The 57,288-nt window shown below is 62.1% G+C and carries 54 protein-coding genes (2 of these 54 running past the window's edge); 33 read left to right on the forward strand and 21 right to left on the reverse strand.

What is annotated here, in order from left to right; translation table 11 throughout:
• Window positions 1-1,113, forward strand: partial view of an alanine/glycine:cation symporter family protein gene (locus ACUN9V_RS15180; protein WP_445512053.1) — the 3' portion only. It extends 225 nt beyond the left edge of the window; 1,113 of the gene's 1,338 nt are visible here — the last part of the coding sequence; its start codon lies beyond the left edge, outside the window; it ends in the stop codon at window positions 1,111-1,113.
• 33 nt (window positions 1,114-1,146) lie between these two features.
• Entirely contained in the window at window positions 1,147-2,259 is a 1,113-nt protein-coding gene (gene gcvT, locus ACUN9V_RS15185) for a glycine cleavage system aminomethyltransferase GcvT (protein ID WP_445512010.1), read from the forward strand.
• Window positions 2,260-2,458: 199 nt separating this feature from the next.
• Here gcvT and ACUN9V_RS15190 read toward each other — a convergent pair whose 3' ends face one another.
• The 5 genes from ACUN9V_RS15190 to ACUN9V_RS15210 form a co-directional block, all read right to left on the reverse strand.
• Window positions 2,459-3,076: an alpha-ketoglutarate-dependent dioxygenase AlkB family protein gene (locus ACUN9V_RS15190; RefSeq protein WP_445512011.1), complete on the reverse strand. Its 618-nt coding sequence runs from the start codon at window positions 3,074-3,076 to the stop codon at window positions 2,459-2,461.
• A 9-nt stretch (window positions 3,077-3,085) separates the two neighbouring features.
• The gene (locus tag ACUN9V_RS15195; RefSeq protein ID WP_110691767.1) at window positions 3,086-3,640 is read right to left on the reverse strand and encodes a phosphatase PAP2 family protein; all 555 of its coding nucleotides are present in this window, start codon (window positions 3,638-3,640) and stop codon (window positions 3,086-3,088) included.
• Window positions 3,609-4,766 carry a glycosyltransferase family 4 protein gene (locus ACUN9V_RS15200; protein WP_445512012.1) on the reverse strand — a complete coding sequence of 386 codons (1,158 nt, stop codon included), beginning with the start codon at window positions 4,764-4,766 and terminating at the stop codon, window positions 3,609-3,611. The genes ACUN9V_RS15195 and ACUN9V_RS15200 overlap by 32 nt, the downstream gene beginning before the upstream one ends.
• Window positions 4,767-4,905: 139 nt before the next feature.
• Window positions 4,906-5,799, reverse strand: coding sequence for a M23 family metallopeptidase (locus tag ACUN9V_RS15205; RefSeq protein ID WP_110691769.1), 894 nt, complete (start codon window positions 5,797-5,799; stop codon window positions 4,906-4,908).
• A complete protein-coding gene (locus tag ACUN9V_RS15210) occupies window positions 5,739-6,614 on the reverse strand; it encodes an acyltransferase (RefSeq protein WP_075563810.1) in 876 nt (291 codons plus the stop codon). The genes ACUN9V_RS15205 and ACUN9V_RS15210 overlap by 61 nt, the downstream gene beginning before the upstream one ends.
• A gap of 410 nt (window positions 6,615-7,024) precedes the next feature.
• On the opposite strand from ACUN9V_RS15210, the gene ACUN9V_RS15215 reads away from it, so the two are divergent.
• Window positions 7,025-8,341 (forward strand): MFS transporter, encoded by a 1,317-nt coding sequence (locus tag ACUN9V_RS15215; protein WP_110691770.1) that lies wholly within the window; start codon window positions 7,025-7,027, stop codon window positions 8,339-8,341.
• Between the two features lie 103 nt (window positions 8,342-8,444).
• Here the strand turns inward: ACUN9V_RS15215 and ACUN9V_RS15220 are convergent, their stop codons facing one another.
• From ACUN9V_RS15220 to ACUN9V_RS15235, 4 genes are all read right to left on the reverse strand, one after another.
• On the reverse strand, window positions 8,445-8,714 hold the full coding sequence (locus tag ACUN9V_RS15220) for a GrxA family glutaredoxin (RefSeq protein ID WP_075563812.1): 270 nt from the start codon (window positions 8,712-8,714) through the stop codon (window positions 8,445-8,447).
• A 163-nt stretch (window positions 8,715-8,877) separates the two neighbouring features.
• Window positions 8,878-9,699, reverse strand: a complete 822-nt coding sequence (locus ACUN9V_RS15225; RefSeq protein ID WP_445512013.1) for an inositol monophosphatase family protein — start codon at window positions 9,697-9,699, stop codon at window positions 8,878-8,880.
• 130 nt (window positions 9,700-9,829) lie between these two features.
• On the reverse strand, window positions 9,830-10,384 hold the full coding sequence (locus tag ACUN9V_RS15230; RefSeq protein WP_110691771.1) for a response regulator transcription factor: 555 nt from the start codon (window positions 10,382-10,384) through the stop codon (window positions 9,830-9,832).
• Window positions 10,385-10,435: 51 nt separating this feature from the next.
• On the reverse strand, window positions 10,436-11,707 hold the full coding sequence (locus tag ACUN9V_RS15235) for an ATP-binding protein (protein ID WP_445512014.1): 1,272 nt from the start codon (window positions 11,705-11,707) through the stop codon (window positions 10,436-10,438).
• Window positions 11,708-12,058: 351 nt separating this feature from the next.
• Here ACUN9V_RS15235 and ACUN9V_RS15240 point away from each other — a divergent pair, with 351 nt between their 5' ends.
• The 3 genes from ACUN9V_RS15240 (at window position 12,059) to ACUN9V_RS15250 (ending at window position 15,119) form a co-directional block, all read left to right on the forward strand.
• Window positions 12,059-13,648, forward strand: coding sequence for a peptide chain release factor 3 (locus ACUN9V_RS15240; protein WP_075563815.1), 1,590 nt, complete (start codon window positions 12,059-12,061; stop codon window positions 13,646-13,648).
• 211 nt (window positions 13,649-13,859) lie between these two features.
• Window positions 13,860-14,345 carry a large-conductance mechanosensitive channel protein MscL gene (mscL, locus tag ACUN9V_RS15245; RefSeq protein WP_445512015.1) on the forward strand — a complete coding sequence of 162 codons (486 nt, stop codon included), beginning with the start codon at window positions 13,860-13,862 and terminating at the stop codon, window positions 14,343-14,345.
• A gap of 3 nt (window positions 14,346-14,348) precedes the next feature.
• Entirely contained in the window at window positions 14,349-15,119 is a 771-nt protein-coding gene (locus ACUN9V_RS15250; protein ID WP_445512016.1) for a TatD family hydrolase, read from the forward strand.
• 25 nt (window positions 15,120-15,144) lie between these two features.
• On the opposite strand, the gene ygfZ is transcribed toward ACUN9V_RS15250, so the two are convergent.
• A complete protein-coding gene (gene ygfZ, locus ACUN9V_RS15255; RefSeq protein WP_445512017.1) occupies window positions 15,145-16,191 on the reverse strand; it encodes a CAF17-like 4Fe-4S cluster assembly/insertion protein YgfZ in 1,047 nt (348 codons plus the stop codon).
• A gap of 292 nt (window positions 16,192-16,483) precedes the next feature.
• On the opposite strand from ygfZ, the gene ACUN9V_RS15260 reads away from it, so the two are divergent.
• From ACUN9V_RS15260 to ACUN9V_RS15295, 8 genes are all read left to right on the forward strand, one after another.
• A complete protein-coding gene (locus ACUN9V_RS15260) occupies window positions 16,484-16,681 on the forward strand; it encodes a heavy-metal-associated domain-containing protein (protein ID WP_445512018.1) in 198 nt (65 codons plus the stop codon).
• 144 nt (window positions 16,682-16,825) lie between these two features.
• Window positions 16,826-18,859, forward strand: a complete 2,034-nt coding sequence (gene uvrB / locus ACUN9V_RS15265; RefSeq protein ID WP_445512019.1) for an excinuclease ABC subunit UvrB — start codon at window positions 16,826-16,828, stop codon at window positions 18,857-18,859.
• A 60-nt stretch (window positions 18,860-18,919) separates the two neighbouring features.
• Window positions 18,920-19,741 (forward strand): endonuclease VIII, encoded by an 822-nt coding sequence (nei, locus tag ACUN9V_RS15270; protein WP_445512020.1) that lies wholly within the window; start codon window positions 18,920-18,922, stop codon window positions 19,739-19,741.
• Between the two features lie 173 nt (window positions 19,742-19,914).
• Window positions 19,915-21,420 (forward strand): fumarate hydratase, encoded by a 1,506-nt coding sequence (locus ACUN9V_RS15275; RefSeq protein WP_445512021.1) that lies wholly within the window; start codon window positions 19,915-19,917, stop codon window positions 21,418-21,420.
• Between the two features lie 193 nt (window positions 21,421-21,613).
• Window positions 21,614-23,044, forward strand: a complete 1,431-nt coding sequence (cls, locus tag ACUN9V_RS15280; RefSeq protein ID WP_445512022.1) for a cardiolipin synthase — start codon at window positions 21,614-21,616, stop codon at window positions 23,042-23,044.
• Between the two features lie 91 nt (window positions 23,045-23,135).
• Entirely contained in the window at window positions 23,136-24,053 is a 918-nt protein-coding gene (locus ACUN9V_RS15285; RefSeq protein WP_075563823.1) for a LysR substrate-binding domain-containing protein, read from the forward strand.
• Window positions 24,054-24,209: 156 nt separating this feature from the next.
• Entirely contained in the window at window positions 24,210-25,202 is a 993-nt protein-coding gene (locus tag ACUN9V_RS15290; RefSeq protein WP_445512023.1) for a YihY/virulence factor BrkB family protein, read from the forward strand.
• Complete coding sequence (locus tag ACUN9V_RS15295; protein WP_075563824.1) at window positions 25,141-25,413, forward strand: acylphosphatase; 273 nt, start codon at window positions 25,141-25,143, stop codon at window positions 25,411-25,413. Before ACUN9V_RS15290 ends, ACUN9V_RS15295 begins: the two co-directional genes overlap by 62 nt.
• Window positions 25,414-25,610: 197 nt before the next feature.
• Here the strand turns inward: ACUN9V_RS15295 and ACUN9V_RS15300 are convergent, their stop codons facing one another.
• The 3 genes from ACUN9V_RS15300 to ACUN9V_RS15310 form a co-directional block, all read right to left on the reverse strand.
• A complete protein-coding gene (locus tag ACUN9V_RS15300; protein ID WP_445512024.1) occupies window positions 25,611-26,567 on the reverse strand; it encodes a nucleoside hydrolase in 957 nt (318 codons plus the stop codon).
• A gap of 88 nt (window positions 26,568-26,655) precedes the next feature.
• Window positions 26,656-27,600: a ribokinase gene (locus ACUN9V_RS15305; RefSeq protein ID WP_445512025.1), complete on the reverse strand. Its 945-nt coding sequence runs from the start codon at window positions 27,598-27,600 to the stop codon at window positions 26,656-26,658.
• An 11-nt stretch (window positions 27,601-27,611) separates the two neighbouring features.
• The gene (locus ACUN9V_RS15310) at window positions 27,612-28,544 is read right to left on the reverse strand and encodes a D-2-hydroxyacid dehydrogenase (RefSeq protein ID WP_445512026.1); all 933 of its coding nucleotides are present in this window, start codon (window positions 28,542-28,544) and stop codon (window positions 27,612-27,614) included.
• Window positions 28,545-28,890: 346 nt separating this feature from the next.
• Between ACUN9V_RS15310 and ACUN9V_RS15315 the strand changes: the two genes are divergently transcribed.
• From ACUN9V_RS15315 to ACUN9V_RS15375, 13 genes are all read left to right on the forward strand, one after another.
• Window positions 28,891-29,184 (forward strand): FmdB family zinc ribbon protein, encoded by a 294-nt coding sequence (locus ACUN9V_RS15315; protein ID WP_075563827.1) that lies wholly within the window; start codon window positions 28,891-28,893, stop codon window positions 29,182-29,184.
• 59 nt (window positions 29,185-29,243) lie between these two features.
• A complete protein-coding gene (aspS, locus tag ACUN9V_RS15320) occupies window positions 29,244-31,025 on the forward strand; it encodes an aspartate--tRNA ligase (protein ID WP_445512027.1) in 1,782 nt (593 codons plus the stop codon).
• Between the two features lie 215 nt (window positions 31,026-31,240).
• Complete coding sequence (gene ruvC / locus ACUN9V_RS15325; protein ID WP_075563829.1) at window positions 31,241-31,777, forward strand: crossover junction endodeoxyribonuclease RuvC; 537 nt, start codon at window positions 31,241-31,243, stop codon at window positions 31,775-31,777.
• An 89-nt stretch (window positions 31,778-31,866) separates the two neighbouring features.
• On the forward strand, window positions 31,867-32,472 hold the full coding sequence (gene ruvA / locus ACUN9V_RS15330) for a Holliday junction branch migration protein RuvA (protein ID WP_445512028.1): 606 nt from the start codon (window positions 31,867-31,869) through the stop codon (window positions 32,470-32,472).
• A 7-nt stretch (window positions 32,473-32,479) separates the two neighbouring features.
• Window positions 32,480-33,577 (forward strand): Holliday junction branch migration DNA helicase RuvB, encoded by a 1,098-nt coding sequence (gene ruvB / locus ACUN9V_RS15335; RefSeq protein WP_445512029.1) that lies wholly within the window; start codon window positions 32,480-32,482, stop codon window positions 33,575-33,577.
• Window positions 33,570-33,980, forward strand: coding sequence for a tol-pal system-associated acyl-CoA thioesterase (gene ybgC / locus ACUN9V_RS15340; RefSeq protein ID WP_445512030.1), 411 nt, complete (start codon window positions 33,570-33,572; stop codon window positions 33,978-33,980). The genes ruvB and ybgC overlap by 8 nt, the downstream gene beginning before the upstream one ends.
• Window positions 33,981-34,005: 25 nt before the next feature.
• Window positions 34,006-34,683: a protein TolQ gene (gene tolQ, locus ACUN9V_RS15345; RefSeq protein ID WP_188113767.1), complete on the forward strand. Its 678-nt coding sequence runs from the start codon at window positions 34,006-34,008 to the stop codon at window positions 34,681-34,683.
• A gap of 14 nt (window positions 34,684-34,697) precedes the next feature.
• Window positions 34,698-35,138, forward strand: a complete 441-nt coding sequence (gene tolR, locus ACUN9V_RS15350) for a protein TolR (protein WP_075563833.1) — start codon at window positions 34,698-34,700, stop codon at window positions 35,136-35,138.
• A 4-nt stretch (window positions 35,139-35,142) separates the two neighbouring features.
• Window positions 35,143-36,297: a cell envelope integrity protein TolA gene (gene tolA, locus ACUN9V_RS15355; protein ID WP_445512031.1), complete on the forward strand. Its 1,155-nt coding sequence runs from the start codon at window positions 35,143-35,145 to the stop codon at window positions 36,295-36,297.
• Window positions 36,298-36,308: 11 nt separating this feature from the next.
• Entirely contained in the window at window positions 36,309-37,622 is a 1,314-nt protein-coding gene (gene tolB, locus ACUN9V_RS15360; protein WP_445512032.1) for a Tol-Pal system beta propeller repeat protein TolB, read from the forward strand.
• Between the two features lie 47 nt (window positions 37,623-37,669).
• A complete protein-coding gene (pal, locus tag ACUN9V_RS15365; protein ID WP_075562267.1) occupies window positions 37,670-38,182 on the forward strand; it encodes a peptidoglycan-associated lipoprotein Pal in 513 nt (170 codons plus the stop codon).
• Between the two features lie 18 nt (window positions 38,183-38,200).
• Entirely contained in the window at window positions 38,201-39,052 is an 852-nt protein-coding gene (gene ybgF, locus ACUN9V_RS15370) for a tol-pal system protein YbgF (RefSeq protein WP_075562268.1), read from the forward strand.
• Window positions 39,053-39,070: 18 nt separating this feature from the next.
• Window positions 39,071-39,835: a YciK family oxidoreductase gene (locus ACUN9V_RS15375; RefSeq protein ID WP_075562269.1), complete on the forward strand. Its 765-nt coding sequence runs from the start codon at window positions 39,071-39,073 to the stop codon at window positions 39,833-39,835.
• 38 nt (window positions 39,836-39,873) lie between these two features.
• On the opposite strand, the gene ACUN9V_RS15380 is transcribed toward ACUN9V_RS15375, so the two are convergent.
• Window positions 39,874-40,551 (reverse strand): HAD-IA family hydrolase, encoded by a 678-nt coding sequence (locus ACUN9V_RS15380; RefSeq protein WP_075562270.1) that lies wholly within the window; start codon window positions 40,549-40,551, stop codon window positions 39,874-39,876.
• The gene (ubiG, locus tag ACUN9V_RS15385; protein ID WP_075562271.1) at window positions 40,548-41,318 is read right to left on the reverse strand and encodes a bifunctional 2-polyprenyl-6-hydroxyphenol methylase/3-demethylubiquinol 3-O-methyltransferase UbiG; all 771 of its coding nucleotides are present in this window, start codon (window positions 41,316-41,318) and stop codon (window positions 40,548-40,550) included. Before ubiG ends, ACUN9V_RS15380 begins: the two co-directional genes overlap by 4 nt.
• 286 nt (window positions 41,319-41,604) lie before the next feature.
• Here ubiG and galU point away from each other — a divergent pair, with 286 nt between their 5' ends.
• Together galU and ACUN9V_RS15395 are read left to right on the forward strand one after the other, a co-directional pair.
• Window positions 41,605-42,492, forward strand: a complete 888-nt coding sequence (gene galU / locus ACUN9V_RS15390) for a UTP--glucose-1-phosphate uridylyltransferase GalU (protein ID WP_075562272.1) — start codon at window positions 41,605-41,607, stop codon at window positions 42,490-42,492.
• 4 nt (window positions 42,493-42,496) lie between these two features.
• Complete coding sequence (locus tag ACUN9V_RS15395) at window positions 42,497-43,777, forward strand: nucleotide sugar dehydrogenase (RefSeq protein WP_445512033.1); 1,281 nt, start codon at window positions 42,497-42,499, stop codon at window positions 43,775-43,777.
• A gap of 71 nt (window positions 43,778-43,848) precedes the next feature.
• Here the strand turns inward: ACUN9V_RS15395 and ACUN9V_RS15400 are convergent, their stop codons facing one another.
• The gene (locus ACUN9V_RS15400; RefSeq protein ID WP_445512034.1) at window positions 43,849-44,445 is read right to left on the reverse strand and encodes a Fe-Mn family superoxide dismutase; all 597 of its coding nucleotides are present in this window, start codon (window positions 44,443-44,445) and stop codon (window positions 43,849-43,851) included.
• 359 nt (window positions 44,446-44,804) lie between these two features.
• On the opposite strand from ACUN9V_RS15400, the gene ACUN9V_RS15405 reads away from it, so the two are divergent.
• The 4 genes from ACUN9V_RS15405 to msrA all read left to right on the forward strand — a co-directional run bounded on the left by ACUN9V_RS15405 (window position 44,805) and on the right by msrA (window position 52,575).
• Complete coding sequence (locus tag ACUN9V_RS15405) at window positions 44,805-45,830, forward strand: hypothetical protein (protein WP_445512035.1); 1,026 nt, start codon at window positions 44,805-44,807, stop codon at window positions 45,828-45,830.
• A gap of 4 nt (window positions 45,831-45,834) precedes the next feature.
• Window positions 45,835-47,676 carry an autotransporter assembly complex protein TamA gene (gene tamA, locus ACUN9V_RS15410; RefSeq protein ID WP_445512036.1) on the forward strand — a complete coding sequence of 614 codons (1,842 nt, stop codon included), beginning with the start codon at window positions 45,835-45,837 and terminating at the stop codon, window positions 47,674-47,676.
• Complete coding sequence (gene tamB, locus ACUN9V_RS15415; protein ID WP_445512037.1) at window positions 47,640-51,866, forward strand: autotransporter assembly complex protein TamB; 4,227 nt, start codon at window positions 47,640-47,642, stop codon at window positions 51,864-51,866. Before tamA ends, tamB begins: the two co-directional genes overlap by 37 nt.
• 64 nt (window positions 51,867-51,930) lie before the next feature.
• A complete protein-coding gene (msrA, locus tag ACUN9V_RS15420; protein WP_445512054.1) occupies window positions 51,931-52,575 on the forward strand; it encodes a peptide-methionine (S)-S-oxide reductase MsrA in 645 nt (214 codons plus the stop codon).
• Window positions 52,576-52,622: 47 nt separating this feature from the next.
• Here msrA and ACUN9V_RS15425 read toward each other — a convergent pair whose 3' ends face one another.
• From ACUN9V_RS15425 to ACUN9V_RS15445, 5 genes are all read right to left on the reverse strand, one after another.
• A complete protein-coding gene (locus tag ACUN9V_RS15425) occupies window positions 52,623-53,708 on the reverse strand; it encodes a hydrolase (RefSeq protein ID WP_445512038.1) in 1,086 nt (361 codons plus the stop codon).
• Window positions 53,701-55,038: a Xaa-Pro dipeptidase gene (pepQ, locus tag ACUN9V_RS15430; RefSeq protein WP_075562277.1), complete on the reverse strand. Its 1,338-nt coding sequence runs from the start codon at window positions 55,036-55,038 to the stop codon at window positions 53,701-53,703. The genes ACUN9V_RS15425 and pepQ overlap by 8 nt, the downstream gene beginning before the upstream one ends.
• Before the next feature lie 22 nt (window positions 55,039-55,060).
• Window positions 55,061-55,972 (reverse strand): LysR family transcriptional regulator, encoded by a 912-nt coding sequence (locus ACUN9V_RS15435; protein WP_445512039.1) that lies wholly within the window; start codon window positions 55,970-55,972, stop codon window positions 55,061-55,063.
• Between the two features lie 129 nt (window positions 55,973-56,101).
• Window positions 56,102-57,157, reverse strand: a complete 1,056-nt coding sequence (locus tag ACUN9V_RS15440) for an ABC transporter ATP-binding protein (RefSeq protein WP_445512040.1) — start codon at window positions 57,155-57,157, stop codon at window positions 56,102-56,104.
• On the reverse strand, window positions 57,154-57,288 hold the final stretch of the coding sequence (locus ACUN9V_RS15445; protein WP_445512041.1) for an ABC transporter ATP-binding protein. It continues 882 nt past the right edge of the window; 135 of the gene's 1,017 nt are visible here — the last part of the coding sequence; its start codon lies off the right edge, out of view — the gene reads right to left on this strand; it ends in the stop codon at window positions 57,154-57,156. Before ACUN9V_RS15445 ends, ACUN9V_RS15440 begins: the two co-directional genes overlap by 4 nt.

Here is a 57,288-nt window from a genome sequence, read left to right on the forward strand (position 1 = left end):
GGCGGACCGGGCGCAGTGTTCTGGATGTGGCTGACCGCCCTGGTGGGCATGGCGACGAAGTTCGCGGAAGCCGTCCTGGCGGTGCGTTATCGGGAGACCGATTCCAACGGTAACCATGTCGGTGGGCCGATGTACTACATCCGCAACGGACTGGGCAAACGCTGGGCCTGGCTGGGTGGGCTGTTCGCGTTCTTCGGTGCGATCGCCGCCTTTGGTATCGGCAATACCGTCCAAGCCAACTCGGTAGCGGACGCATTGACCACCTCCTTCGGTGTGCCAGCGTGGCTGACCGGCGTGATCATCATGGTGCTGGCGGGCGCCGTCATACTCGGCGGCATCAAGCGGATCTCTAGCGTCGCCGGCAAACTGGTGCCGCTGATGGCGGTCGCCTATTTTGCGGCAGGTGTCGTTGTCCTGATCATCAACGCCGGTCAGATCGGCGGCGCTCTGGGAACCATCTTCGAGCATGCGTTCCAGCCCATTGCCGCCAGCGGCGGTTTTGCCGGTGCCGCAGTGGCAGCGGCCATTCGTTTTGGTGTTGCGCGGGGCATCTTCTCCAACGAAGCCGGCCTGGGTAGTGCGCCGATCGCGCATGCCGCAGCGCAGACACGTAATCCGGTACGTCAGGGGCTGATCGCCATGCTGGGTACCTTCATCGATACCTTGGTCGTTTGCACCATGACGGCGCTGGTGATTCTGACCTCGACCCACTGGCTGGATGGCGAGAGCGGAGCGGGCCTGACCTCGCTGTCGTTCGACAGCGCCTTGCCGGGTATCGGTCAGCACATCGTGGCGATCGCGCTGTCGATATTCGCCTTTACCACGATCCTGGGCTGGTCGTTCTATGGCGAGAAATGCTTTCAGTATCTGTTCGGCGACCGGGCAATACTGCTTTACCGGATTCTGTTCGTGCTGGCGGTGCCGGTCGGTGCGATGGCCAAGCTCGACTTTATCTGGCTGGTGGCGGATACCTTCAACGCGATGATGGCCATTCCCAATCTGATCGCCCTGGCGCTGTTGTCCCCAGTCGTGTTCAAGCTGACTCGCGATCACTTCGCCGGCAAGACCGTACTGCCGGGTGAAGCGCTGGAAGACCGCGATCGAGACGCGTAACTTTCTTTTATCTGCTCTAGACGGGAGACATTGATGTCCAACATGAAACAGACGCCGCTGTTTGCGCTGCATCAGCAGCTGGGTGGCAAGATGGTGCCGTTCGCCGGCTACAGCATGCCGGTGCAATACCCGCTGGGCGTCAAGAAGGAGCACGAGCATACGCGCCGAGCTTGCGGTCTGTTCGATGTCTCCCACATGGGCCAGGTAAAAGTGACGGGGCCGTCGCCCGCTGCTGCCATGGAGACTCTGGTGACCGCCGACGTCGTCGGGTTGGTGGAGGGCGGCCAGCGCTATGCGCTGTTCACCAACAGTGAGGGCGGCGTGCTGGATGATCTGATGATCGTCAATCATGGCGAATCGCTGTACGTGGTCGTCAATGCGGCGTGCAAGGATCAGGACATCGCGCTGATGCGCACCGGCCTCGGGACGGGACACGACGTCGAGGTTCTGGATCGAGGCTTGCTGGCATTGCAAGGCCCGCAAGCTCGGGATGTCATGCAGCGGCTGTGTCCGGCAGCCTGCGAACTGGTATTCATGCAGCACGCCCGTTTCGATGTGATGGGGCATGAGATATGGGTGAGCCGTAGCGGATATACCGGAGAGGATGGTTTCGAGATATCGACGCCGTCCGAGGCAACCGAGGCATTGGCGCGCTGGTTCCTGGAGCAGCCGGAGGTCGAGCCGATCGGTCTTGGCGCAAGGGATTCGTTGCGTCTGGAAGCCGGCCTGTGTCTCTACGGTCACGACATCGACACGACCACTACACCGGTAGAGGCGAGCCTCTCCTGGGCGGTGGGCAAATCGCGTCGTGTCGGCGGGGAGCGTGAAGCCGGCTTTCCGGGAGCCGACATGGTGCTCCACCAGTTGCAGGCCAAGGATCATCGCCGCCGCCGGGTGGGATTGATCGGCGAGGGCCGGGCACCGGTTAGAGAAGGAACCAAGTTGTTCGACGCCGATGATCACGAGGTCGGTCACGTTACCTCGGGCAGTTTCGGTCCCAGCGTCGGAGCACCGGTCGCGATGGCCTACGTCGTCATCGAGTCCGCCGAGAAAGGTGCAACGCTGTACGCGGATGTTCGCGGCAAGCGATTGCCGATGACCATCAGCCCGATGCCATTCGTCACAGCGAATTACTATCGCGGGTGAACGTCAGGCTCCCTGAAACTCTACCTTTATACCGTTATCTTAAAAACGCCTTCTCCCCCGAGAAGGCGTTTTTGTTTGGCAGAACTGTTGTTTGCCAGCCATTTGGCGGAATCATGGCGGTTGCCAGCGAGCCTCGTTGTCGGCCAGTGGCGCGATTCCGACCAGACTGGCGAGTGCTGCAAACCCGAGGCACCGCAGGTTATACGATGCGGCGGAAAGTGAGGTTGAGTCGGCAGCCCTGGATCGCGCGTGGGGCCAGCGCATGCTGCCAACGCTGCTGGGCGCCGGGGCCCATGAGGAGCAGACTGCCATGGGGTAGCCAGACATTGAAGGCGTGCCGGGGAGATCCCGTCTTTTCACGAAAGCGCAGCGGGCGCTCACTGCCCAGCGAGAGCGATGCCACGATGGGGCGATCGCCAAGTTCGGGCTCGTCGTCGCTATGCCAACCCATGCGCTGTTCGCCGCTGGCGTAGCGATTGAGCAGCACGCTATTGAAGTCGGCGGACGGCAAATCACTGCTTCGCAAGACGTCTTTCACGCGGTCTCGCAGCATCCGCACCAGCGGATGCCACGGTTGGGGTTGAAACGTCTGCCCCGAGTAGCGGTAGCCGGCGTCGCTATCTCCCATCCAGCATTGGGCGCGCGGGATGGTATGCAGCCGCCCGTAGAGTCGTATGGTCGGTGAGCTCCAGACGATTTCCTGATCGAGGGCGTGCTGTATCCGCGTCGCGTCGGCGGGCGAGAGGAAACCGGGAAGCAGCGTCAACACCGGAGAGTCGTCGAGACGCTGCCATTCGATAGGCGCCGTGTCGGTCACGGGGCGAGCTCAGCCCCAGACGAACAGCGCGACGAGACCGCTGCACCAGGCGAGCGTGGCGCCGATCAGGCCACCTACCACGACATCGCTCACATAGTGCAGTCCCAGCACCACGCGGGAGGCGGCAATCAGCCCCGCCAGCGGGAGTACGACCGGTAGCAGTTGCGGCGTGGTGGCTGCGGTGAGTCCGGTGAACATGGCTGCATGTAACGTATGGCCGCTGGGAAAGCTGTAGCGATCGACCGGCGGCATGGTGCAGCGAATGGTGGTGAAGGTGATATACGGACGTTCACGACACAAGCGAGTCTTGAGCACGCGATAGAGCAGGGCGGCAACGCTGGCGGTCAACCCCCAGTGCACCGCTATCACCCATCCGAAGTGGCCATGCCAGATTGGTTGCAGCAATGCCAGTGCCACCCAGGCGGGCCAATCGCCCAGCCGACTGACGCAGCGGAACAGCCACAGCGTCGGCGCATGGCGGGAGAGTTCCGCCAGCCGGTGACTGAGCCGACTCTCGAGACGATCCAGACGCTCAAACGTGAGACGTGGAGTGCGTGGCTGCATGCGGGGCTCCCTGAACCTGGATTAGATGTGCGAGAAAACGGTCGCCAATATGGGACCAGCTCAGACTCGAGGCGCGCTTGCGGGCTTCGCGGCCCAGGCTCGCGTACAGCGCTGGCTGCTGGCAAAGCTCGCTGGCGGCCTGAATGAAGCCCTGGTCATCGCCCGGAGGCACCAGGCGGCCATTGACGTCGTGGGTTATCAGTTCCTTGGCCGCCGCGTGATCGAAAGCGACGACCGCGAGCCCGCTGGCCATCGCCTCTGGAACGACATTGCCGAAAGTCTCAGAAAGGGACGGGAAGATGAACATGTCGGCGCTGGCATAGTGACGCGCCAGCGCCTCCCCGGTCTGGAATCCGGTAAAGATGGCCTCCGGCAGGCGTCGGGTAATCGTCTTGCGAGCCGGGCCATCGCCCACCAGAACTTGAACCAGTTCGGGATTGGCGCGGCACATTGCCGCCATCGTGCTGGCCAGCAGCTCGATATTCTTTTCGCTGGCGAGGCGGCCGACGTAGAGCGCGACGGGCTGATCGGGGCCGGCTCCCCACTGGCGTCGTAGCTCGTTGTCTCGGCGTGACGGCTGATAGCGGTTGGCGTCGACGCCCCGAGCGAGAACCGAAACGCCCCGGTAGCCGTAATCCTCCAGCGCGTCACGCTGGGCCGCGGTGGGAACCAGGGTGGCTTCGCAGCGATTATGAAAGTAGCGCAGGCCTCGGCGAGCCATGGGGATGCTCCAGCCGAGTCGGTAATTGCTGGCGTACTGATCGAAGTTGGTATGGAAGCCGCTGACGACGGGGATCTGCAGTCGCCGTGCCGCATTCAACGCCGACCAGCCCAGGGGCCCCTCAGTGGCGATGTAGATGGCATCCGGGCGCTCTTCACGCCAGAGACGCATCAGTCGGCGCCGACAAGGCCAGCCGACGTGTACGTCGGCGTAGATGGGCAGCGCCACTCCCCGTACATGCACATCGCGCTCGGCCAGCACATCGCGCTTGCCATCGGCCGGGTCGGGACGTATCAGCTGCAGCAGAATGCCCTTGGACACCAGGTGGCTGGCGAAATGACTCAGGGTATGAGCTACGCCGTTGACCTCTGGCGCCCAGGTTTCACTGACCAGGGCTATGCGCATCGTTACTACTCCTTGCACGCTGGCGAAGCTGCCACTGCACTCGATTCGTCACCGACCGTGTCTGCTTCGGTCTTCGATCATCCGGGTTATCGATGACGTCAATGCGTCACGATGATGACGAATAGATGACACCACTGGATTAGCGTAGCACGCGCGCCGGATCCACGGGCTTGCCACCATGACGAAGATCGAACAGCAGGTGGTAGCGACTGCTGTCGCTCTCTGGAGCGATATCGCAAAGTGGTGTTCCGGCCGAGACGGATTGCCCTTCGGACACCAGCAGCTTGCCGCAGAACGCATAGACGCTCTGCATGTTGTCGGCGTGGTGAAGAATGACGACCTGGCCCAACTGGCGCATCCCGCTGGCGAACCGCACCTGACCCGACGTGGTGGCTTTCGCCTTCGCCGCCGTAGCGGTGGAGAGCATCATGGGTTGCAGGGTGCCGTGGGAATCGCGGCCAAACCGGCGTTCCACGGTGTAGTTCGCCAGCGGCCATTGCCATCGGCTGGCGGACGACGGCAAGGGACCGGGGTCCGGTAGCGAGCGGGAGGCCGCAGGCGCCGAAGCCGTGCGACGGCTGGCGCTCGACGACGGTCCGCCGTTCAGCGGGACGTGGATCAGCTGACCGACCTCGAGCTGCGAGGGATCGATGCCCTTGTTGGCGGCCTGGACGCGCTGCGGATTGGCGCCGAAATAGCGTCCGATGGAATACAGCGAGTCTCCACGACGGACCTGATAGCGATAGGGCCCGCCACCCGGCGCGCGTTCCTGCTGCGATGGCAGCATCAGTCGCTGCCCGACGGCCAGGCGACGAGAATCCACGCCCGGATTGAATCGTTGCAGGCGCAGCAGCGGTATCCCCGCCTGGTTAGCGATTTTGCCCAGCGTGTCGCCGCGCTGCACCGTCACCCAGCCTCCGCCGTCGGCGACCCGGGTGCCGCCGCCGCTGGCGCAGCCACCCAGGATCAACATCAGTCCCAGCAGTAGGAGGAGAGCGCCGCGTCTTTTTCCTGCCACAGTGAATTCAACCATGTGTAGAAACGTTCCTTGTATTGGGCATCATCGTAGCGGCCCTCCAGCATCCATTTCGGCCTGTCGAGGCATCTGACGGACAGCGCCACCTCTGACTCACGACCGCAGAGGAAGTCCCAGAAATTGGGAGAGCCTCGGCGGTAGTGCAGGGTCACGTCGAGTATGCCGTCGAGGCGCGGACCCAGCAGCCCGATCACTTGAGCGATGCCGCCGGCCTTGGGGCGCAGCAGATGCCGATAAGGGCTCTCCTGCTGGCGCTGCTTCTGCGGCGTGAAGCGAGTCCCCTCGACGAAGTTGTAGATCGTCATCGGCATTTCTCGGGCGTGCTCGCACATGCGATGCGTCGCCTGGCGGTCTCGCTCGGCCAGCCCGGGATTGCGGGCGAGTTTCTCGCGGCTATAGCGGCGCATGAAGGGAAACTCGAGCGCCCACCAGGCCAGACCGACGATGGGTACCAGAATCAACTCCCGCTTGAGGAAGAACTTCGGCATCGACGCTCGCCCGGTCAGCACGTAGAGCATGACCATGATATCGGTCCAGCTCTGGTGGTTGGCGATCACCAGCCACCATTGATGTGGCGAGAGCGTCTCGGGAATCTCGGTCCGGACCTGGGGGCGAATCCAGTGGCGGATCCAGACGTTGTTGGTCCTGATCCACGCCAGCGCGACGCGGTGCAGCCCACCCAGGACACGCAGGCGCCAGCGTCGAGTCGGAGTGACCAGTTTCATTGCGGTCAACGCGACCAGGGGGATTCCCCAGAACAGCGTATTGAGGATCAGCAACAGGACGCTGATTACCCCCTTCAGGGTCGACATGCCATTCTCCATCAACGACTTGGCTAGATGTTACTGGAATGTCGCAAAGCTGCCCAGCGCCCCGAGGTCCTGGGCAATGGTCAACCTGGATATCGACGCCGGAAAAATTCACTCAGAGAGCCGGAGTGAGATTTCTCATTGCCGAAAAACTAACCAACTCAACACCAGCGTGGATGGGGCCGACGACGGTCGAGGCGGATCACGGGAAATGCACAGTGTTATCCACAGAAGATGTGAATAATTCGGGTCAACGATCGCGATGCATCGATCTCGCCAATTCTCGGCAATATCCTCCATGAATTGATAGAATGCCGCCGCTTTCGTCTCCGTTCGATACGGAGTACCGATTATCGACTCGCCTCGACCCCAAGTCCTGGCCTCTTTCTTACCAACGCTACTGGAGATCGCCGTTGCGTTCCTTACCCGCGACCCTTCCCATCCTGTTTCTCTGCGAAATCAGCTTCCTGCTCGGCCACGGCCTGATCATGACGCTGCTGGGCGTAAGGATGTCGCTGGAGGCGTTCCCCTCGCAGATGGCGGGTCTGCTGATGTCCTGCTTTTCGCTGGGATTCGTTGCCGGCAGTTACTGGCTGGAGAAACGCATTCGTAGCGTTGGCCACATCCGCGTATTCGCGGCTTGTGCGGCGTTGCTGGCGGCTACCGCGATCCTCCATGGGCTATGGGTCAACCCGTGGGCCTGGCTGGTCTGGCGGCTTTTCGGCGGTGCGGCGACCGCCGGGCTGTTGATGGTGATGGAGTCGTGGGTATCCGGCGAGTCGACCAATGAAAATCGCGGGCGAGTGCTGGGCTGGTATCTGGTGATCTCGACGCTGTCGCTGGCGGGCGGGCAGTGGATGCTCAACATGGCCGATCCGGGCACTTTCGTGCTGTTCTCGGTGGCGGGCGTGTTGTTCGCGCTATCGCTGGTGCCGCTGTCGATTCATCGCATCCAGGGGCCGCTGCGCAACAGCCAGAGCGCGCCAGTCAAGATATCGCTGCGAACGCTGCTGGCAAGAGCCCCGGTCGGTCTCGTCGGCGCTTTCGTGGCAGGTCTGATGGTCCAGGCGTTCTTCGCCATGACGCCTTACTACGGCCAGGAAATCGGGCTTACCACCGCCCAGACGGCCAAGTTCATGTCGATAACCACGCTGGTGGCCCTCATCGCCCAGTGGACGCTGGGGCGAGTCTCGGACCGTTTCGATCGGCGCAAGGTCATCCTGTGCATGGCGGTGGTCATGGCGATATCGGGCGTGCTGATCGTGTTTGCGGCGCGTTCCAGCTACTGGTTGCTGGTATTCGTGGCCAGCTTTCATACCGCGATGCTGCATACCCTCTATTCGCTGAGCCTGGCGCATACCCACGATTGGCTGGAGCCAGAGGAGACGATTCAGGCCAATGGCAAGATCCTGATGTGCTATGGAGTCGGGTCCGTGGTGGGGCCGTTCAGCGCTTCCCTACTGATGCAAAGCGTGGGTCCGGATGGCCTGTGGCTATTCCTGGGAGCGGTGGCGCTGGGTCTGGCACTGTTCATTGCCTATCGGCTGTGGCGGCGCGAACCCGTCATGGCGCCGGAGGAGCAGGAGCCCTACATGCCGTTGGTGCCGATGGTGGAGTCGACCCACTATATCAATGAGCTGGATCCGCGCCACGGCCCTTATCAGCATGAATTGAATCTGGAGGGTGATCTGGAAGAGGAGTACGACGAGCCGGCCTATCAATCTGGCTGATGGTTGACGAGGCGGCCCGAGACCCGAGCCTTCAGTTCCGAACGAAAAGAGCCGGCATCTGCCGGCTCTCGTCGTTATATCGGTCACTATATCGTGTCGTGCGTCAGGCGTTTTCGGGCATCAAGGCCTTGTCCTGAACGTACTGATCGAACTCGGTAAAACCGCCGATGTGTGTCTGGTCGACGAAGATCTGCGGTACGGTCTCGACCGGCTTGCCGATGGTCTTTTCCATGTCGGCCTTGGTAATGCCTTCAGCGTGAATGTCGATATAGCGAAAATCGAAGTCGTCCCGGGCTTCCTTCAGTTTTTCCGCCAGATCTTTGGCGCGAACGCAGAACGGGCAGCCGGGGCGGCCAAAAATGACGGTCAGCATCAATGATTCTCCTGATCTGAATGATGGATTCGCTTCGAATGAACGAGTGTGGAAATAGAATGGGGCTTATTCTTTCGTATTAAACCCGGGCGGACCAATAGAGTCTCGCTACATTCGCTATTGCAGGCCGCTATCGCGTCGCCACGGGCCGCTAGCGCCGGCTTCAAGGCTCGAGCCGCTGACCCGCATCGGCATCGCGCAGCAGATCTCCGAGCGCTCGATGAATGTCGGGGGCGCTGACCAGCAGGTTCTCCCCATAGAGCTCGACGGGCAGCCCGTCTGGGCATTCGTAGAGATGGCTCGTCGTCGCGCCGGCTTCCCGGGCGATCAGTAGCCCGGCGGCAAAATCCCAGGGCGAGACGCTTTCATAATAGGCGTCGAGCTGCCCGCAACCGACGTGGCACAGATCGAGCGCGGCGGAGCCGTTGCGCCGGATGTCACGGCAGGACTGAACGACGTGATCGAGTCGTCTGACCAACGGAGCGCGTCTATCACGCGCGTAGGGGAATCCCGTCGCGACCAGGCTTCTCTCCAGGGTATCCGCCTGGCTGCAGCGCATCGGCTCATCGTTGAGTCGGGCTCCCTGACCGCGCACGGCGGTGAAGGTTTCGCCCAGAAACGGGGCGTGAACCACGCCCAGTTGAACCTCACCATCCATGGCCCAGGCGATAGAGACCGCGACATGGGCGTGGCCGTAGGCGAAATTGACCGTGCCGTCGATGGGGTCGACGACCCACAGCGAACCGCGCTGCTCGAGCTGGCTTCTATCCGGCGCCAGCTCCTCGGTCAGTCTGGCTTCTCCGGGAAACAGCGCTTCCAGTTCGTCGGCAATCATCTGATCGACGGCGACGTCCGCCTCTGTTACCAGCTCGTCTCCGCCCTTGTACTGACGCGAAAAATTCTGCTTCTCGCGGGCCTGAACGATCATTTCACCGGCCTGGCGGGCGATACGGATTATCTCTTCGAGTCGCTGGGCGTGGTCCACGATGGGCTCCTGTCTGAAAGATAGGATCGCGCCAAAGCTGGGCGCGATCGTCAACGATGAATGAGCTGTCTGTTTGTCGGGTCGCTGAAAAGTGTCGTCTGGTTAGGCTTTGGTCAAATCAGCGGCCGGATCAGTGCCTCACCGGGCGTTTCTGCAGCTTGCGCTGCAAGGTGCGGCGATGCATGCCCAGGGCTCTAGCGGTTGCCGAAATATTGCCGTCGTGTTCATGCAGGACTTTCTGGATATGCTCCCACGTCACCCGATTGACCGAGGGCGGGTTGTCGGCGATCTCCACGTCAACATCGCCGCTTTCGCGTTCGAGCGCCTGCAGAATCTCATCGGCGTCAGCGGGCTTGCAGAGATAGTTGGCGGCGCCGAGCTTCATCGCTTCCACGGCGGTGGCGATGCTCGAATAGCCGGTCAGCACCACCACGCGGCATGCCGGGGCAACCTCGAGCAGCGCAGGCAGCAGTTTGAGGCCGGAATCGGATTCCAGCTTGAGATCGAGCGTCGCCAGCGCCGGCGGCGTCTCCCGCGCCGAGGCCAGGGCCTGGTCGTAGGTATGAGCCACGACCACGTCGTAGCCGCGGCGGCGCATGGCGCGCTCCATGACGAAACAGAGCTGTTCGTCGTCGTCGACGATCAACAAGCGCTCCTGATCGGCGGATCGTTGCAAGTCACTCATCACTGAAACCTCCTGTCACTGAATCCTGCCCGGCGGACACGTGCGCGAGCATCACAGGCTCTCGCCTGCCTTGACGCGGGGTAGCTTGACCTCGGTCAACGTGCCGCCTTCCTCATGATTATAGAGACTCACGCCGCCGCCGAACCGGCTGACGGTAGCGTGGGTCAAAAACAGCCCGATCCCCATTCCCTTGCTCTTGGTCGAGATGAAGGTGTCGCCTAGTTGATCGGCGATCGACATCGGCACGCCCGGGCCGTTATCTCGAATGTCGATAACCACTTCCTCGGCATCCCAGTCGAGACTGGTGACGATGGCTTCGGGACTGGCGTCGGCGGCGTTGTTGAGCAGGTTGATCAACGCCTGCTCCAGCGTGGCGTCCACGGCGATACTGGGTTGGCCACGTTTGCCGAGCACTTCCAGCCGGTGTTGAACGTCCGGTCGCAGTACCAGCCAGCGCTGGATCAGATTCTCGAGCCAAGGTGTCGCGCGCCGTGTCTCGGGCTTTTCCAGACGCCGACGGTCGGCGTTGGCGACGAGTGTCTGCAGACGCTGTTTGCAGGTGTCGACCTGATTGCGCAGCAGGTCGATGTCCTCCAGCAGCGCTGGCTGTTGGCTGGCCTCGTGGCGCATCTCCTTGAGCAGCACGGCCATCGTCGACAGTGGCGTGCCGAGCTCGTGAGCGGTACCCGCCGCCTGGGTCGCCACCGCCAGGATCTGTTCGTTGCGCAGGGCGGCCTCGCGGGTCCGGGATAGCGTCATGTCGCGTCGGCGCAAGGTGTGCGCCATCTTGAAGATGAAGAAGGTGAGCAGGCTGCCGGACAGAATGAAATTCAACCACATGCCGAGGGTATGCAGCTGGACACCGAAGACGATCGTGCTGTTGGTCAATTGCGGCACGGATTGATAGAACAGCATCATGGTGGTGTAGCTGGCGGTCGCCGCCAGCGCGATGACCCAGGCGTAGGGCCATGGCAGCGTGGCGGCGGCGATTCCCAGCGGCACCAGCAGATAGGTGATGAAGGGATTGGTCGAACCGCCCGTGTAGTAGAACAGCAGACTCAGCCCGGCGATGTCGACCAGCCAGTGCAGCAGATATTCGGTGTTGGTGACGGCCCGCGGCCGACCCAGCCGCCACCAGGTCGCCACGTTGAACAGGCCCATGGCGACGATGACACTGATCACCGGGAGAACGTGGAGCTGGAACCCGAGCACTTCGATCCCGAAAATGATCGCGGCCAGAAAGCCGGTCCAGGTGATACCGCGGACGATCGTCAAGCGAACCAGATTGCGGTTCGGCGTCGAGAGCGGAAGCGGCTGCAGCATGGTCTCTCCGGTATCGAGTCGGGTTGGCAGAACGTTCGAAAAGCGAACCAGGGCAGCGCGGCTGACTCGACATCGCCGCGGGTATGACGGTCATGATAACGCATGCCACGAGGCGACGTGAGCCCGGCCGGACCGCTGGGGGGAAACGAAGGCGCGACCCTTCTTTTCCTCTTGCGGATATTCTTTTGCCGATCCTTCCGATCCGGGGAGTTCCGGACAGGAGGCACCGGTCGCGGCGGCTACAACTCTGCCGGTTCAGCGCGTACAATCGCCGCCATCTTCGATTCTCCGCGAACTCTCGCACTGCAACGGCTGTTGCTTGTGAGTCGCCTCTAGTCAGTGAAATTACTCATGTCAGATGCCCAGCTAGCGCAGGAAGCGGCCCTTCGTCGCACTTTCGCCATTATCAGTCACCCCGACGCGGGCAAGACGACGATCACCGAGAAGATGTTGCTGTTCGGCAACGCGATCCAGCTGGCCGGTTCGGTCAAGAGCAAGCGGGCCGAGCGCCATGCCACCTCCGACTGGATGAAGATGGAGCAGGAGCGGGGTATCTCGGTCACCACGTCGGTCATGCAGTTCCCCTACAACGGCCGCATCGTCAACCTGCTCGATACCCCCGGACACGAGGATTTCTCCGAGGATACCTATCGCACACTGACCGCCGTCGACTCCGCGCTGATGGTCATCGACGCGGCCAAGGGCGTCGAGGATCGAACCATCAAACTGATGGAGGTGTGCCGGTTACGGACCACGCCCATCCTGACCTTCATCAACAAGATGGACCGTGACACTCGCGATCCGATCGAGGTCATGGACGAGATCGAGACGGTGCTGAACATCCAGTGTGCGCCGATGACTTGGCCGATCGGCATGGGTCGTCAGTTCAAGGGTGTCTACCATCTCTACGATGATGTGGTTCATCTGTATACCCAGGGCCAGGGCAACCGCATTCCGGAAGACAAGCGCATCGAAGGCCTCGCCAGCGAGGAAGTCGACCGCGTGCTGGGCGAGAGCGCGGCGGAAGAGCTGCGCATGGAAGTCGAGCTGGTTCGCGGCGCCTCGCATGAGTTCGACCTGGAAGCCTATCGTCGTGGCGAGTTGTCCCCGGTCTATTTCGGTACCGCGATGGGCAATTTCGGCGTGCGCGAGATGCTCAACGGTTTCGTCGAGTTCGCGCCGACGCCTCAGGCCCGGGAAACCGATGCCCGTGAAGTGGTCGCGGACGACGGCCGGTTCTCCGGTTTCGTTTTCAAGATCCAGGCCAACATGGATCCCAAGCATCGGGACCGAGTCGCGTTTCTGCGTATCTGTTCCGGCAAGTACGAGCGCAACATGAAGATGCGCCACGTGCGCATCGGCAAGGAGGTCAAGATCGCCGACGCGCTGACCTTCATGGCCTCCGACCGCTCTCATGTCGAGGAAGCCTGGCCGGGCGATATCATCGGGTTGCACAATCACGGCACGATCCAGATCGGTGACACTTTCACCGCCGGGGAGGACATGCGCTTCCTGGGCATTCCGCACTTCGCGCCGGAGCTGTTCCGACGCGTTCGGCTGCGTGACCCGCTGAAGATGAAAGCGCTGCAGAAGGGCCTCCAGCAGCTCTCGGAAGAGGGGGCGACGCAGGTCTTCCTGCCCTTGGACAACAACGATCTTATCGTGGGCGCCGTGGGTACGTTGCAGTTCGATGTCGTCGCGCATCGCCTCAAGGAGGAGTACAAGGTCGACTGTATCTACGAGCCGGTCAACGTCAATACCGCTCGCTGGATCTACAGCAAGGATGCCAAGAAACTCGACGAATTCAGGCGCAAGGCGAGCGCCAACCTGGCGCTGGATGGCGGCGACTACCTGACTTACCTGGCGCCGACGCGAGTCAATCTGCAGATGACGCAGGAACGCTGGCCGGAGATCGAGTTCAGGGCCACCCGCGAGCACTGATTACCGTCAGGTCGTTGCTGCAGGATATCTCTCCTCCACGGACGTTCGGGGCAGCCAGAGCCGCTCGTCCGTTCAACGGATCTTGCGAGACACAGCGAGATTTCGTCTTGCCGCCACCCGGCGCTTAGGCCATTCTGAAAACCGGCTAGTCGTCACGGCGGCCGGAGAGATTCGAGAGCAACCCGTTAGATCAGAAAAAGGAAAAAAGCCGATGGCTTCCAAATTTCTCAAGGAGTTTCGAGAGTTTGCCGTCAAAGGTAACGTCGTCGATATGGCGGTGGGCATCATCATTGGCGGTGCCTTCACGCTGATTGTTCAAAGCCTGGTGAAAAACATCTTCAACCCGGTGCTCGGGCTGCTCATTGGCGGCGTCGACTTCGCCAATTTCTACGTCGTGTTAAAGGAAGGGGCGACGCCGGGACCCTACGCCTCTCTGGGGGCGGCTCAGGAAGCCGGCGCCGTGACGCTGGACTACGGCCTGTTCCTCAACGCCGTGATCAGTTTCATCATCGTCGCGTTCGTCGTGTTCCTGTTGGTTCGCACCATCAATCGGCTCAAGCGCGAAGAAGCGGTCGCCCCCAAGGCGCCGACGGACAAGGCGTGTCCGCACTGCTTCATGACGATTCCGATCAACGCAACCAAGTGCGGCCACTGCACCGCCGATCTTCCGCTGGCGGAAGAGAGCCCGACAACCTGAATCATGCTGTTCGACGCGCATTGTCATCTGGATTTCGACAGTTTCGACGCCGACCGCGAAGCCGTTTTCGAACGTGCCCACGCGGCCGGCGTCTCGCGTTTCATGGTGCCGGGAACGACGCGGCGACGGTGGGAAAACGTGCTGGCATTGAGTGAGCGCGACGATGTCGTCGCGTCGCTTGGGCTTCATCCGTTCTTCCTCGACGAGCACGCCGAAGGGGACATTGAACGCCTGGCGGAAGCATTGGACCAGCATCCTCACCTGGTCGGTATCGGCGAATGCGGGATCGACACGCGATTCGAGGCCACGCTAGACCAGCAGTGGGCGCTGTTCGAGGCGCAGCTCCAACTGGCCAAGCAGCGCCGGATGCCGGTCATCGTCCACTGTGTGCACGCCGACGACCAGGTCGCCAAACGGCTCAGGCAACTCGATCTACCGGCCGGCGGGCTGATTCATGCCTTCGGGGGCAGTGCGCAGCAGGCCCGACGCTTTCTGGATCTGGGTTACACGCTGGGGCTCGGCGGGGCAGTCACCTACGACCGGGCGAAACGATTACACCGCGCCGTGCAGTCGCTCCCCGACGACGGATTCGTGCTCGAGACCGACAGTCCGGACATGCCGCTATGCGGACGTCAGGGGCAGCGCAACGAGCCATCCTGTCTTCCCCGAACATTGGACGCCGTCGCCGCGTTGCGAAGCCAGGAGCGAGACCGGATCGCCGCCAACGCCTGGGCCAATACGCGGCGACTGTTTCGGCTGGCCGCCGACTCATGAGTAGTTGAAAGACGTCTCACGAAGTCTAAGCGGCAACAACGCTTTCGGGATCGAGGCGCTCCAGCGGATAGGGCAGTTCGCGCAGCGTCAGCTTGCGATCATCGACGACGAGCCTGGATTCCTCGGACTCGCTGGTATTGAGCACCACCAGCAGATCGCAGACGGCCGCGTCGCCTGCAGGCGTGGCCTGAAAAACCTCGCCCACGCGCTTGCCTTCGGCGTTGCGGATCTCGCTGCCGATCTCGACTGCCGTGCCGCCCTCCAGGGTCGCGATCTGCAACCGCTTCTTGACCTGTCCGCGAAAATGCGTGCGCGCCACGATCTCCTGGCCGGTATAGCAGCCCTTGCGAAAACTGATGCCGCCCAGGGCTTCCCAGTTGATCATCTGTGGCAGCAGCGAGTCGCTGTGGGTCGCCGTGAGCCAGGCTACCCCGGCGTCGATATCCGCGCGTTGCCAGCTCGCATTGCCGACTGCGATGGCGTTGGGCTGCATCTGGTTCCAGATCGATACCGCTCGCGCCTGGGGCAGAATCATCAGCAGGCGTGACCCGGCGCCGGGGTGGCGCACTAGCACGGTGTCGTCCTGCTGGCTCATGTGCCAATCGATTTCGGACGGAGCGGGAAGCTGTGCCTCGTCGGGCAATGAGGGCATGGTGCCGAAGACGCCGATCAGCGCCAGGTCATCACGTGGGTTCAACGTCACCTTGTAGAACGGCGCATATTTGCCGAGCTGTGTCGCCAGCGGGGCGACCAGAGAAATATCCAGCAGTAGCCAGTAGCGCTCTGCGCCAACCTTGAGCAGTTCGGCGTTGGCGATCATGCGCCCCTTGGGCGTACAGAACGTGGTCAGCGGGGCGAATTCGCCGTTCGCATGCTCGACGTTGGCGCTGGTCTGGCCTTGGAGAAAGCGCGCCGCATCGGGGCCGTCGCATTCGAGAATGCCGAGATGGCTCAGCGGCGACAGGCAGCTTGGGGTAGCGCCCAGGGGGCTATCGTCCTGCGGAAACTGCCAGAGACGCTCGTCGACCTGGCGCCCGCCCGCTGCCGTGAGATGTGCCAGCCAATCGTTCATCCGGTCCCTCCATAAAGACATTGATGGCAGTCTATGCCTGATGCTGGCGTCAAGATGGTGTCGATCGCTCGCCATTGCAACATCGGCGATGGCGAACGGCGTGCTACGCTATATCGCTGGCTCGAACCTTTTCCCCGAATCACGGTTCTGGAAGCCCCTGTCATGAACTCAGTCATGAACCGAGTGTGACGTTATCGTGAGCTGACCGCCGTCAATTGTCAGCTGTGAAGTACTGATCAGAAAGCGCCGTTCGTCATACCGGCGTTCTGGAAAACATCGTGGAGAAAGCGGCATGGCCCGGATCAATCTGACCCTGAAAGGGGTCTCCACCCCGGAAGATCTCAATCGTGTCACGACGGCACTGATGATGATGGATGGAGTCGATACCGTCGATATTGGACTGGAGTGGGCGGAGATCGAGGGACGCGTCAGCCGAGAGTCGCTGATCAAAGCCGTCGCTTCGTTGAAGGCCGGCTATTCTGCTCAGTGATTTTGTCTTTCAGGAATGTGTCGCCCAATGACTGTGTTGTACAGCACCGTGCCGTCCGGCAATTGCCGCGCCGGCGAGGCATAGAAAGCAACGGAAAAACGGCCTGCCCTTGAATGATGGTAGTTTGGACCCTAATTAGTGACCATGAATAAACCTTTCAAGATTCACTCCAAGTATCGTCCCGCCGGTGATCAGCCGGCCGCCATCGAGGGGTTGATCCGCGGGCTGGGGGCGGGGCTTTCGCACCAGACGCTGCTCGGTGTCACCGGCTCCGGCAAGACCTTCACCATGGCCAACGTGGTCGAGAAACTGCAGCGTCCGACGATCGTGCTGGCGCCCAACAAGACGCTGGCGGCGCAGCTCTATGGTGAGTTCAAGAGCTTCTTTCCGGACAATGCCATCGAGTATTTCGTCTCCTACTACGACTACTATCAGCCGGAAGCCTACGTGCCGTCGTCGGATACGTTCATCGAGAAAGATGCTTCGATCAACGACCATATCGAGCAGATGCGGCTGTCGGCGACCAAGGCGTTGCTGGAACGTCGCGATGCGCTGATCGTGGTCTCGGTCTCGGCGATCTACGGGCTGGGCGATCCCGAGCAGTACATGAAGATGCGTCTGCACTTCAACCGCGGCGAGCAGATCGATCAGCGCGCGTTTCTGCGGCGACTGGCCGAGCTGCAGTACACGCGCAACGACGCCGATTTCCGGCGCGGGACCTATCGCGTGCGTGGCGATGTGATCGACGTCTTCCCTGCGGATGCCGAAGACGAAGGCGTGCGCGTGGAGCTTTTCGGCGACGAGATCGACTCGATTCGTCTGTTCGATCCGCTGACCGGGGAGGTTCGGGGGCAGGTGCCGCGCATGACGATCTATCCCAAGAGCCACTACGTCACGCCGCGTGACACCATTCTGGGTGCGATCGATTCGATCAAGCAGGAACTGGCCGACAGACTCGAGTACCTGCGCAAGCATGAGCGGCTGGTCGAAGCGCAACGCCTCGAGCAGCGCACGCTGTATGACATCGAGATGATGCTGGAGCTGGGCTACTGCAACGGCATCGAGAACTACTCGCGCTATCTTTCCGGCCGGGCGCCGGGTCAGGCGCCGCCGACGTTCTTCGACTATCTGCCGGACGACGCGCTGCTGTTCATCGACGAGTCCCACGTCAGCGTGCCGCAGGTCGGCGGGATGTATCGCGGTGACCGCTCGCGCAAAGAGACGCTGGTCGAATACGGGTTCCGGCTGCCGTCGGCGCTGGACAACCGACCCATGACCTTCGAGGAGTGGGAAGGCATCGTCCCCCAGACGGTGTTCGTCTCGGCGACGCCGGGGAATTACGAAGCCGAACACGCCGGGCAGGTCGTCGAGCAGGTGGTGCGCCCGACCGGTCTGGTGGACCCGCAGATCGAGGTGCGACCTGCCACGTCGCAGGTCGATGACCTGCTATCCGAAATTCGTCTACGCGTCGACGTCGGTGAACGGGTATTGGTGACCACGCTGACCAAGCGCATGGCCGAGGATCTGACCGAATATTTTGCCGAGCACGACATCCGTGTGCGCTACCTGCATTCGGACATCGATACCGTGGAGCGGGTCGAAATCATCCGCGATCTGCGGCTGGGCGAGTTCGATGTGCTGGTCGGCATCAACCTGCTACGCGAAGGGCTCGATATTCCCGAGGTGTCGCTGGTGGCGATTCTGGACGCTGACAAGGAAGGTTTCCTGCGTGCCGAACGCTCGCTGATCCAGACCATCGGGCGTGCCGCGCGTAATGCTCACGGCAAGGCCATTCTCTACGGCGATCGAATCACCGACTCGATGCGCCGCGCGATGGACGAGACCGAGCGCCGCCGCAACAAGCAGATCGAGCACAACGAACGCCATGGCATCACGCCGATGACCGTGACCAAGTCCGTGGCGGACATCATGGAAGGCGCACCAGCGCCGGGTAGTCGTAAAAGCGGTCGCAAGCGGACCGAACAGCTGGTGGCCGAGGCGCCGGGCGATTATACGCGTGAATCGCTGGCCGCCATGAATGCCACACAGCTGACCAAGGAGATCAGCAAGCTCGAGGATCGTATGCATGAGGCTGCGCAGAATCTCGAGTTCGAGCAAGCTGCGAAACTGCGCGATCAGCTGCAAACGTTGAAATCGCGGCTGCTGGAACTGGGCTAGATCGAGTCGGGACAAGTTGAAGCTGGGATCGCCGAAACCTGAATCAAGGATGATCGCGCCATGCCCGAAGGGCCGGAAATACGCCGCGTTGCGGATCGCCTGGGCAAAGTACTGGTAGATGTGCCGTTGACCCAAGTCTGGTTTGCCTTTCCCGAGCTGGAAAGCATGGCAGGGCGCCTGGCGAAGAGTCGGGTGACCACGGTCGACTGCTGGGGCAAGGCACTGCTGATCACCTTCGCCCATGGGCACGTGCTTTATTCTCACAACCAGCTTTACGGCGTCTGGCGGGTTCATCGTCGGGGGCGATCGCCGACGACGGGCAGGGTGCTGCGGGCGCGTCTGGTGGCCGGAGATCACACCGCCAGCCTTTACAGTGCCTCGGACATTTCGTTGTGGACTGCCGACACCTTGCGACAACAGCCGTTTCTGGCGCGCCTTGGCCCGGATCTATTGACGCACGATGTCACCGCCGAAGATATCGTCGCTCGCCTGTCGGAACCGCGTTTCGCGGGAAGAGGGCTGGGCGGATTGCTGCTGGATCAGGGCTTCTATGCGGGGATCGGTAACTATCTGCGGTCGGAAATCCTGTTCTATGCCGGCCTTGCGCCCAGAAATCGTCCTAAAACGCTCTCCGAGGCACAGCGGGAAAAACTCGCCGACTGCATTCTGACGACCATTCATCAGGCTTACCGCGAGGCGGGCGTGACCAATCGCCCGACATGGCGCAAACGCCTGCAACGGGAGGGGAAGCGCCGCAGCCAATGGCGCTTCGCCGTGTTCAATCGCGATAATCAGCCTTGTCATGCCTGTGGCGATCTCATTTTGCGAGAGACCATCGCTTCTCGCCGACTCTACCGCTGTCCGACCTGTCAGCCAGAATGACACCTGAGGTTTCGGATCGATAACATTGAATTTTATACCGTTATCTAATTTACAACTCTATCTCGAACAACTGCCAATTCACGTTCGCTAGGGTATGATTGGCGCCCTTGAAGTTACCGACCGTCGGGCAATCGATCCGTTGGCAGTTACCGTGACCAGTCAGGAGACCAGTAATGACCGTGATCCGTCAGGAGGATCTCATCCAGAGCGTGGCCGACGCGCTGCAGTACATCTCCTATTACCATCCCAAGGATTTCATCGATGCCATGCACGCGGCCTATCAACGGGAAGAAAATCCCGCCGCGCGTGATGCGATTGCCCAGATTCTGATCAATTCCAGAATGTGTGCCACCGGTCATCGCCCGATCTGCCAGGACACGGGCATCGTCACGGTCTTCGTCCATGTCGGCATGAACGTGCGTTGGGAAGCGGACATGAGTCTCGACGACATGATCAACGAGGGCGTTCGTCGCGCTTATTTGCTGCCCGATAACGTCCTGCGCGCATCGGTGCTGGCGGACCCCGACGGCAAACGTCAGAACACCGGCGACAACACGCCGGCCGTCATCCATCACAAACTGGTACCGGGTGACACGATCGAAGTGCACGTTGCCGCCAAGGGTGGCGGTAGCGAGGCCAAGTCCAAGTTCGCCATGCTCAATCCCTCCGACAGTGTCGTCGACTGGGTGCTGGAACAACTGCCCAAGATGGGCGCAGGCTGGTGTCCGCCGGGAATGCTGGGTATCGGCATCGGCGGGACCGCCGAAAAGGCGATGGAACTGGCTAAGGAAGCGCTGCTGGATCCGATCGACATTCAGGCGTTGCAGGCTCGCGGTGCCGCCAACCGTGCCGAAGAGCTGCGTCTCGAGCTGTTCGACAAGGTCAACCGCAGCGGTATCGGCGCGCAAGGGCTGGGTGGCCTGACCACGGTACTCGATATCAAGGTCAAGGATTACCCGACTCATGCCGCCAACAAGCCGGTGGCGATCATTCCCAACTGCGCCGCGACCCGGCACGTTCACTTCGGCCTCGACGGCAGCGGGGCGGCGGTACTTCCGGCCCCCAAGCTGGACGACTGGCCGGAGATCACCTGGGAAGTGGGTGCAGGGGTTCGACGCGTCAACCTCGATGAGATAACACCGGAAGCGGTACGTGAATGGCAGCCGGGCGATACCGTACTGCTCTCCGGCAAACTGCTGACGGGCCGCGATGCCGCCCACAAGCGCATGATCGACATGCTGGCGAAGGGTGAGAGCCTGCCGGTCGATCTCAAAAACCGCTTCATCTATTACGTCGGCCCGGTCGATCCGGTTGGCGAGGAAGTCGTGGGGCCGGCCGGTCCCACGACCGCAACGCGCATGGACAAATTCACCCGCACCCTGCTCGAGGAGACGGGATTGCTGGGCATGGTCGGCAAGGCGGAACGGGGTCCGTTGGCGATCGAGGCCATCCGCGACAATCAGGCGGTCTATCTGATGGCGGTCGGTGGCGCGGCGTATCTGGTGGCCCAGGCGATCAAGAAAGCCGAAGTCATTGCCTTCGACGACCTGGGGATGGAAGCGATCTACGAGTTCGAGGTCGAGGACATGCCGGTCACGGTTGCCGTGGATCATCTCGGTACTTCGGTCCATCAGACCGGGCCGGCCAAGTGGAAACAGATCATCGCCGAGCGCGTCTGATCTTCCGGGATCGGACCAAACCGTCGGCTGCCGGCGATGGATCCCGCTCGAGGCGCTGGCCATTGAAAGTCGCAATACGGATAAAAAGGAGAGTCCCGGTGGGGCTCTCCTTTTTTCGGTATGATATTGGTTAGCTTGGTGATTTAAGCGGGAGAGCGGCAATGGGGCAGAGTGAGAGAAAGGGCGGGGAAAGATGGCAGACATGAGCTGGCTGATCGGTATGTTTCTGTTCGTATCCCATGTCGCCGGCATCATCACCGCGGTGGTAGCGCTGATGTCGAGTCGCACCTCTCAAGGGGCGGTCGCCTGGATCGTTACCCTGGTCAGCTTTCCCTACATTGCGGTCCCGATCTTCTGGACGTTCGGTAGGCCTCGATTCTATGGCTACGTCTCCGCGCGGGGTGAGCGCGATACCGTGCTCCGCCAGGTACTGCAGCGGTATCGTCCGCATATGGAATCCTACGTGTCCCGGCCCGAGGCCGTCAGCGGACGCATTCGCGCCGTCGAGGCATTGGCGAAGATGCCGATGACTCGCGGCAACCGGGCGGATCTGCTGATCGATGGCCAAGCCACGTTCGATAGTCTGTTCGAAGGCATCGATCGAGCCGAAGAGTACATCCTGGTTCAATTCTTCATCGTCCGCGCTGACGAGATCGGTATGGCTTTCAAGCGCAAGCTGATCCATCAGGCCGAGCATGGCGTCAATGTCTACTTTCTGTACGACGAAATCGGCAGTCGTGGACTCCCCGGCGGATATCTGCGCGACCTCGAAGAGGCGGGAGCTCGCGTATCGGCGTTCAACTCTTCGCGTGGCTGGCGACATCGCTTCCAGATCAATTTCCGCAACCATCGCAAGATCGTGGTGGTCGACGGCCGGGAAGGCTGGACCGGCGGTCTCAATGTCGCCGACGAATATCTCGGCCGGGTCGAGCGGTACGGTCAATGGCGTGATACCCATCTCAAGCTCCAGGGGCCGAGCGTGTTGGCCCTACAGGAGGCTTTCTGGGAAGACTGGTACTGGGCGACGGGGGATATTCTGGCACTGGGCTGGAAGCCTCAGCCGGCGCCCGGGGCGTCACAGCATGTGGCAATCGTGCCCTCCGGGCCTGCCGACGGTCGGGAAACCGCCAGTTTGCTGGTTCAGCATGCCATGCACGGTGCCCGACACCGACTCTGGGTTACCAGTCCGTACTTCGTGCCCGATCACGGTGTGCAGGATGCACTGGTCCTTGCTGCCTTGCGCGGGGTGGATGTTCGGGTGCTGATTCCCGAGCGTCCGGATCATCTGCTGGTCTTCCTTTCGGCGTTTGCGTTCCTGCCGGAAATGATTCGGGCAGGGGTAAAAATATACCGTTATCAACCCGGATTTCTACATCAAAAAGTCCTGCTCGTGGACGACCACACAGCAATGGTAGGAACCGTCAATCTCGATAATCGGTCTTTCAGGCTCAACTTCGAAGTGACAGCCTATATTCCCGACAAGGCATTCGCTACCACGGTCATCGATATGCTCGAGCAGGATTTTGCCAATAGTCGGCAAGTCAGCCAGCGCGAGCTTTCCGACCGACCGTTATGGCGCAAAGTAGTATCGCGGGCCACCTATCTGCTGTCGCCCATCCAATGACGAGACAACGTATTTTGCACTCATGGCACGAGATATCGCATCGCAGATCGTGCACAGATCGCGCCGAGACTAGAGATGTCAGGGGGCTTCATTGAATCTGGAAACCAAATGGCTCGAGGACTTCGTCGCCTTGTCCAACACGCGCAGTTTTTCGGCCTCGGCGCGCCAGAGACATGTGACGCAGCCTGCCTTCAGTCGGCGCATCCGCTCGTTGGAACAGGCGGTCGGGGCGACGCTGGTAGATCGTTCGACAACCCCTGTGAGTCTGACGCCGGAAGGACAGCTCTTTCTGGTGACCGCGAGAAACATGGTTGAGCAGCTCAGCGATAGCCTGGCCCATCTCCGCGGTCTGGCGATGGACAACGAGGCCCTGGATATCGTTGCCGCACACTCGCTGGCGCTGGCATTCTATCCGCCCTGGATATCACGCCTGCAAAAGGGCGTCGGCGAGCTGCCGACGCGCCTGGTGGCGATGAACGTCGGCGATGCCATTCATGTGCTGCGCGAAGGCAATTGCGATCTGATGCTGGCGTATCACGATCCTTACGCCACCATGCAGCTGGACGCCGAGATATTTCCGTCGTTCTCCATCGGCCAGGTCAAGATGGTTGCGGTCAGCGTGCCGGACGCCGACGGCGCGCCGAAATTTTCGTTCGATGATGAGGGGGCGATTCCTTTTCTCTCCTACACACAAGGCGCCTTTCTCGGTCGCAGCGTACGGATGCTGCTCAAGAACGAGCCGGGACGCATGCGCCTGAAGACCGTCTACGAAACGGCCATGGCCGAAGGGCTGAAAGGAATGGCGCTGCAGGGATTTGGTCTGGCCTGGATTCCGGATTTCTGTATTCGTGACGAACTGGCCAACGGCAGGCTGGTTCGCGCGGCTGCCGAAAACTGGGACATCCCGCTGGAAATTCGCCTCTATCGCTGCTCGCTGGTGCACAAGCCCGGGGTCGAGAAACTCTGGCGGCGCATGATGAAGCTCCCCAGCGATTTCTTGCGTGCATGAGTGATATCAGCAGCGCCTCAGGCAGGATATCGCCGGATTGTCGTCTAGACTGCTGATAACTCGAGAAAGCGTCATTGCCGATCGATTTCTCCAGGTGTGCTTCTGCCACGGACGGTGGCAGCCAGCAACGAGGAGTCCAACTATAAGGAACGCTACGTGAGAGCTTCTTTTTCCAAAGTCGTCCCTTTCCTGAAGTACTGGACTGCCATCGTGCGCGATTCGATCAAGCTTTGGCTCGATCGCAACGCCTTCAGCTATGCCGGATCGCTGGCCTTCTACACGCTGTTTTCCTTGGCACCCACTATCATTATCGCCGTCACGGTCGTCGGGCTGTGGCTGGGCGAGGACGCCGCTCGCGGCGAAATCGCGACTCGCCTGCAGGACACCCTGGGTCCAGCGGCGGCCACCGCAATCGAAGATGCCGTGGCGCAGTCCAGTATTCAGGCTTCCGGCATCCTGCCCACACTGGCCGGTATCGTCACATTGGTGATCGGGGCCACTACGGTCTTCGGGCAGATGCAGTTTTCGCTCAATACCATCTGGGGCGTAGCGCCCAATCCCGATCGCAACAGCATCGTGCTGTTCGCCAAGAAGCGCCTGCTATCGATGGCAGTCGTACTGGCCATCGGCTTCGTTCTGCTGGTGTCGCTGGTGCTGGGCGTCATCCTGAGAACGACGTTCAGCTACGCGGGAGACTGGGTGCCGGGGAGCGCCTTCCTGCTCGATGGAGCGGAGTTCCTGTTGTCCATCGTCGTGGTGACACTCTTTTTCGCGGCGATCTTCAAGGTGCTGCCGGACGTGGTGCTGTCTTACCGCGACGTGCTGCTCGGCGCTCTGGTAACGGCAGTACTGTTCATCATCGGCAGGAATGCGATTGCGGCTTATCTGGCCCATACCGCGACGGCATCGACCTACGGTGCCGCCGGCTCTGTGGTATTGGTGCTGCTATGGGTCTATTACTCATCGCTGATTCTACTGTTCGGGGCGGCGTTCACGCGTACTCACACTGTCGCCAAGGGGCAGCGTATCGTTCCGCGTAACACGGCGGTACTGATTCGCCATGAAGTGATTCGAAAGGAGACACCGGATGACCCATCGAACGATCAAGGCTTGGGTGAGCGGAAGAGTTCAGGGCGTCAGCTATCGTGAGCACGTGCGGCGGCATGCAGAGCGCTGGGGTATCACCGGTCATGCGCTCAATCTCGAGGATGGGCGTGTCGAGGTCGTCGCCTGCGGCGAAGCGACCGCCGTTGCCGAACTGATCGACCGGCTGTGGGAAGGCTCCCCGGCGGCGGACGTCAGCGACGTCAGCGTCGAGGAAGCGACGCTCGTTGCACCGGCAAGTTTCACGACTCACTAGACTCACGAGTCGCTGAACCCACGGCTACTCGACTTTACCAATCAACCGTCCGCGATTTGGTAAAGCCACCGGCCCCGTCCGATCGTCGACAGTGATCGGGCGGGCCCGGGCAGGACTGATTCGGCCGAACCGAGCAGAGCCGAAACAGTTCAAGATGACGTATGAGCGGTGGGCCAGGGCGATGTATGAGTGGCGGTTCAGGGCGACCTCTGCGTCGTCAGCGTCTCGACGATCCAATCGATCACGCCCGGGCCGTTGGCATTCATGCAGACATCCGCCGGCGTGCCGTGGGACCAGCGTGGATCGACGAATTCGCGTGACTCCGGCGCCATTAATGTCTGTCCTTCGGCCAGGCCATCGGTCACCACGCTCAAGTATCCCCGTTCGACGCTGAACAGATCGGGACGCAGCAGCCAGACTAGCGCGCAGCTATCGTGCGGGCAGCAGCCGTCGATGCCCAGCGCCTGCTGGTAGAAGTTTCGGTAGAACGCGTAGCTTTCACCCAACACCTTCCCCAGCGCGCCTTGAGCCTCGACGATCCGCGCCATGCTCCGCGGATCCAGCACGCAGCGGTGAGTCGCATCCAGCCCGACCAGCGTCAACGGCCAGCTCGCTTCCAGCACTTTGGCAGCCGCGTGCGGGTCGTTGAAGATGTTGGCTTCGGCCACCGGCGTCACATTGCCGCCTTCCCGGATCGACCCGCCCATCACCACGACCCGTTTGACCTTGTCGACCAGGCCGGGATCGAGCTGCAACGCGGCGGCGAGATTGCCCAGCGGGCCGACGGCAACCAGCACCACCTCGCCGGGGCGGGCGTTGACCTGATCGACGATGAACTGCGCCGCACTCTGCTTCAGGGCGTGAGTCTCGATAGGCGGCAGTAAAATATCGCCCAGGCCGTTGTCGCCATGAATATGGCCCGGCGGCGGGTTCTTGGTCTTGACCAGCGGCCCGGCGGCGCCCTGGGCAACCGGAATCGACTGCCCGGCCAGTTCGGCCAGCAGCAACGCATTATGGGTCGCGACTTCGATAGTGACGTTGCCGAAAGTCGTTGTCAGACCCAGCAGTTCGATGTCGGGATGGGCGAGGGCGATGGCGATCGCCTGCGCGTCGTCGACACCCGGATCGGTATCGAAAATAATCGGAGTTGGCATGATGAATTCCTGCATGGCAATTCAGTTGGCATGACCGGACGCAAGACCGGTCACTCGGAAGCGATACGGCGATCGACGTGTCAGCCGATCAGGGCGCGAGGCGTTCGAGCGCAAGCGTGGGCCATTCCTTAAGCGCGGATTCGACGGTCTCGGCGGTGGGAATACTCGGCTCGGCGCCGGCCTGCTGCACGCACAGTGCCGACGCCGTCGTCGCCAGACGCAGGGCCTGCTCGATCTCGTCGCCACGCTGTCGCGCGGCCATGAAGTAACCGATAAAGGTATCGCCGGCGGCCGTGGTGTCGACGGCCTCGACCGCGTGCGCCGCCATGGTGACACGTGAACCCTGATACTGATGGCAGACACCGTCGCCACCGAGTGTGAGTACGATTTCGACTTCGGGCAGTCGTGCCGCGAGGGCATCGAGTAGCGTGTCGACATCGGCCGTTTCCGGTCGTTCGACCAGCGCCGCGGCCTCACCCCGGTTTAGAAACAGAAGCTGGCACAGTTCCAACGGCAGATCGGCCACGTCGGCCGACAGCGGGGCCGGGTTGAAGGCGATCGACAGGCCGCCATTCGCCGCCAGGCGCAGCATCGACTCCGAGGCGTTGCACTCGTTCTGCATCAAGACCCAGCTGCCCGCGTGTGCCGAGTCGACCAGCGTCTTCAGTCGGGCCTCATCGAAACCGTGGTTGGCGCCGGCGTAGAGAATGATCGCGTTCTCGCCAGCGTCGTCGACCTGGATCAACGCGTGACCGCTCGCGCCATCGATCAGCTCGACGTCATCGATATCGACGCCGGCGTCACCGAGCGGCGTCAACGCCCAGCGGTCGCTCTCGCCGAGACGACCCCAGTGGGCGACGTTTCCGCCGGCACGTGCCAGCGCCAGCGACTGATTGGCACCCTTGCCGCCGAGTACCTGGCTCAGACTGGTACTGGCCAAGGTCTCGCCGGGACGCACCAGGTGGGGAACCCGGTAGACGTAATCGATATTGATGGAGCCGTAGTTATAGACCTTTGCTGTATCCCGTGACATCTCTTCGTTCCCTAGGCTAGCCAGCCGCGCAGATTATCCGCCGTCAATTCGACCACTCGCTGACGCGCTTCCGGCGTGATCCAGGCGTTGTGCGGTGTCACGATCAGATTGAGCGGCTCGGTAAGCGCATCGAGCAACGGATGCCCGTCACGAGGCGGTTCGCTGGGCAGACTATCGACAGCCAGCCCGCCCAGGCGTCGCTCGCGCAGAGCGGCAAGCGCGGCACCTTCGTCGATGATGCCACCCCGGGCGCCGTTGACCAGTAGCGCATCCGGTTTCATCATCGCCAGCGCCTCGCCATCGACAAGACCGCGAGTCGCTTCCGTCAACGGGCAGTGCAGGCTCAGGACATCGGCCTCGCCGAGCAGTGTCGCCAATGCCGGTCGCGAATCATCGGTTTCACTGCCGGGGCGAGCGGAGAACGTCACGCGCATGCCGAAGGCTTCTCCCAGCTTGGCGACGGCGGTGCCCAGAACGCCGCTTCCGACGATTACCAGATGCTTGCCGGCCAACTGCAGCGTGCGATGGTCGAGCAGACAGAAGATATCGCTACGCTGCCAGGCTCCGGACTGCACCTCGTTCTGATAGCGCGGCAGTCTCGCCGCCAGGGCCAGAATCAACATCAGCGTGTGCTGGGCGACGCTGGCCGTGCCGTAGGCCGCCACATTACGCACCACGATGCCGCGGCGCTCGGCGGCGGCCATGTCGATATTGTTGGTGCCGGTGGCCAGCACGCAGATCAGTTTCAGCGCGGGAAGGGACTCGATCAGCTCGGCATCGAGAACGACCTTGTTGGTGAGCACTACCGTCGCGCCCTCGAGTCGTTCCCGAGTCTGATCCGGAGCGGTAAGACGATGAATGTCGAGATCGTCGACGAGGGTGCGGATGGGGCCGAGATCGATATCGTCCCCCAGTGAAGCGGCGTCCAGAAGTACGGCTTTCATGCTTCTTTTCCTTATCTCTTGCGGGTCTCTCTGCGGTCTCGGGCGCTGTCGTATCACGATTGCTGCGTGCGAACGACGACATCGGCGTTATCAGCCGGTAATATTGCCCGCGACCGGCTGCTGCGCGCTATACTATGCGGCTTTCCTGCCCGGCTTGGAAAGGGTCGGTACGTCACCGCTCGGGCTGGGCGTCGAGAACATTCTCGCCGTCGCGCCGGCGGGAAACAGATAAGCGGGACTAGACAAACAGCTGGCGCCAGGCCGACAACCGGGTGGCGCCCGGATAACGCAAGGAAGTCGCCCATAGCGGGGCCTAGGCTTCCCGTAGCCAGAGAGTGATCAATCCATGCCCATTTACGAATATGAGTGCAAGGCTTGCGGCCATCGTCTGGAGAAGCTTCAGAAGATCAGCGCGCCGCCGTTGAAGGATTGCCCGACCTGCGAGCGCCCGGAACTCTCTCGCCTGGTGTCGGCGGCCGGTTTCAGGCTGGCCGGCGGCGGCTGGTATGAAACCGATTTCAAATCGGGCAGCAAGAAGAATCTCGTCGGTGACGCCGCCAAGCCGGCTTCGTCGAGCGAAAGTGGCAGCAAGTCGACAGGCGAAAGCAAATCGAGCGGTGAGAGCAAAGCGTCTGCCTGAGTCTTGTCTCCACGTTTTTAGGCTTCACATTTTTAAGCTTCACAATTCTAGGATCCAGCATGCGCAGTCATTATTGCGGCCGATTGAACGAGTCATTGATCGATCACGAAGTCACGCTTTGCGGGTGGGTGCATCGCCGCCGCGACCATGGCGGTGTCATTTTCCTCGACATGCGCGATCGTGACGGTATCGCTCAGGTGGTTGTGGATCCCGACACGGCCGAGGCCTTCGCCAATGCCGATCGAGCGCGCAACGAGTACGTGCTTCGCATCGTCGGTCGCATTCGCCTGCGTCCGGAAGGCACTCAGAATCCCAACATGCCGACTGGCATGATCGAGGTGCTGGCCAAGCAGGTCGAAGTCCTCAACACCGCCGCGACACCGCCGTTCCAGCTCGACGAGCACGGCAAAGTGGGCGAAGAGGTTCGGCTCAAGTATCGCTATATCGACCTGCGCCGTCCGGAGATGATCGAGCGCCTGCGTCTGCGCTCGCGGATTACCCACAGCGTGCGCGCCTATCTCGAGGATCATGGTTTCCTCGATATCGAGACCCCGATCCTGACTCGAGCGACGCCGGAAGGGGCGCGGGACTATCTCGTGCCGAGCCGGACTCACGACGGTCACTTTTTCGCGCTGCCGCAGTCACCGCAGCTGTTCAAGCAGTTGCTGATGGTCTCCGGTTTCGATCGTTACTATCAGATCGCCAAGTGCTTCCGTGACGAGGATCTGCGCGCGGATCGCCAGCCCGAGTTCACCCAGATCGACATCGAAGCATCGTTCATCGACGAGCAGGACATAATGGGCACCACGGAGCAGATGGTGCGCCAGCTGTTCCAGGAAGTGCTGGATGTCGACCTGCCGGCGTTCCCGCGCATGCCCTACAGCGAGGCGATGCAACGCTACGGCTCCGACAAGCCGGATCTGCGCATCCCGCTCGAACTGGTGGATGTCGACGATCTGATGCAGTCGGTGGACTTCAAGGTCTTCTCCGGTCCGGCCAAGGCCGATGACGGTCGCGTGGCCGCGCTGAAGGTGAGCGGTGGGGCCAAGCTGTCGCGCAAGGAGATCGACGAATATACCAAGTTCGTGGGTATCTACGGTGCCAAGGGGCTGGCCTGGATCAAGGTCAACGAGCGCGCCAAGGGGCTCGAGGGGCTGCAGTCGCCGATCGTCAAGTTCATGGAAGGCATCGTCGAGCAATTGCTGGATCGCGTCGGCGCTGAAGACGGCGATATCATCTTCTTCGGGGCCGACAGAGCGAAAATCGTCAACGAAGCGATCGGCGCGCTGCGCGTCAAGCTGGGCGAGGACCTCGATCTTTACACGGCCAAGTGGGCGCCGCTATGGGTCGTCGATTTCCCGATGTTCGAAGCCGACGATAGCGGCCGCCTGTCGGCACTGCATCATCCGTTTACCGCGCCGTCCTGTTCCTCGGACGAGCTCAAGGCGTCGCCCGCCACGGCGCTGTCTCGCGCCTATGACATGGTGCTGAACGGCACCGAACTGGGTGGTGGTTCGATCCGTATTCACGATCAGGCCATGCAGCGCGCGGTGTTCGAAGTGCTGGGTATCGGCAAGGAAGAAGCCGAGGAGAAGTTCGGCTTCCTGCTCGACGCGCTGCAGTACGGTGCGCCGCCGCACGGCGGTCTGGCTTTCGGCCTCGACCGGCTGGTGATGCTGATGACGGGATCACGGACTATCCGCGACGTCATCGCCTTCCCCAAGACGCAGAGCGCCGCCGACCTGATGACCGACGCGCCCGGCGAGGTCAGCAGCCAGCAGTTGCGCGATCTGCATATCCGTCTGCGCCAGAAAGCGAAGCCCGAAAGCAGCGGAGAGTAACGGCTTTCGACTTCACACGCCGGCGCCCTCAGGGGCGCCGGCGTCGTTTTGGCTGGCGTCCGACAGGTATCTGAAGCCAGGTGTCGGTGTAGCTCGATGCGGGCAATTTCATTACATTCGCGTTCAACGAGGCGAATCATCGATAGCAGCCATCGATGTCAGTCGGGAGGTCATATTTCGATGAATCTGGGCCAGTGGATACAGGAATCCGGCGTTTGATTCTCTTGGGTATCGACCCCGGATCGCGGATAACCGGCTACGGCGTGATCGATGTCTCCGCCAAGCCACGTTATATCGCCAGTGGCTGCATTCGTATCGACGGCGAAGATCTGGCCCAGAAGCTGGCACGGGTCTATGCCGGCGTGAGCGAATTGATCGGCCTGTATCGGCCGGCAGAATTCGCCATCGAGCGCGTGTTCATGGCCAAGAATGCGGACTCCGCCCTCAAGCTCGGTCAGGCTCGTGGCAGCGCGATCGTCTGCGCGGCAAATCATGGTCTACCGGTCCACGAGTATGCCGCGCGTCAGGTCAAGCAGGCCATCACCGGCAACGGCGGTGCCGACAAGTCGCAGATCCAGCATATGGTGACGGCGATACTCTCCCTGGATGCGCCGCCACCGGCCGATGCTGCCGATGCGCTGGCGATCGCGCTGACCCATGGATACGCCCGCCAGGGCTTGTTGGCGGTGTCTCCGCAGCGCCGCGGAAAACCCTCTCGGGGCGGGCGCTGGCGAGACTTCAAGCCGGATTGACAGAGGCGTCATAACAGCGCCTCGGGTAGCTAGTCAGTTGAATCGGCTATGCGTATAGTGGACGCCGTCGGAGTAAGGACACGAATGGCATGATTGGACGTTTGCACGGCACGCTGTTGGAGAAACACCCCCCCTGGATCGTCATCGATGTGCAGGGCGTTGGCTACGAGCTCGAGACCTCGATGACCACTTTGGTTTCGCTGCCCGGCGCCGGGGAAGCTGTGCGCCTCTATACGCATCTCAGCGTGCGTGAGGACGCCCATCTGCTTTACGGTTTTTCCCACGACGAAGAACGCCAGCTGTTTCGCGCCCTGATCAAGGTCAACGGTGTCGGTCCCAAACTGGCACTGGCCATTCTGTCGGGAATGGATACCGATGAATTCATCCACTGCGTGATGGAAGGCGACAGCAAGGCGTTGACCAAGCTGCCCGGCGTCGGCAAGAAGACCGCGGATCGCCTGATCGTCGAGATGCGTGATCGCTTCCCGCATTGGCAGGAAGGACAGGCGTCGTTGCTGGGCAGTGAGAATGCCGCCACGATGACGCCGGCCGACCCGCTGGCCGATGCCGAGGCCGCGCTGGTCACGCTGGGTTACAAGCCAACAGAAGCATCGCGCATGCTTTCCGCGCTGGACAAGACGCTCCCTACCGAAGCGCTGATCAAAGCGGCGCTGTCACGCCAGCTGGCTGGATAACCCGCTCATGATTGAACCCGACCGTCTGATTGCGGCACCGCCGCAGCAGGGCGAGCAGCAGGTCGACCATGCCATTCGACCACGCCGACTCGCTGACTATATCGGCCAACCGCGCGTGCGCGAGCAGCTGAACATCTTCATTGCCGCGGCGCGTCAGCGTGAGGACACGCTCGATCATACCCTCGTGTTCGGCCCGCCGGGGCTGGGCAAGACGACCCTCGCCAACATCATCGCCACCGAAATGAACGTGGACATCAAGTCGACTTCAGGCCCGGTGCTGGAGCGCGCCGGTGACCTGGCCGCGATGCTGACCAACCTGCAGCCGGGCGACGTGCTGTTCATCGACGAGATCCACCGGCTTCCCGCCGCAGTGGAAGAAGTGCTGTATCCGGCGATGGAGGATTTTCAGCTGGATATCATGATCGGCGACGGCCCGGCGGCCCGATCGATCAAGCTGGATCTGCCGCGGTTCACGCTGGTCGGCGCCACGACTCGGGCGGGGCTTCTGACCTCGCCATTGCGCGACCGGTTCGGCATCGTGCAGCGACTCGAATTTTACGCCGTCGACGAATTGACCGAGATCGTATCGCGCTCCGCCCGGCTGCTGGGCGTACCGGCCGACGTCGAAGGCGCCCGGGAAATTGCCCGACGCGCCCGCGGCACCCCGCGTATCGCCAACCGGCTGTTGCGACGCGTGCGTGACTTCGCCGAGGTCAAGGGCGACGGGCGGGTCAACGCGGTGGTAGCCGATCAGGCGCTCAATATGCTCAACGTCGATAGCCACGGGCTGGATCACATGGATCGGCGACTGCTGCTGGCGATGATCGAAAAGTTCGATGGTGGGCCTGTCGGTGTCGACAGCCTGGCCGCGGCTATCAGCGAAGAACGCGACACCATCGAGGACGTCATCGAACCCTACCTGATCCAGCAGGGCTTCATGATGCGCACCACCCGAGGCCGGGTCGTCACGCGGTCCGCCTACACGCATTTCGGCATCGCGCCTGACGACAAGGCGCCGGGCGATAACGCCCCCCGCGATGACCGGACGCCTGCAGGCGCCGGGCAGAATTCGTCGATGGGCGGGGGTCAGGTCGGCAATGAATGAATTCATGTTCCCGGTGAAGGTCTATATCGAAGATACCGACGCCGGTGGCATTGTGTACTACGTTAACTATCTGAAATTCATGGAGCGCGCGCGCAGCGAATGGTTGAATGCGCGCGGCTTCGGTCAGCGTGGGTTGATAGAGAAGGGCGTGCAGCTGGTGGTTCATTCGCTGAGTTGCCGCTATGCACGCCCGGCGCGACTCGACGACCGGCTGGAAGTGACGGCCAAGGTCAGTCGACTGTCGGCCTGCTCGTTACAATTTGAGCAGGCCGTACGGTACGACGGGGATACATTATGCGAAGCGACGGTCGATATTGCCTGTGTCGATGCGCAACGCCTGAAACCGATGCGTTGGCCCAGCGAACTCCGCGCGGTGCTGACGTCAGACATTCCAAGCCAGTGATTCGAGGATTTTCGTGAACGACTCCATGTCCATCCCCCATCTGATCATGAACGCCAGTCTGGTGGTCCAGCTGGTCTTGCTCCTGCTGTTGGCCGCATCCATCGCCTCCTGGGTTGTCATCTTTCAACGCAGTTTCGCGCTGGCTCGTGCCAGGAAAACGCAGAAAGCGTTCGACGAGCGCTTCTGGTCGGGTGTCGATCTCAACGAACTCTACCGGGATGTTCCGGAAAACTACGAAGCGCAGGGCTCCGAGCACGTCTTTCGTGCCGGCTTCCGCGAGTTCAATCGGCTGATGCCGAAGACGCGCAGCAGCGAAGCCGTGCTGGACGGCGTGCAGCGCTCGCAGCGAGTAGCGCTCTCTCGCGAAGAGGATCGACTCAACGCCAACCTTACGCTGCTGGCGACCGTGGCCTCGGCGAGCCCGTATATCGGGCTGTTCGGGACCGTCTGGGGCATCATGGGTTCCTTCCAGAGCCTATCGATGGCCCAGCAGGCGACACTGTCGACCGTGGCACCGTGGATCGCCGAGGCACTGGTGGCAACCGCGATGGGACTGTTCGCCGCGATTCCCGCGGTCATTTTCTATAACCGTCTGTCGGCCATCGCCAGTCGCCTGCTCGGCGAGTACGAAGATTTCGCCGAGGAATTCCATTCGATCCTGCACCGTAACCTGCAAGGTCGCGGCAGCAATCAAGCGTCCTGAGGCGGAGGTTCAACATGAGTGGACCCTACAGCCGCCGTCAACGGCGCAAACCGATGGGCGAAATCAACGTCGTTCCGTTCATCGACGTCATGCTGGTGCTGCTGGTGATCTTCATGATCACCGCGCCGATGCTGACCCAGGGCGTGAAGGTCGATCTGCCTCAGGTCACATCGGAACCGATCGACACCGATGAGCAGGAGCCGATCATCGTCTCGGTCGACAGCCAGGGCGAGTACTATATTTCGCTCGGCGAGGAAGACAAGCCGGTGACACTGGAGACCGTCGGCGATCAGGTCGTGGCGATCCTCGAGCGCAAGCCGGATACCCCGGTCATGGTGCGTGGCGACCAGAATGCCTCCTACGGCCAGGTCGTAACGCTGATGAGTACACTGCAGATGGCAGGTGTGGCGAACGTCGGATTGATTTCCGAGCCGCCCCATGGCGACAAAGGGTAACCGCATGGCGAAGCGAAACCGCCGAGTCGGTTACGGCCTGCCCGTCGTTCTGGCGATCGTCGTTCATGTCGCGGCGCTGTTATTGACGATGTTGCGCTTGCCGGAGAGTGAACCGACACCGAGCTCCTCGTCCGTGGTACAGGCGACGCTGGTCAGCGACGTCACCGCCACGGATCAGGCCCAGTACGCCAAGGAGGCGCGGGCGCGAGCGGCTCAGCGACAGGCAGAAGAGGCGGCTCAGCAGGCGGCCGAACAGCAGTCGCAGGAAGAAGCACAGCAAGCAGCCGAGCAGCAGGCTCAAGAACAGGCGCAGCAGCAGGAAGCCGAGCGCCAGGCGGCTGCCGAGCAGGCCGAAGCGGAATCCGAGCGTCGCCAGCAGGCGGCGAAAGAGGCCGCCGCCGCTCGCGCCGAGGCGGAAGAGCAGCAGAAGGCCGCCGAATCCCAGCGTCAGGCCGAAGCGAAAAAGCAGCAGGTCGCCGCCGAAAAGCGGAAAGCTGAAGAGGCCGAGAAGAAGGCCGAGGCGGAAAAGCAGAAAGCGGCAGCGGCCGAGAAACAGCGCCAGGCGGAAGCCGAGAAGAAAAAGGCCGAAGCGGAAAAACAGAAAGCTGCAGAAGCCGAGAAACAGCGCCAGGCGGAGGCCGAAAAGGAAAAGGCCGAAGCGGAAAAGCAGAAGGCTGCGGAAGCCGAGAAGAAAAAGGCTGAAGCGGAAAAGCAGAAAAAGGCCGAGGCAGAGAAAAAGCGCAAGGCTGAAGAAGCGGAGAAGAAACGCCAGGCGGAGGCGGCAGCGAAAAAAGCGGCTGCCGATGCGCTGAGCGATTCGATTTCCAACGAGCAGGAGCGGATTGCCAATGCCGAGCAGTCCGATCAAGCGTCGAATAGCTTCATCAATCTGGTCAAGCGGGCCGTCGAGGATCGCTGGCACTTGCCGGCCAACGCGGACGGTGGTTTGGTAGCACAGGTTCGCGTAAGACTGGGGCCGTCCGGTGAATTGCTGGCAGCCAGCGTCACCCGCAGCAGTGGCAATCCCAGTTTCGATCGATCGGCGACGCAGGCCGTTGAAGCCGCGGCACCGTTCCGCGAACTGCAACAGCTGGATGCAGGGTTGCAACGGCGGTTTCGCGACTTCAATCTCAAATTCACCCCCGGGGATGTACAGTGATGAAACGATGGATGTCTCAAGGATGGAAAACCCTGGCCGCCGGCTGGCTGGTGTCGTTGATAGCCCTGACCTGTATGGCGACCACCGCCCAGGCACAGAACCTGACCATCGAAATCAATCGCGGTAGTGATCAGGCAACACCGATCGCGGTCGTGCCGTTCGAGGTCAGCGGCCAGGGTTCGTTGCCGCAGGATGTGGCGCAGATCGTCAGTGATGATCTGGAACATAGCGGGCAGTTTTCACCCCTGAGCCGGAGCTCACTCGTCTCGTTGCCGAGCAGCAGCAAGGATGTTTTCTACGACGACTGGAAACGCGTCGATGCGCGCTATCTGGTGGTGGGCAACATCGAGCCCCAGGGTGATCAGTATCGTATCCAGTACGAGCTGATGGACATCCTGGGTGGCAAGCGCATGCTGGGCGAAACCGTGACCTCCTCCGAGGGTAATCTGCGGGCCAGTGCTCACTACATCAGCGACCAGATCTTCGAGGCGATTACCGGTATCCGGGGGGCATTCTCGACCCGTATCGCTTACGTCTCGGCCAGCGGTGCCGGGGATAACAGTCGCTATGCGCTCCATATAGCCGATGCCGATGGCTACAACAGTCAGCAGATTCTGTCGTCGGATGATCCGATTCTGTCACCGGCCTGGTCGCCGGATGGCAAGAAGATCGCCTATGTCTCGTTCGAATCCGGCAACTCAGCCATCTATGTACAGAATACCTCGTCGGGCGAGCGCGTACGGTTGACGTCATTCCGCGGCATCAATGGCGCACCCGCATGGTCACCGGATGGCCGCAAGCTGGCGATGTCGTTGTCGAAGGATGGCCAGCCGGAAATCTACGTCATGAACCTGGGGTCGCGTCAGCTCACGCGGCTGACCAATAATCGCGCCATCGAGACGGAACCGGATTGGACGCCTGACGGTCAGTCGCTGATTTTCACCTCTGACCGAAGTGGCGCCCCGCAGCTGTACCGCATGTCAGCCAGCGGTGGACAGGCCGATCGCATCACATTTACCGGGAGTTATAACTCGGACGGGCGCTTCTCGCCCGATGGCAAATCTCTTTTCATGGTGACCCGTGACGGCAGCGGTTATCACGTGGCGAAGCAGGACATGGACACGAGTCGTGTCACTGTCTTGACTGATTCACGTTGGGATGAATCGCCCAGTGTCGCACCGAATGGCACCATGGTAATCTTCGCTACCCAGCAAGGGGCGCAAGGTGTGTTGGGGGCAGTTTCTTCGGATGGACGTGCGTCCTTCCGACTGCCTTCGGCGCAGGGTGACGTACGCGAACCCGCGTGGTCGCCGTTTTTGAACTAAACGACTACAGTCAGTGTGTCATTCGACATCCGAGCAAGGAGATGACAATGCAAATGAATACCTACGCGAAGACATTAGCAGTCGCGCTGTCGCTAGCAGTAATGGCTGGTTGTTCCAGCAGTGGCGGTACCCAGGAAGGGGACATGAATGGCACCGCGGGCGGCACGTCCGGCCAGGGCATGACATCCGGCCAGGGCACTTCCGGCTCCCAGATGGGCGCCAATGACCAGAAGCCCAACGTCGACACTATCTATTTCGCATTCGACAGCGAAGAAATTCGCCCTGAATTCGAATCGGTTCTCGATGGCCATGCGCAGTACTTGATGGCGAACTCGAGCACCAACGTGACACTGCAGGGTTATGCAGACGAGCGCGGTACGCGTGAATACAACCTGGGTCTCGGCGAGCGTCGTGCGCAGGCGGTCGAGCAGTACTTGACCGTTCAGGGCGTCTCTCCGTCCCAGATCCAGATCGTCAGCTACGGTGAAGAGCGTCCGGCAGTTCAGGGCCACACTGAAGAAGCTTACGCCAAGAACCGTCGCGTCGTATTTTCGTACTAAGCACCGACGGAGAAAAGCATGAAACACGGTCTGAAAAGACTGTGCGGCGCGGGAGCCCTGGTGCTCCCGCTGTCCGTATGGGCTCAGCAACCTGCCGTTGATGACCTCACCGGTCAGTCGAACGGCTTCTATAGTCAGACGGAAGCTCGCCAAAGTGGTGGGGGGACGCTGACGATCCTCAATCAGTTGAAGGACAATCAACAGCAGATTCAGCAGCTTCGTGGCCAAGTCGAAGAGCTGCGCTACCAGTTGGATCAGCTGAAACAGCAGACCCAGCAGCAGTATCTTGACCTCGATGATCGCATCTCCGGCGGCGGGATGGGGGCAGGAGGTGGCGGCAATTCCGGTAGCGATCTGGATAACACCAGTATCGATAACGGTGCGGCCAACGATGTCGCGAGCGATAGCGGCGCAAACGCCAGCAACGCCGGGAATTCGACGCAGTCCTCGTCCAACGCAGGTGACAGCGGTGGCCAGTCTGGAGCCGGCGGTCAAGACGGCCGTGATGCTTACCAGGCGGCGTTTCAACAGGTTCAGTCTCGCCAGTTCGACTCGGCCATCACCGCTTTCCAGAGCTTCATCAGCGACTATCCGCAATCCAGTCTCGTGCCCAATGCACACTACTGGTTAGGTGAACTCTATTCCGCGCAGTCGCAGCTCGATCAGGCCGTCAAGGCATTCGACACGGTTATCAGCGACTATCCGCAGAGCAACAAGGTTCCGGATGCGCTATACAAGCTAGGGCTGTTGAAAGCGCGTCAGGGGGATACCGAGGGCAGCCGTCAGCTGCTGCAGCAGGCTCGTGACGATTATCCCGACAGCAACGCGGCCCAGATGGCGAGCGACTTTCTCAATCAGATGGGTAACTGATCGGATCAGGACACCAGCATGACGTGCCACATCGACTATCAGGCGCCAACCGGGCTACTCGACGGAAAGATCGTTCTGGTGACCGGGGCGAACGCAGGTATCGGCCGCGCTGCAGCCATGAGCTATGCGCATCACGGCGCCACGGTGATTCTACTGGGCCGCAGCGTCAGTCGTCTCGAAGTGGTTTACGATGCCATCGAGGCGATGAACGGGCCGCAGCCGGCGATTTTTCCGCTCAATCTCGAAAGCGCGACACCCCAGGATTATCTGGCAGTCGCCTCCAAGCTGGAAAAGGAGTTCGGCCGCCTCGACGGCTTGCTTCACAATGCCAGCATTCTGGGAGAGCGGGTATCGGTCGAGGCCTACGATCTGGAGCTATGGGCTCGGGTCATGCAGGTCAACTTCACCGCCACGTTAGGTCTGACGCAAGCGTTGCTGCCGCTGCTGGGGCGCTCCAGCAGCGCATCCGTCGTCTTTACCTCGTCTAGCGTCGGCCGCCATGGGCGCGCCAAATGGGGTGCCTATTCGACCTCGAAATTTGCCACCGAAGGTCTGATGCAGATTCTGGCCGACGAGCATCGCGACGCTGCCATTCGTTTCAACTCGCTCAATCCTGGCGCCACGCGCACGGCCATGCGTCAGTCGGCGTATCCGGACGAAAACCCTATGGAGCTTCGCACGCCGGAAGAGATCATGCCGACCTACCTGTGGCTGATGGGCTCATCCAGCGAGGGCGTCAGCGGCCAGGCGTTCGACGCCCAGCCACCGAAGGCGAAAGCCTGAGCCAGACGCATACCTCAGATCGCCGCTCGACACTCCATTCACCTTGCTTCGAGCAACGCCAGCAGGGTGTCGGTGAGTTCCGCCGGCGTGGCAAACCACTGCGTGGCCGGCCACGCGTCAATATCGTCATCTTCCGCGATATAGCCATAGCGTACGGCGATTGCCGCCATGCCGGCGCTATTGGCGGCTTCCATGTCCCGCCGATGATCCCCGATGTACCAGCATCGCGGCGCGTCGACACCGATCTGTCTGGCCGCTTCCAACAGTGGGGCGGGGTCGGGCTTCCTGACGGGAAGATCATCCGCGCAGAGCATGACTCCCGGTGCCAGGCCGAGTGCCGCAATCAACGGTTCGGCGTAACGCCGCGGCTTGTTGGTGACAATGCCCCAAGGCCGTCCGGCCGCTTCCCATCGCGTCAGCAGCGGCACGAGTGCCGGAAAGACTTCGCTTTTCTCCGCGACGGCTTGCGCATAGCGCTCCAGCAGAAACTCGCGCGCGGTAGCATGTCGCGGATGGTCGACGGCCCATCCCACGGCCAACGTGACCAGAGCACTGCCGCCGTTGGACACCTGGGCCCGAATGTCCTCGTAGGGTAAACGCGCCAGTTCATGGTGCTCACGCAGCCGGTTGGTAGCCTCGGCCAGATCGGGGGCGGTGTCGACGAGGGTGCCGTCGAGATCGAACAGCAGCCCTTGCGGCAATGCCGTCGCGCTCATTTGTCGTCGCCGCTACCGGTTCGCTCTTCTCCGAACCATTCGGGGCGGACATGCACCATGTAGTTGACCGATACGTCGCTCGCGGTCAGCCGGTAGCGTCGTGATACCGGGTTATAGGTCAGCCCCGTCTGCTTCTGCAGCCTCAGGCCGTGCTGACGGCACCAGCCGGACAGTTCGGAGGGGCGAATGAACTTGCGATATTCGTGCGTGCCGCGCGGCAGCAGGCCCAGTACGTATTCGGCGCCGAGGATCGCGAACGCATAGGATTTCGGATTGCGATTGATCGTCGAGAAGAACAGGTGGCCGCCGGGCTTGACCAGCCTGGCGCAGGCTTCGATCACGGAGCCCGGATCGGGCACGTGTTCGAGCATTTCGAGGCATGTCACCACGTCAAATTCACCGGCGTGCTCAGCCGCCATCGCTTCCACACTGATGTTCCGATAGTCGACTTCCACGCCGCTCTCCAGCTGATGGAGTCTGGCGACCGACAGCGGCGCCTCGCCCAGATCGATCCCGGTCACGTCGGCGCCACGCATTGCCATGGCTTCACTCAGAATGCCGCCACCACAGCCAACGTCGATCACGCGCTTGCCGGCCAGCGATACCTGAGAATCTATGAATCCCAGACGCAGCGGATTGATGTCATGCAGAGGCTTGAACTCACCTTCCCGATCCCACCAGCGGCTGGCCAATGCCTCGAATTTGGCAATTTCGGCCCGATCGACATTGTCATGGGGCGCCGCGTTATCGTGAGGTGATGGTGTCATGGACTGGTTTCCTTACCGGAATGTCGATGTATCGCTGAGTTGGCTGAGTTCATGCCACCGAAAGAGGGGATGCGCCGGTGCAGCGGTACCTGGCTTTACGATATTCTACTATGGACGGTAGCCAGGCTGGATGCCAAGTTAGCAAAAAGGGCTGGCAATAATCGACATGGCCTGTCGCCATTGTGCGACTGTGCTTTCGGCGTCTCGCCCGCTAAGCTAGCAGGAGACTCGATGTCAGGCTCCCCACGCCCGTTGATTTCATACCCAGGAAGGGAAGGACCTAAAGATGATTCGCAAGGCTGTACTGCCCGTCGCCGGATTCGGCACCCGTTGTTTGCCCGCTTCCAAGGCGATCCCCAAGGAAATGATCACCATCGTCGACAAACCGGTGATTCAATACGTGGTCACCGAGGCGGTGAAGGCCGGTATCAAGGAAATCGTCCTGGTCACGCACTCGTCGAAAAGCGCTATCGAAAACCATTTCGACAAGCATTTCGAGCTCGAGACGCAGCTGGAAGCCAAGGGCAAGGATGAACTGCTCGAGGAACTTCGCAATATCATCCCCGATGACGTCAATATCATCAGCGTACGCCAGCCAGAGGCTCTTGGCCTCGGTCACGCCATTCTCTGCGCGCGTCCGGTCATCGGCAACGACCCGTTTGCGGTACTGCTGCCGGACGTCGTGATCGACGACAACGGCATGGCCAGCAACGATCTGATGGGCATGATCAAGGCCTTCGACGAGACCGGTAAGGCCCAGATCATGGTCGAGACCGTGCCCAAGGAGCTGACTTACAAGTACGGCATCGTCGCGCTCGAAGGTGACGAGCCAGCTGCTGGCGAAAGCGCACCGTTGACCGGCATGGTCGAGAAACCCAAGGTCGAGGAAGCGCCGTCGACGCTGGCCGTGATCGGTCGCTATCTGCTGCCGGGCGAAATCTTCCCGATCCTGGCAGAGACGCCGCCGGGGGCGGGCAACGAGATTCAGCTCACCGATGCCATGGAAACCCTGCGCAAACAAAGCGGTGCCGCCGCCTACCGCATGCAGGGGCAAACCTACGACTGCGGTAGCCAACTGGGCTATCTCGAAGCCACATTGGCCCTGGGGCGGAAGCATCCGAAGCTGGGCGAAGGCTTCCGTCAGTTGATTCAGCAATACGCGGCTGAGGAGTAGACCCATGCGGGTGGTCGTACATGGTAGCGAACTGGCCGCGGCGACTGCCGCCGCCGCGTTGTGCTCGGTCGGGCATCAGGTTACCTGGATGCCACATGCCGACTTTCCCTGGGAAAGCCTGGCCAATGCCGACTGGCTGATCAGTGAACCGGGCGTCAGGGACCAGATTCAGGCCGGCCAGGAGTCGGGACAGTTGGTGATCGTCGATGCCGTCCCCGACGATGCTGAAGCCGATGTTCACTGGCTGGCACTATCGCCGGATCAACGCGAGGCCGCCGAGAGCTACGTTGCCGCGGTGCCGGGGCGACAAAGCTCGCCGCTGATCATCGTCAACAACTCGACGTTTCCCGTGGGCCAGACAGAGAAGCTGGAAGCGCTGTTGGGGCACTCCTCGCAGGTGGCCGTGGCGTTGCCGGACCGGATCGAGGAAGGCCGCGCCTGGGAAACGTTCACCCGACCGGCGCATTGGCTGTTGGGCAGCGAGGACGACTGGGGTACCCAGCAGATCCGTGAGCTGCTGCGTGCGTTCAACCGACGCCATGAAGTGTTCCAGTTGATGCCGCGTCGTGCCGCCGAGCTGACCAAACTGGCCATCAACGGCATGCTGGCCACGCGTATCAGCTTCATGAACGAACTGGCTGGCCTGGCCGACTCGCTCGCCGTGGACGTCGAGTACGTGCGTCAGGGGATGGGGGCCGATACGCGTATTGGTTTCGAATATCTCTACCCCGGCTGCGGCTTCGGCGGCCCCAATTTCTCCCGAGACTTGGTCCGCCTGGCCGACGTCCAGCACTCGACGGGGCGCGAATCCCACTTGCTCGAGCATGTGCTCGATATCAACGAGAGCAAGAAAGAGACGCTGTTCCGGAAACTCTGGAACCATTTCGAGGGCGAACTGGAAGGTCGCACGGTCGCCATCTGGGGCGCAGCATTCAAACCGGGCACCGCGCGTATCGATCACGCTCCGGTGCTGACGCTGCTGGAAGCGTTGTGGGCGCAGGGCGTCAGGGTCAAGGTACACGACCCGGCCGCCTTGCACGCACTGGCCGCGCACTATCCGGATCATCCGCAGCTCGAGATATGTGAAGGAGACTTCTACAGCGCCTGCGAAGGGGCCGATGCCCTAATGCTGGTGACGGAGTGGAAATGCTACTGGAATCCGGACTGGAGACGTCTGCTGCAGGCGCTCAAGACACCGCTGATTCTGGACGGCCGCAATATCTACGATCCGACCTACGTGGCGTCTCGGGGATTCGTCTATCGGGGTATCGGTCGCCGGGCCTAGTTCTAGCTTTCTCCCTGGTTCTGGTTCTAGCCCCGACGGCAACCCTGTAGACGGGGCGAGCGCCGGTCATTCTAGACCGGCGTTCGAACCGCCACCTCGCTGTTGAGCTGCGCGTATTCCCAGTTCAGGTGGGGCCACAGCGCATCGAAATACTCGCCACGATCGTGTCGATGATCGATTCGATAGGCCTCATCGGTCAGGGTTATCGCCAGCAAGGGTGTCATCTCATCCGGCAACTCGCCCGGCGACGACGTTGCCAGGCGCAAAGTGCTCTTGGAATCGAGCATCAGCCAGCACCATCCGGCGGTGGTTTCCTGGATCCGTGCGCGCCATTGGCACTGCAGTCCGCCGATCCCACCGAAGGCCGCCTCGATTCGTCGGGCGAGCCTTTCCGGCATCTCCACGCTTCGCGCGCTCAGTCCATGCCAGAAGAACACCAGGTTCCAGGCTTCCTGCGCCGAGTCACGCACGTCAGCTTCCTCGGCTTTTGCCAGCGCAGCCAGTGAGCGCCCGTCGTCGGAAGCCAGTTGCGCATTGAGCTCGTCGATGTGACGTCGATGATGGTGGCTGTAAAGCAGGTCGATCTGCGCCCGGGATACCTCGGGTTCCAGCGAATGTCGCTCGAAGGGAAGCGCGGGCAACTCGAACCGGGAAGCGAAATGGGGCATCGTATTCATCGACAGTGGGAGAGGAACGGAGTAGCGGAAAAAGAGTCCGACAGAGATCGGCCGACGGCGGGCATGCTACCGCGAACCGGGATCGGATCGCCAATGCGATACGCATTGCGGCCGCGGCCGTTATCATGCGAACCGTACGCTGCCAAGCCTAGGCTTTGTGATGGCTTTCACGTAACGTAATTGCGTCAGCGGTTTACGCCCGGCTTGCGGCATTGAGCCTTCATTCTGCGGGTTCCGCTCGACAGGAACCTTTTTGGCATATTTTCATCAGTTCGAGATTCCAGGCGTCGAAGATCATCTCGATCGCAGAATCGGCGTCCGCAACATTATCGGAAAGGTATAAGACGGCCATGCCATCACGATCCGACGAGCATCGCGCTTCTCCGAGCATCGTCCCCGACCGCAACGACATGACGGTGCCCAGGGCCGGGACACATCATTATCGAGGGGCCGGCGGCCGTCGTGCCCCCAGGGTATGGCCGCTGTGGATCCTGCTTCTGTTGCTGATTGCCGGGGCCTGCGCAGGCGGCTGGCAACTCTGGCAGACAGTGCAGGCGCAGAATGCGCAGATCGACCGGCTCAACCAGCGGCTGGATTCCACCGGCTCGACGCTGGACGCATCCGGTGAAAGCTTGCGCGCCGAATTCGACCGCCTCCGCGATCAGCTCGATGGCACTCAGGCCGCCGTGGGCAGTCTGGAAACCCGAGTCGCCGATTTCCGGCAGGGCGACCATAAGGCCGAGCAATTCGAATCGCTGCAGAAGACCGACCAGAACCTCAGGGAGCTGATCGGGGCGTTACAGTCCTCGTTCACCGCGCTGGAGAGCACTGGCAAGGATGAGCGGGGCGCAATGGCAGCACGACTTGCCACGCTCGAGGAAGGCCAGCAACAGCGGGATGATCGACTCGCTTCGCTCGGTGACGCCGTCGATCGGCAGCAGCAGGCCAATCAAGAGCAAGCCGACCAATTCAGCGCGTCGATCGAACAACTTCGCCAAGATCAGCAGGCGCTTTCGCAGCAGCTCGGGACGACGGATGATTCGGATATCCAGGCGGCAATCGACGATCTGCAATCGACGGTGTCGAAGCTCGAAACACGAGTCGGTACCCTGGCCCAGCAGGAGTCTCCGTCTGCGGACGACGTCGACCAACTTAAAGGAGCGGTCACGGAACTTCGCCAGGGCCAGACCGCGCTCAGCGCGAGTCTCGAATCGTTGCAGTCGCGTATCAGCGATATGCCCACCGGCGCCAGCGCGTCCCAGATTCGCGACCTCAGGGAACGGTTGGGGTCGCTCGAGGCCAGTCGCGCTCAGCTGACGCGTCGCGTGACGTCGCTGATCACCAACGTTTCCAACCTACAGCGCGGCGGAGGTTGAGCCGATGTCTCAAGCTAGAGTCCTACGGATGGGACTGCTGTGCCTTGTGCTACCCGCGGCAGGGCATGCCTGGGCGCTCGATGTCACCGTCAAGGGATTGAGTGGCCCACCGGCGAAGAACGTCATCGACATTCTCTCGGAGCTGGAAGCCGACAGCCAGGCCACCCGCGAACGTCTCGACGGCGTGGTGCGTGACCGTGCCGAGAAGGCACTGCAGGCATTCGGTTACTACAACGCCAGTCTCGCCACCCGTTACCCCAACGAGGATAACAAACGCGTCGTCATCGATATCAAACCCGGCGAGCGTACGCAGATCACCCAAGTCGATCTTTCGCTCGAGGGCGATGCCAAACAGGACGAGGCGTTCGAGCAGGTCATGGCGAGCAGTCCGCTCAAGGTCGGCGACCCGTTGCTGCACTCGCGCTACGACGGTTACAAGGGGAAGATTTCCACGCTGGCACTGGAACGAGGCTACTTCAATTCGCGCTTTCGCCAGCAGCGTATCGAAGTTCGGCCGTGGGAGAACAGCGCCCGCATCTTTCTCGACTTCGATAGCGGGACACGCTATCGCTTCGGCAACGTTCACTTCAAGGGCAGCCAGATCGAGCAGCGCCGGCTCAGAAACATGATTCCGTTCGAACCGGGCGATCCCTACATTGCCGGGGATCTGGCAACGCTCAATCAGAACCTGGGACAAACCAACTGGTTTGCCGGGGTCGCGGTGCGCCCGCGCGTCAATGAAGACGCTTCCCCGACGCCGCCCAGCCGATGGTGGAGCGCCGCAACCGGGCGTGACACGATGGCCGATAACACCGAAGTCATGGGTGGCCCCGGCCTGAGCGCCGCCCGTGAATTGACTAACAGCCAGCCGACGATCGTGCCGGTCGATGTCGAACTGACGCCGGCGGATCGCCATCAGTTCGAGGTCGGGGTGGGGTACGCCACCGACGTCGGTCCGCGAACGCAGTTCACCTGGACCATGCCCTGGCTCAATCGTTACGGCCACAGTCTGACCAACTCGCTGTTTCTTTCGGCGCCGGAGCAGCGCGTCTCCGGGGAATATACGATTCCGCTCGCCAACCCGTTGCGGGACAGTTACCGCGTTCGCTACGGGCTCAAGAACATCGACAACGAAGACACCAAGAGCTTCGAGAGCTCGGTGCAGCTGGCACGCCACTGGGAGTTTTCCAATGGCTGGATCCAGGATCTCTACTGGCAGACCACCTACGAAGACTTTACCCAGGCCGATCAGGACGACGCCGTGCTGCTGCTCTATCCCGGCATCAGCTGGTCGCGCACCCGCAAGCGCAACGAGACCTTCCCGAGCTGGGGCGACAAGCAGCAGCTGACGCTGGAGTGGTCGGATCCATCCTGGGGTTCGGACGCTCGCTTCGTGCGAACCACCTTCGATTCCCAGTGGGTGCGCATGCTGGGTAGCGAAAACCGTTTCGTCGGTCGGATCGGCGGCGGCGCCATGGCCACCAACACCTTCGACAAGGTGCCACCGTCGCTGCGTTTCTTCGCCGGGGGCGATCAGAGTATCCGCGGCTACTCCTATGAAAGTCTGTCCCCGGAAAACGACGATGGAGAACTGCTGGGCGGCCAACACATGCTGACCAGCAGCGTCGAATACCAGCGTCATCTGGCCGGCAACTTCTGGAGCGCCACGTTCGTCGATACGGGCAACGCCTTCGACGAATGGTGGCCAGACGAGCTCAAGACCGGCGCCGGTGTTGGCGTGCGCTGGATTTCACCCGTTGGGCCGATTCGTTTCGATATCGCCCACCCGTTTGACGACGAGGAGGATTCTTGGCGTCTCCATTTCTCCATCGGACCGGAGTTCTGATTCGGCTGCTGCTGTTCCTGATCCTGTGGCTACTGGGCCTGGTGCTGACGCTCATCGGACTGGGCCTGTCTCCCTGGGGCAGCCACTGGCTGTTCGATCAGGCGCAGTCGCGCGGCTGGGTCGAGGCGCAGCGTTTCGAGGGCGCCCCGCTCGACGAGCTGACCATCGACGGGTTGCACCTGTCGGCCGGCACGCTGGATGTGGCCGTGGATCACTTTCACCTCGCCTGGGCCGATGACTGCCTGCTCAAGGGACGCGTGTGTCTCGACGATCTGAGCGTGGTCGGTGCGCGTATCCGGATGAGCGAGAGTGATCAGCAACCGACGCCGCCTCCCGAAACGGACGGCGACAGCGGCATGCCCTCGATCTCGGTACCGCTACCGATCGAGATTCGCCAGGTGCGGCTGGATGACGTCAGCGTTCAGTTGGCCGACGGCACCGACATTCATTGGCAGCATTTTCAGACCGGCGCCGAAATGGCCGGCAATCACCTAAAACTACTGCCGACGACGCTGGACCAGGCGCGTATTCGATTGCCGCAAAGCCCGGACCAGGCGCTGGCCATGCCCGATCTTGGCCCCGGCGTCGTGAGTCCGGACGCCATGCAGGCGGCGCTGACCGTTCAGGCTGCCGGCGAGAACGCGACTGGCGAACGCGTCGCGTCTCCGGCGACGCCGGCTACTGTCGCCTCTGAAGCCTCTGGAGGCGCATCGTCGACAGCCGGTGCCGACGCTGACTCCGACGATCGGGTGGCGGCCGTACTGACGCCATTGACGCTGGCCGCGACGGCCAACGTGGCAGACGGGGATACCTCGCAACGTGACGCTAGCGTCGAGCGGATCGAGCAGACGCTTCGCGATCTTCGCCAGCAGCTGCCCGACATTCAGCTGCCGCTGGAAGTTGAGGCACCCAGCCTGACGATCAGCGATGTCAGACTCGACGGGCCAAGCCCACAGCAACTGAACCGGCTGGAGCTGGCGTTCTCCGCCGTCGACCGCAAAATCGAGATACAGAGACTGATGGTGGATGCCCCTGACGGCCACGCCGAGCTCACGGCGAGCGCCGAACTGCAGGGTGATATCCCGTTCTCGCTATCGCTGAATGGGCGCGTCACGCGGGCGCCGATCGACGGGCAGACGGTTGCGCTCGACGCTTCCGGCACGCTCGCCGATCTTGACGTCAAACTACGCACCGACGGCAAGGCCAGAGCCGCGATCGATACTCGAGTGCAGGCCTTCGAACCAGGTCTACCGTTTTCGCTGCACGTCGAAACGGGCCAGCTGCGCTGGCCGCTGGCGACGAGCCCGTTCGCGTCTCTGCCCGACTCGGGTGAAGGGCTCGACGTTGCCGCGACTATCGACCCCACGGCTATCGGGGCCGCGCGGGCGGTGAGTGGCGTTGCCGCCGCCGATTCTGCACCGCCGCAATACCAGCTCGACCACCTGACCCTGGATGTCGACGGCAGGCTCGAGAACTATCGTGCCGCGGTGGATCTTGCCGGGCAGGGACAGGGACTGCCGCCCGTCGCGCTGACGGTGGCCGGAGAGGGGGATCTGAGCCATTTCCAGTGGCAGCCCATGCACGTCGCCAGTCAGGGCGGTCAACTCGATAGCCAGGGCACGGTACGCTGGACGCCGGTGCTCTCGGCGAGCGTGAACCTCGATTTCAAAAAACTACCGCTGGGCGCTTTCACCCAGGCCGTGACCGGAGAGCTGAACGGTCAGACGCGTGCGGCCTTCGCCATGCGCGACGATGGCGGCTGGCAGCTGTCGGTCCCTCAGTTGGCGATCGATGGCACGCTCCAGCAGCGAGCGCTCAAGCTGAATGCGCAGATCGATGGCAACAGCGAGATGCAGTGGGATATCCGTGAGCTGGATTTCCGTCAGGGTAACAATCGGGTCACCGCCAGCGGGCGCGTCGACCAGAATCTCGATATCGACGGCCGTATCGACGCCCCCGCGCTGGGCACGATTCTGCCGGCACTCTCGGGCGCCCTGCGGGGCCAGTTCGAGGGGCGTGGCACGCTGGAGCGCCCGCAGATCGCCATCGATCTGCAGGGCAGCGGTGTCGGCTATGCGGAGAACCGCCTCGATCGATTGACGTTGAAAGCCAATTCCACCGGGACGCAGGATCCGCAGTTCGACGTCGATTTCACTGCCGCTGGCATTCAGGCCGGCGGTCAACAGATCAGCGCCATCGATCTGGGCCTGCAGGGCCGGCTGTCCAGCCATCAGCTCTCTCTCGACGTGAGCGGCGGTGAAGGTCTGCCGCTCTCGCAGGCCTCCATTCGCCTGCAGGGGGGCCTCGACAGCGCATTCCAGCATTATAAAGGCGCATTCTCGCGGCTCTCGGCCTCAACCGACTACGGCGATATCGCGTTGCGCGACTCGCTGGGCTTCAATGCCGATCTGACCCATTCCAGCGCTATGATTTCGCCGTTCTGTCTCGATCGGCAGCAAGGCGGGGCGCTATGCCTGACCGAACGCATGACCGCTTCCGCGGACCAGGGCCGAGCGGCGCTGTCGATCGATGACATTCCGATGGCACTGCTCGACGACTTCATGCCCGATGGTTGGCAGATCGACGGCCAGACCGACGGCAAGCTGATTGCCAGCTGGTCACGTGGCGGCCAGGCCTGGGCCGCCAAAGCCGATATCGACAGCAACGTCGCGGTCAGCGGCGTCGATGCGCGCGGCGCGCCGTGGCAAGTGCCGGCGGCAACGATGTCACTGTCGCTGGATGCCAATCAGCAGCAGGCCCGGACCCAGCTCGATCTGCAACTGGAAGACGCGGGGCGAATTCAGCTCCAGGCCCAAGTCGACGATCCGGCCGGCGACGGCGCGCTGCAAGGACGGCTGCAGATGAGCGATCTCCGCTTCAGCCCCTATCGGCCGCTGGTGGCAGGCATCGATCAACTGGAAGGGGCCGTCAACGGCGATGTCTCGCTCGGTGGCACGCTGGCCATGCCCGCGTTGAATGGCGATGTCGTCATCGATGGCGTCAAGGTCAAGGGTGGCGTATCGCCGGTCGCGGTGACCGATGCCAAACTGACGCTGGCCCTGCAGGGCCAGTCGTCGACGCTGCAGGGCTTCGTCCAGAGCGATGACGGCCGCCTCGAGCTGACCGGCGATGCCAATTGGCGGGATCCGGCCAACTGGCGAGCCAACGTCAATATCGATGGCACCGACTCGCCGCTGCTGGTGGCGATGCCGGCCTACGGCCGGCTGCGGGTGTCGCCGGACCTTCAGATCCATGCGATGCCGCAGCGACTTCAGGTACGCGGCGACGTCACCGTGCCGTGGGCGCGTCTGGAGATCGGCCAGTTGCCTGCCTCGGCTCAGGCGCCCAGCAGCGATACCGTGATCATCAGTGAGGAAGATGATCGCCGGCAGCAGGCAGCCGCCGCCGCCCGGGAGAGCGAAGACGGGGCGGGTACCGCACAGGCGTTGGCCGATGCCGGCATGCAGCTCGATGTTCGCGTCAACCTGCATCTCGGGCCCGACATGAAGCTGGAAGCCTACGGCCTCGAAGCCGGGCTCACCGGCGATCTACAGGTTCGCCAGGGCACCGGCCCGGTCCAGCTGTATGGCGACGTCAATCTGACCGACGGCACGTACACCTCTTTCGGTCAGGATCTGATCATTCGCCAGGGGCAGGTGCTGTTCAGTGGCGCGGCCTCGCAGCCAAGCCTGCAGTTCGAGGCGATTCGCAATCCCGACACCACCGAAGACGACGTGGTCGCCGGGCTGCGGGTCACCGGTTCGGCATCGGCGCCACGGCTGACGATCTTCTCCGAGCCGGCAATGACGGAAAGCCGAGCGCTTTCCTACATTCTGCGCGGGCGAGCACCGGAGGACGCCGGCGGCGGTGACGATGCCCTGACTTCGGCGTTGATCGGGCTGTCGCTCTCTCAGACCGGTAGCGCGGTGGGTCAGGTCGGCGAAGCGTTCGGGGTCCAGGATCTGAGCCTCGATGCATCGGGATCCGGCGACGACAGTCAGGTCGTGGTCAGCGGATATGTCTTCGATGACTTGAAGGTGAGTTACGGCGTCGGCATATTCTCTCCCATCGCCGAACTGACGCTGCGCTACCGCCTGATCCAGAACCTCTATCTTCAGGCGGTCTCCGGTGCTGCGCAGGCCGTAGATTTGATCTATACCTTCAGCCTCGGCCGTACCAGCGGCAATTGAAGGCCACCGGCAATTGACCCTAACGGCGTCCGACACCTCGGACGCCGACTTCGACATCTGGGAGATGACCATGTTTCAACGACGTTCCGAATCGCTCCCCACCGCGGAAACAGCACTCCCGGGGCGCGATAAGCCCATCGCCATCAGCGGCGAGCACCTGATCAATGGCGCCTCGATGCAGCCACCGTTTCCGGCGGAGACCGAGCAGATCGTGCTCGGGGCCGGCTGTTTCTGGGGCGCCGAGCGCCTGTTCTGGGAACAGGAAGGCGTCGTCGTGACGGCGGCGGGCTATGCCGGCGGTGTCACGCCGAATCCGACCTATGAAGAGACATGCTCGGGCAGGACAGGCCACACCGAGGTCGTTCTGGTCGTCTATGACCCGGCTCGAGTGACGCTTCAATCCCTGCTGAGCACCTTTTGGGAAGCGCACGATCCTACTCAGGGCATGCGCCAGGGCAACGACATGGGCACGCAGTATCGCTCGGCGATCTATACCACCAGCGACGCACAGCAGACGGCAGCGCAACGGAGTCGAGACGAGTATCAATCGGCGCTGCAGGCGCGCGGGCTAGGGGTCATCACCACCGAGATTCGGCCGTTGGATACGTTCTACTACGCCGAGGAGTATCACCAGCAGTATCTGGCCAAGAATCCCAACGGCTATTGCGGACTGAAGGGCACCGGCGTGACCTGTCCGCTGCCGGCCTGACCGCACGTTCGGTCGGCTTCGGTACAGGGTTTCCTGCCTGTCCCGACTCACTGATCCTGCCGAGCGGGACGGGCAGCCGGTTCGGATGGGCGGGATCTCGGTTCAGAAGGACAACTCGGCGGCTCGGACGGGCAGGGTGCCCACTGCTGGAGCTGGGCCCCGATCCGACGGGCCAGCCAGGAGCGCAGCCGACCGCCACACACTTCGACATATCCAACATGGCCACCGTATCGCGCGATCTCGACCCGAACCGATGAGGAAGGGGCCGGCAGGCGCGAGAACAGATCTCGTGGCATGAACGGGTCGTCGGCGGCGTGCAGCACCAACGTGGGTGTTTCGATCTCGCCCAGCAGCGGGCCCGCCGAGGCGCGGCAATAATAATCGCTGGCCGAACGGAAACCGTGCATTGGCGCGGTGATATCGTTGTCGTAGGCCCAAAAACTGTTCAGGTGCCGAATATCCGAGGAGGTGATCCTCAGCGGTAGCGACATCGTCTGTAGCCGAGTCATCACCTTGCGTTTGAGCTGTCGCAGCAGATAGCGCTGATAGACCCGCGCGAAGCCGCGATCGAGTGTGTCGGCGCTCGCGGCCAGATCCAGCGGGGCATTGATCGCGATGGCGCCGGCCAGCGGCAGCTCATCGGCGCTGTGTTCGGCGACCAGCTTGAGCAGCACGTTGGCGCCCAGGGAAACACCCGCCGCCACCATCGATGCACCGGGATAACGCTGCGCCAGCAGATCGATGATCCAGCGGGCGTCTGCGGTATCGCCGGAATGGTACGCCCGCGGCAGTCGATTCGGCTCCCGACCGCAGCCCCGAAAATGCATCAGCACGGCACGCCACCCGAGATTTGACGCGGTGTACAGCAGTTCTCTCGCGTACGGCGAATCGAATGATCCTTCCAGGCCATGAAAGAGCACGAAGATCGGCGCGTCGTCGCGGGTAGGCACGGGGCTCGCCCATGCCAGCTCCACGAAATCGCCGTCCGGCAGATTCACGATCTCGGGATCCTGCCTCAATGATCGCCCCCGCAGCAGGCGCGGCAGCAGCGTCTGCACATGCGCATTGCGAAGCCACCACGGCGGATCGAAGTCGGCCGCGGCGATCATGCCGGACGGGCGAGTCTCACTCATCGGGAATCGGTGCGCCCTGGGTCAGGTTGTCGTGACCTTGCCCCGTGATGATCACGTTGTCCTCGATCCGGATGCCGCCATGATCCGCGAGCCGGTCGATGGCCGCCCAGTCGATGGCACGGCTTTGCGAGCCCTGACGGAAGGGTTCCAGCAGCATCGGGATCACGTATAGCCCCGGTTCGATCGTCACCACCATGCCTTCGTCAAGCGTGCGGGTCAGGCGCAGCGCCGGATCGGCCACCGGCGGCGGCAACGGCGTCCCCCGGCTATCGCGCTGCCGGCCACCGACGTCATGAACCTGTATGCCCAGGCTGTGGCCCAGGCCGTGGGGGCAGAAAGCGCGCGTCAGCCCGCTTTCGACCGCCGCGGCCGGGCTCATCGAGGTCAGCCCGGTATCGACCAGGAGTTCGGCGAGATATTGATGCATGTCGAGGTGTAGCTCGACGAAATTGAGCCCCGGCGCCAGCTGCGCGATCAGGCGGTGCTGGTAGTCGGTCACGCCCTGAACGAGACGCTCGAATAGCGGGTCGGCGTGAATGGAAGCCCAGGTTCGGGTGATGTCCGCGGCGTAGCCGGCGTGCGCGTGGCCGGCGTCGACCAGTAACGACTTCGGCGTCGCGGGCGCCGCGGAGGCGTAGTGCTGGTAGTGGAGAGTGCCGGCGTGGTGATTGATGCCGATGATGTTCTGATAGGGGACCTGGGATTCCCGCTGACGCGTGGCGGCCAGATAGGCGAGCTGGATGTCGAGCTCGCCGGCACCCATCGCGAAGGCGTCGCGCGCTGCCTCGTGGCCGGCCAGCGCCCACTGGTTGGCGACGAACAGACAGTGGCGCTCGTAATCGTCCTTGCGCATGCGCAGCTCATCCAGAGCGGCGATCAGTGCCGGCGGATTGAGTTCCGCCCCTAGTGGCATCGACGAGGCGTCCAGGTTGCCGATCACCGCCAGTCGACGAGCGGAAACCTCCTGCGGGGGCGGCCAGCCGGTATCACGAAGCGGCTGCAACGCCAGGACTTCTGCCAGCACGCCCGCTGGCGCGGGTGTCGGAAGATGCCAGAAATCCGCCGGCGCATAGTAGTACCAGCGCGGAGCGCGACCCGGCTGAACCAGCAGCCAGTCGTGCTGATGATGGCTGGCGCCGGTCCAGTGGACGAAGTGACCGTAGCCTCTGAACGACGCTTGCTGGTCGTCGGCAAAGAAGGTGCCGGCATGGCCGCTGTAGATAAGCACCGCATCGAAACCTTGTTCGGCCAGAATCGTGGCGTAGGCGGCCTGCAGGCGTTCCAGATGAGCGCGTTGAAGGGCTTCGACGGTGTTGTTGTCAGACGTCATTGAGCGTCTCCTGTCCTAGGGCTCATCGATGAGCAGCAGAAAGTTGCGTCAGCAGGCCCGCTAACGAAGGGTGCCGGCTATCGTGGCGAAAGTAGAGGCGCAGCGACAGCGACACGTCCCAGCGCTGGTCGCCGGCCCGTGTCAGATCGCCGGTCTCGAGCAACTGCCGAACCGTGCGCCAGGGCAGCCAACCGAGGCCGTAACCCTGCTGCACCAGTTCACGAATATTGGAGGTCTGGACGCTTTCGTTGAGCGTCGAGAGATGCACCTCCTGACGCGATCGCGTCCAGTGTGCCTGCAGTGCCGCGGCGATCAGGCCGCCGGAATGATAGGCGATATGCGGCAGCGGGCTTCGCTTATCCCCCGGCAGCGCATAACGCGGCTGGCCGTCGGGATTGACCACGCTTACCGGCACCAAACGCTCTTCGCCGATCTCTAGATAGCGTACGCCGGTCAGATCCAGGTCCAGCGCCGTGCGCCCCTGTGGCCAATAACACAGCGCCAGATCGACCTCGCCACGTTCCAGCGCGTGAAAGTAGTCCTCGATCAGCCAGCCGGTCGCGCGCAGGTAAGGTTCGACCTGCTGGCTGATTGCGTTCGCCTCCAGCCAGGCGGGGACGAAATGCGTCACCAGACTCTGGGGCGCCGCCAGTTTGACGCGACGGGCGTCCTCTCGGTCGAGATTCTTCAGCCGCTCCCGGGTCACTCGCACTCGCTCGCTGATCTGCTTGCACAGAATCAGAAATTCCTCGCCGGCGGGGGTCAGGCTGAGCGGCAGTGTCTGACGATTGACCAGCGTGGCGCCCATTGATTCTTCGAGCAGCTTGATGCGTCGCGAAAAGGTCGGCTGGGTGACATTCTGTTGATCGGCGGCACGGGAAAAATGACGCGTTTCGGCCAAGACGATGAAGTCTTCGAGCCAACGTAGTTCCATGGTGTTCTCTATCGTCAATCACGCTGTTGCGATGTCGCGGACGGCGGGTTGGCACATCATCTCATCTGCACAGAGCCGGTTGCGGCCAGCCTAACCGATACGCCATGTGGCGACCATCATCGACGGCCATCAGATGCGTCCCTCCTCGACGGCGTGGCAGGCGACCTGGTGGCCGCGATCCAGCGTGACCGGGGTAGGGGCCGCCTCGCGGCAACGCCGGTTGGCATGCGGACATCGATCGCGGAACACGCAGCCCGAGGGCGCCTGCAGCGGCATCGACAGCTCCCCGCTCAGTCGCAGCTGGCCGGGGAAGGCATCGTCCAGTCGTGGGCTAGCCGCCAGCAGCGCCCGGGTATACGGATGGCGGGGGCGTGCGAACAGCGTATCGGCGTCAGCCAGTTCGCAAATCGTACCCAGATACATCACCGCCACCCGAGTGGCGAAATGCTCGACGACCGCCAGATCATGGGTGATGAAGAGATAGGTCAGTCGATGCGAGGCCTGGGCGTCCATCATCAGATTCAGGACCTGGGCCTGCACCGAGACGTCGAGCGCCGAGACGGGTTCATCGGCCACCACGAACTCGGGGTCGACGCTCAGCGCCCGGGCGATTGCGATGCGCTGGCGCTGCCCGCCGGAGAACTCATGCGCGAAACGATCGCCCCAGCCGTTATCGATGCCGACATCGTCCATCAATGCCTCGACCTTCGCCTCGACCCGGTCGCGAGACCAGTCGGGGTGATGGATACGAACCGGTTCCTCCAGCGCCTGTCGCACCGTCAGACGGGGATTGAGCGAGGCGTAAGGATTCTGGAAGATCATCTGCATGCGCCGCCGAAACGGCTGCCACTGCCTGGCATTCAGATGATCGATACGCCGGCCGTCGTAATGTACTTCACCGTCGCTGGGCGTGACCAAGCCCATGATCAGGCGTGCCAGCGTCGACTTGCCACAGCCCGATTCCCCCACCACGCAGAGCGCGTCGCCACGCTGGATATCGAGATCGACCCCGTTGACGGCATAAATTCGCTCTCGCCGCCAGCCACGCTGACGCCTGTCGAATCGCCACGGCAGGAGGCGTTCCGGATGCAGGGCGAAGCGCTTGCGCAGCTGCCGAACGCTGACCAGCGGCTCCGGCGTGTCGGCAGCGCGACCCAGCGTCTGAAGTGTCTCGGGCTGGGTCATGTCGCGCGCTCCTCGGCCGGCTCGCGGGCGATCAACTCGGCGACCCAATGGCAGGCCACCTGACACTCCCCGGAGCGAACGGGCTCGGGTACGTTTTCGATACAGTCTCGGCGCGGCACTCCTTCGGGCGT

It is taken from the genome of Salinicola sp. V024 (assembly GCF_052645315.1).

Bases quoted from the DNA above. Each gene is read 5' to 3' on its own strand.
- gcvT (WP_445512010.1), top strand. From the start codon at position 1,147: ATGTCCAACATGAAACAGACGCCGCTGTTTGCGCTGCATCAGCAGCTG.
- ACUN9V_RS15195 (WP_110691767.1), bottom strand. From the start codon at position 3,640: ATGCAGCCACGCACTCCACGTCTCACGTTTGAGCGTCTGGATCGTCTC.
- ACUN9V_RS15200 (WP_445512012.1), bottom strand. From the start codon at position 4,766: ATGCGCATAGCCCTGGTCAGTGAAACCTGGGCGCCAGAGGTCAACGGC.
- ACUN9V_RS15205 (WP_110691769.1), bottom strand. From the start codon at position 5,799: ATGGTTGAATTCACTGTGGCAGGAAAAAGACGCGGCGCTCTCCTCCTA.
- ACUN9V_RS15210 (WP_075563810.1), bottom strand. From the start codon at position 6,614: ATGTCGACCCTGAAGGGGGTAATCAGCGTCCTGTTGCTGATCCTCAAT.
- ACUN9V_RS15220 (WP_075563812.1), bottom strand. From the start codon at position 8,714: ATGCTGACCGTCATTTTTGGCCGCCCCGGCTGCCCGTTCTGCGTTCGC.
- ACUN9V_RS15230 (WP_110691771.1), bottom strand. From the start codon at position 10,384: ATGAGTGACTTGCAACGATCCGCCGATCAGGAGCGCTTGTTGATCGTC.
- ACUN9V_RS15235 (WP_445512014.1), bottom strand. From the start codon at position 11,707: ATGCTGCAGCCGCTTCCGCTCTCGACGCCGAACCGCAATCTGGTTCGC.
- ACUN9V_RS15240 (WP_075563815.1), top strand. From the start codon at position 12,059: ATGTCAGATGCCCAGCTAGCGCAGGAAGCGGCCCTTCGTCGCACTTTC.
- mscL (WP_445512015.1), top strand. From the start codon at position 13,860: ATGGCTTCCAAATTTCTCAAGGAGTTTCGAGAGTTTGCCGTCAAAGGT.
- ACUN9V_RS15250 (WP_445512016.1), top strand. From the start codon at position 14,349: ATGCTGTTCGACGCGCATTGTCATCTGGATTTCGACAGTTTCGACGCC.
- ygfZ (WP_445512017.1), bottom strand. From the start codon at position 16,191: ATGAACGATTGGCTGGCACATCTCACGGCAGCGGGCGGGCGCCAGGTC.
- ACUN9V_RS15260 (WP_445512018.1), top strand. From the start codon at position 16,484: ATGGCCCGGATCAATCTGACCCTGAAAGGGGTCTCCACCCCGGAAGAT.
- uvrB (WP_445512019.1), top strand. From the start codon at position 16,826: ATGAATAAACCTTTCAAGATTCACTCCAAGTATCGTCCCGCCGGTGAT.
- nei (WP_445512020.1), top strand. From the start codon at position 18,920: ATGCCCGAAGGGCCGGAAATACGCCGCGTTGCGGATCGCCTGGGCAAA.
- ACUN9V_RS15275 (WP_445512021.1), top strand. From the start codon at position 19,915: ATGACCGTGATCCGTCAGGAGGATCTCATCCAGAGCGTGGCCGACGCG.
- cls (WP_445512022.1), top strand. From the start codon at position 21,614: ATGGCAGACATGAGCTGGCTGATCGGTATGTTTCTGTTCGTATCCCAT.
- ACUN9V_RS15295 (WP_075563824.1), top strand. From the start codon at position 25,141: ATGACCCATCGAACGATCAAGGCTTGGGTGAGCGGAAGAGTTCAGGGC.
- ACUN9V_RS15300 (WP_445512024.1), bottom strand. From the start codon at position 26,567: ATGCCAACTCCGATTATTTTCGATACCGATCCGGGTGTCGACGACGCG.
- ACUN9V_RS15305 (WP_445512025.1), bottom strand. From the start codon at position 27,600: ATGTCACGGGATACAGCAAAGGTCTATAACTACGGCTCCATCAATATC.
- ACUN9V_RS15310 (WP_445512026.1), bottom strand. From the start codon at position 28,544: ATGAAAGCCGTACTTCTGGACGCCGCTTCACTGGGGGACGATATCGAT.
- ACUN9V_RS15315 (WP_075563827.1), top strand. From the start codon at position 28,891: ATGCCCATTTACGAATATGAGTGCAAGGCTTGCGGCCATCGTCTGGAG.
- aspS (WP_445512027.1), top strand. From the start codon at position 29,244: ATGCGCAGTCATTATTGCGGCCGATTGAACGAGTCATTGATCGATCAC.
- ruvA (WP_445512028.1), top strand. From the start codon at position 31,867: ATGATTGGACGTTTGCACGGCACGCTGTTGGAGAAACACCCCCCCTGG.
- ruvB (WP_445512029.1), top strand. From the start codon at position 32,480: ATGATTGAACCCGACCGTCTGATTGCGGCACCGCCGCAGCAGGGCGAG.
- ybgC (WP_445512030.1), top strand. From the start codon at position 33,570: ATGAATGAATTCATGTTCCCGGTGAAGGTCTATATCGAAGATACCGAC.
- tolQ (WP_188113767.1), top strand. From the start codon at position 34,006: ATGTCCATCCCCCATCTGATCATGAACGCCAGTCTGGTGGTCCAGCTG.
- tolR (WP_075563833.1), top strand. From the start codon at position 34,698: ATGAGTGGACCCTACAGCCGCCGTCAACGGCGCAAACCGATGGGCGAA.
- tolA (WP_445512031.1), top strand. From the start codon at position 35,143: ATGGCGAAGCGAAACCGCCGAGTCGGTTACGGCCTGCCCGTCGTTCTG.
- tolB (WP_445512032.1), top strand. From the start codon at position 36,309: ATGTCTCAAGGATGGAAAACCCTGGCCGCCGGCTGGCTGGTGTCGTTG.
- pal (WP_075562267.1), top strand. From the start codon at position 37,670: ATGCAAATGAATACCTACGCGAAGACATTAGCAGTCGCGCTGTCGCTA.
- ybgF (WP_075562268.1), top strand. From the start codon at position 38,201: ATGAAACACGGTCTGAAAAGACTGTGCGGCGCGGGAGCCCTGGTGCTC.
- ACUN9V_RS15375 (WP_075562269.1), top strand. From the start codon at position 39,071: ATGACGTGCCACATCGACTATCAGGCGCCAACCGGGCTACTCGACGGA.
- ACUN9V_RS15380 (WP_075562270.1), bottom strand. From the start codon at position 40,551: ATGAGCGCGACGGCATTGCCGCAAGGGCTGCTGTTCGATCTCGACGGC.
- ubiG (WP_075562271.1), bottom strand. From the start codon at position 41,318: ATGACACCATCACCTCACGATAACGCGGCGCCCCATGACAATGTCGAT.
- galU (WP_075562272.1), top strand. From the start codon at position 41,605: ATGATTCGCAAGGCTGTACTGCCCGTCGCCGGATTCGGCACCCGTTGT.
- ACUN9V_RS15395 (WP_445512033.1), top strand. From the start codon at position 42,497: ATGCGGGTGGTCGTACATGGTAGCGAACTGGCCGCGGCGACTGCCGCC.
- ACUN9V_RS15400 (WP_445512034.1), bottom strand. From the start codon at position 44,445: ATGCCCCATTTCGCTTCCCGGTTCGAGTTGCCCGCGCTTCCCTTCGAG.
- ACUN9V_RS15405 (WP_445512035.1), top strand. From the start codon at position 44,805: ATGCCATCACGATCCGACGAGCATCGCGCTTCTCCGAGCATCGTCCCC.
- tamA (WP_445512036.1), top strand. From the start codon at position 45,835: ATGTCTCAAGCTAGAGTCCTACGGATGGGACTGCTGTGCCTTGTGCTA.
- msrA (WP_445512054.1), top strand. From the start codon at position 51,931: ATGACCATGTTTCAACGACGTTCCGAATCGCTCCCCACCGCGGAAACA.
- ACUN9V_RS15425 (WP_445512038.1), bottom strand. From the start codon at position 53,708: ATGAGTGAGACTCGCCCGTCCGGCATGATCGCCGCGGCCGACTTCGAT.
- pepQ (WP_075562277.1), bottom strand. From the start codon at position 55,038: ATGACGTCTGACAACAACACCGTCGAAGCCCTTCAACGCGCTCATCTG.
- ACUN9V_RS15435 (WP_445512039.1), bottom strand. From the start codon at position 55,972: ATGGAACTACGTTGGCTCGAAGACTTCATCGTCTTGGCCGAAACGCGT.
- ACUN9V_RS15440 (WP_445512040.1), bottom strand. From the start codon at position 57,157: ATGACCCAGCCCGAGACACTTCAGACGCTGGGTCGCGCTGCCGACACG.